At 44.4% G+C, this 57671-nt stretch carries 53 protein-coding genes and 1 riboswitch (2 of these 54 only partly in view); of the genes, 36 read left to right on the top strand and 17 right to left on the bottom strand.

Translation table 11 applies throughout. From position 1 onward, the window contains the following. A protein-coding gene (locus KI743_RS03640; protein ID WP_285465047.1) for a winged helix-turn-helix domain-containing protein crosses the window boundary here: on the top strand, positions 1 to 621 show its final stretch. The gene continues 879 nt to the left of window position 1, outside the view; only the last 621 of its 1500 coding nucleotides appear in the window; the start codon falls outside the window, past its left edge; it ends in the stop codon at positions 619 to 621. 95 nt (positions 622 to 716) lie between these two features. On the opposite strand, the gene KI743_RS03635 is transcribed toward KI743_RS03640, so the two are convergent. Continuing rightward, on the bottom strand, positions 717 to 1322 hold the full coding sequence (locus KI743_RS03635) for a mechanosensitive ion channel family protein (protein ID WP_285465045.1): 606 nt from the start codon (positions 1320 to 1322) through the stop codon (positions 717 to 719). Positions 1323 to 1688: 366 nt separating this feature from the next. On the opposite strand from KI743_RS03635, the gene KI743_RS03630 reads away from it, so the two are divergent. Beyond that, complete coding sequence (locus KI743_RS03630) at positions 1689 to 1895, top strand: hypothetical protein (protein ID WP_285465043.1); 207 nt, start codon at positions 1689 to 1691, stop codon at positions 1893 to 1895. Position 1896: 1 nt separating this feature from the next. Beyond that, a complete protein-coding gene (locus KI743_RS03625; RefSeq protein ID WP_285465041.1) occupies positions 1897 to 2853 on the top strand; it encodes a TerC family protein in 957 nt (318 codons plus the stop codon). An 88-nt stretch (positions 2854 to 2941) separates the two neighbouring features. On the opposite strand, the gene KI743_RS03620 is transcribed toward KI743_RS03625, so the two are convergent. After that, on the bottom strand, positions 2942 to 3334 hold the full coding sequence (locus KI743_RS03620) for an MAPEG family protein (RefSeq protein WP_285465039.1): 393 nt from the start codon (positions 3332 to 3334) through the stop codon (positions 2942 to 2944). Between the two features lie 93 nt (positions 3335 to 3427). Here KI743_RS03620 and KI743_RS03615 point away from each other — a divergent pair, with 93 nt between their 5' ends. Continuing rightward, positions 3428 to 3871: a hypothetical protein gene (locus KI743_RS03615; RefSeq protein WP_225312922.1), complete on the top strand. Its 444-nt coding sequence runs from the start codon at positions 3428 to 3430 to the stop codon at positions 3869 to 3871. Positions 3872 to 4447: 576 nt separating this feature from the next. Here KI743_RS03615 and KI743_RS03610 read toward each other — a convergent pair. Next, complete coding sequence (locus KI743_RS03610) at positions 4448 to 4804, bottom strand: cell envelope integrity TolA C-terminal domain-containing protein (protein WP_285465031.1); 357 nt, start codon at positions 4802 to 4804, stop codon at positions 4448 to 4450. 89 nt (positions 4805 to 4893) lie between these two features. Then, complete coding sequence (locus KI743_RS03605; protein WP_285465029.1) at positions 4894 to 5319, bottom strand: hypothetical protein; 426 nt, start codon at positions 5317 to 5319, stop codon at positions 4894 to 4896. A 424-nt stretch (positions 5320 to 5743) separates the two neighbouring features. Beyond that, positions 5744 to 5855, top strand: a riboswitch (TPP riboswitch). A 103-nt stretch (positions 5856 to 5958) separates the two neighbouring features. On the opposite strand from KI743_RS03605, the gene thiD reads away from it, so the two are divergent. The 6 genes from thiD to thiM all read left to right on the top strand — a co-directional run bounded on the left by thiD (position 5959) and on the right by thiM (position 10870). Beyond that, complete coding sequence (thiD, locus tag KI743_RS03600) at positions 5959 to 6819, top strand: bifunctional hydroxymethylpyrimidine kinase/phosphomethylpyrimidine kinase (RefSeq protein WP_285465027.1); 861 nt, start codon at positions 5959 to 5961, stop codon at positions 6817 to 6819. Further along, positions 6809 to 7588 carry an ABC transporter ATP-binding protein gene (locus tag KI743_RS03595; protein ID WP_285465024.1) on the top strand — a complete coding sequence of 260 codons (780 nt, stop codon included), beginning with the start codon at positions 6809 to 6811 and terminating at the stop codon, positions 7586 to 7588. Before thiD ends, KI743_RS03595 begins: the two co-directional genes overlap by 11 nt. 52 nt (positions 7589 to 7640) lie before the next feature. After that, the gene (locus KI743_RS03590; RefSeq protein ID WP_373417794.1) at positions 7641 to 8384 is read left to right on the top strand and encodes an ABC transporter permease; all 744 of its coding nucleotides are present in this window, start codon (positions 7641 to 7643) and stop codon (positions 8382 to 8384) included. Between the two features lie 61 nt (positions 8385 to 8445). Then, positions 8446 to 9378, top strand: a complete 933-nt coding sequence (locus KI743_RS03585; RefSeq protein WP_306416755.1) for an ABC transporter substrate-binding protein — start codon at positions 8446 to 8448, stop codon at positions 9376 to 9378. 8 nt (positions 9379 to 9386) lie between these two features. After that, positions 9387 to 10073 carry a thiaminase II gene (gene tenA / locus KI743_RS03580; RefSeq protein ID WP_285465018.1) on the top strand — a complete coding sequence of 229 codons (687 nt, stop codon included), beginning with the start codon at positions 9387 to 9389 and terminating at the stop codon, positions 10071 to 10073. Between the two features lie 8 nt (positions 10074 to 10081). Next, positions 10082 to 10870: a hydroxyethylthiazole kinase gene (gene thiM / locus KI743_RS03575; protein ID WP_285465016.1), complete on the top strand. Its 789-nt coding sequence runs from the start codon at positions 10082 to 10084 to the stop codon at positions 10868 to 10870. 131 nt (positions 10871 to 11001) lie between these two features. Here the strand turns inward: thiM and KI743_RS03570 are convergent, their stop codons facing one another. After that, the gene (locus KI743_RS03570; protein WP_285465014.1) at positions 11002 to 12948 is read right to left on the bottom strand and encodes a methyl-accepting chemotaxis protein; all 1947 of its coding nucleotides are present in this window, start codon (positions 12946 to 12948) and stop codon (positions 11002 to 11004) included. A 314-nt stretch (positions 12949 to 13262) separates the two neighbouring features. Between KI743_RS03570 and thiE the strand changes: the two genes are divergently transcribed. After that, positions 13263 to 13880 (top strand): thiamine phosphate synthase, encoded by a 618-nt coding sequence (thiE, locus tag KI743_RS03565; protein ID WP_285465012.1) that lies wholly within the window; start codon positions 13263 to 13265, stop codon positions 13878 to 13880. Between the two features lie 125 nt (positions 13881 to 14005). On the opposite strand, the gene KI743_RS03560 is transcribed toward thiE, so the two are convergent. Beyond that, positions 14006 to 14347 (bottom strand): thiamine-phosphate diphosphorylase, encoded by a 342-nt coding sequence (locus KI743_RS03560; protein ID WP_285465112.1) that lies wholly within the window; start codon positions 14345 to 14347, stop codon positions 14006 to 14008. A 379-nt stretch (positions 14348 to 14726) separates the two neighbouring features. Here KI743_RS03560 and KI743_RS03555 point away from each other — a divergent pair, with 379 nt between their 5' ends. The 8 genes from KI743_RS03555 to KI743_RS03520 all read left to right on the top strand — a co-directional run bounded on the left by KI743_RS03555 (position 14727) and on the right by KI743_RS03520 (position 24591). Next, positions 14727 to 15134, top strand: a complete 408-nt coding sequence (locus KI743_RS03555) for a hypothetical protein (protein WP_285465010.1) — start codon at positions 14727 to 14729, stop codon at positions 15132 to 15134. A gap of 152 nt (positions 15135 to 15286) precedes the next feature. Next, positions 15287 to 16693, top strand: a complete 1407-nt coding sequence (locus tag KI743_RS03550) for a TolC family protein (RefSeq protein ID WP_285465109.1) — start codon at positions 15287 to 15289, stop codon at positions 16691 to 16693. A gap of 9 nt (positions 16694 to 16702) precedes the next feature. Continuing rightward, entirely contained in the window at positions 16703 to 18415 is a 1713-nt protein-coding gene (locus KI743_RS03545) for an efflux RND transporter periplasmic adaptor subunit (protein ID WP_285465008.1), read from the top strand. 2 nt (positions 18416 to 18417) lie between these two features. Then, a complete protein-coding gene (locus KI743_RS03540; protein ID WP_285465006.1) occupies positions 18418 to 21537 on the top strand; it encodes an efflux RND transporter permease subunit in 3120 nt (1039 codons plus the stop codon). 72 nt (positions 21538 to 21609) lie between these two features. After that, complete coding sequence (locus KI743_RS03535) at positions 21610 to 22152, top strand: copper-binding protein (protein WP_285465004.1); 543 nt, start codon at positions 21610 to 21612, stop codon at positions 22150 to 22152. A gap of 94 nt (positions 22153 to 22246) precedes the next feature. Then, positions 22247 to 22888, top strand: coding sequence for a hypothetical protein (locus KI743_RS03530; protein WP_285465002.1), 642 nt, complete (start codon positions 22247 to 22249; stop codon positions 22886 to 22888). A gap of 195 nt (positions 22889 to 23083) precedes the next feature. Continuing rightward, entirely contained in the window at positions 23084 to 23272 is a 189-nt protein-coding gene (locus KI743_RS03525) for a helix-turn-helix domain-containing protein (protein WP_285464999.1), read from the top strand. 314 nt (positions 23273 to 23586) lie between these two features. After that, positions 23587 to 24591: a Solitary outer membrane autotransporter beta-barrel domain gene (locus KI743_RS03520; protein WP_285464997.1), complete on the top strand. Its 1005-nt coding sequence runs from the start codon at positions 23587 to 23589 to the stop codon at positions 24589 to 24591. 142 nt (positions 24592 to 24733) lie between these two features. Here the strand turns inward: KI743_RS03520 and KI743_RS03515 are convergent, their stop codons facing one another. Further along, positions 24734 to 25732: an AraC family transcriptional regulator gene (locus tag KI743_RS03515; RefSeq protein ID WP_285464994.1), complete on the bottom strand. Its 999-nt coding sequence runs from the start codon at positions 25730 to 25732 to the stop codon at positions 24734 to 24736. A gap of 182 nt (positions 25733 to 25914) precedes the next feature. Between KI743_RS03515 and KI743_RS03510 the strand changes: the two genes are divergently transcribed. Genes KI743_RS03510 through KI743_RS03495 form a run of 4 tightly spaced genes read left to right on the top strand, consistent with a single transcriptional unit; the run spans position 25915 to position 29832 of the window. Next, positions 25915 to 27036, top strand: a complete 1122-nt coding sequence (locus KI743_RS03510; protein ID WP_285464992.1) for an HlyD family secretion protein — start codon at positions 25915 to 25917, stop codon at positions 27034 to 27036. Beyond that, a complete protein-coding gene (locus KI743_RS03505; RefSeq protein ID WP_285464990.1) occupies positions 27026 to 28045 on the top strand; it encodes a DUF2955 domain-containing protein in 1020 nt (339 codons plus the stop codon). Before KI743_RS03510 ends, KI743_RS03505 begins: the two co-directional genes overlap by 11 nt. Positions 28046 to 28068: 23 nt before the next feature. Then, positions 28069 to 29166: an AI-2E family transporter gene (locus KI743_RS03500; protein WP_285464988.1), complete on the top strand. Its 1098-nt coding sequence runs from the start codon at positions 28069 to 28071 to the stop codon at positions 29164 to 29166. Next, complete coding sequence (locus KI743_RS03495) at positions 29167 to 29832, top strand: potassium channel family protein (protein WP_150896622.1); 666 nt, start codon at positions 29167 to 29169, stop codon at positions 29830 to 29832. A 96-nt stretch (positions 29833 to 29928) separates the two neighbouring features. Here KI743_RS03495 and KI743_RS03490 read toward each other — a convergent pair whose 3' ends face one another. Continuing rightward, a complete protein-coding gene (locus KI743_RS03490; protein WP_150896621.1) occupies positions 29929 to 30468 on the bottom strand; it encodes a DUF3332 domain-containing protein in 540 nt (179 codons plus the stop codon). 612 nt (positions 30469 to 31080) lie between these two features. Here KI743_RS03490 and KI743_RS03485 point away from each other — a divergent pair. Then, positions 31081 to 31674 carry a hypothetical protein gene (locus KI743_RS03485; protein WP_285464984.1) on the top strand — a complete coding sequence of 198 codons (594 nt, stop codon included), beginning with the start codon at positions 31081 to 31083 and terminating at the stop codon, positions 31672 to 31674. 162 nt (positions 31675 to 31836) lie between these two features. On the opposite strand, the gene KI743_RS03480 is transcribed toward KI743_RS03485, so the two are convergent. The 4 genes from KI743_RS03480 to KI743_RS03465 form a co-directional block, all read right to left on the bottom strand. Then, positions 31837 to 33597, bottom strand: a complete 1761-nt coding sequence (locus KI743_RS03480) for a transporter (RefSeq protein ID WP_285464981.1) — start codon at positions 33595 to 33597, stop codon at positions 31837 to 31839. Between the two features lie 480 nt (positions 33598 to 34077). After that, a complete protein-coding gene (locus tag KI743_RS03475) occupies positions 34078 to 34704 on the bottom strand; it encodes a bifunctional 4-hydroxy-2-oxoglutarate aldolase/2-dehydro-3-deoxy-phosphogluconate aldolase (RefSeq protein WP_032552779.1) in 627 nt (208 codons plus the stop codon). A 132-nt stretch (positions 34705 to 34836) separates the two neighbouring features. Next, positions 34837 to 35775: a sugar kinase gene (locus KI743_RS03470; protein WP_285464979.1), complete on the bottom strand. Its 939-nt coding sequence runs from the start codon at positions 35773 to 35775 to the stop codon at positions 34837 to 34839. Positions 35776 to 35809: 34 nt separating this feature from the next. Continuing rightward, positions 35810 to 36145, bottom strand: coding sequence for a cupin domain-containing protein (locus tag KI743_RS03465; protein WP_032552776.1), 336 nt, complete (start codon positions 36143 to 36145; stop codon positions 35810 to 35812). Between the two features lie 332 nt (positions 36146 to 36477). Here KI743_RS03465 and KI743_RS03460 point away from each other — a divergent pair, with 332 nt between their 5' ends. Together KI743_RS03460 and KI743_RS03455 are read left to right on the top strand one after the other, a co-directional pair. Then, complete coding sequence (locus KI743_RS03460; RefSeq protein WP_285464975.1) at positions 36478 to 38661, top strand: heparinase II/III family protein; 2184 nt, start codon at positions 36478 to 36480, stop codon at positions 38659 to 38661. 2 nt (positions 38662 to 38663) lie between these two features. Further along, entirely contained in the window at positions 38664 to 40814 is a 2151-nt protein-coding gene (locus KI743_RS03455; RefSeq protein WP_285464971.1) for a heparinase II/III family protein, read from the top strand. 256 nt (positions 40815 to 41070) lie between these two features. Here KI743_RS03455 and KI743_RS03450 read toward each other — a convergent pair whose 3' ends face one another. After that, positions 41071 to 41280 carry a hypothetical protein gene (locus KI743_RS03450; RefSeq protein ID WP_032552773.1) on the bottom strand — a complete coding sequence of 70 codons (210 nt, stop codon included), beginning with the start codon at positions 41278 to 41280 and terminating at the stop codon, positions 41071 to 41073. Positions 41281 to 41797: 517 nt separating this feature from the next. Between KI743_RS03450 and KI743_RS03445 the strand changes: the two genes are divergently transcribed. The 6 genes from KI743_RS03445 (at position 41798) to KI743_RS03420 (ending at position 47937) form a co-directional block, all read left to right on the top strand. Further along, the gene (locus tag KI743_RS03445; protein ID WP_285464969.1) at positions 41798 to 42604 is read left to right on the top strand and encodes a fumarylacetoacetate hydrolase family protein; all 807 of its coding nucleotides are present in this window, start codon (positions 41798 to 41800) and stop codon (positions 42602 to 42604) included. 421 nt (positions 42605 to 43025) lie between these two features. Further along, the gene (locus tag KI743_RS03440) at positions 43026 to 43961 is read left to right on the top strand and encodes a siderophore ABC transporter substrate-binding protein (RefSeq protein WP_285464967.1); all 936 of its coding nucleotides are present in this window, start codon (positions 43026 to 43028) and stop codon (positions 43959 to 43961) included. Between the two features lie 96 nt (positions 43962 to 44057). After that, positions 44058 to 45011 carry an ABC transporter permease gene (locus KI743_RS03435; RefSeq protein WP_152469691.1) on the top strand — a complete coding sequence of 318 codons (954 nt, stop codon included), beginning with the start codon at positions 44058 to 44060 and terminating at the stop codon, positions 45009 to 45011. Then, positions 45004 to 45954: an iron chelate uptake ABC transporter family permease subunit gene (locus tag KI743_RS03430; RefSeq protein WP_285464964.1), complete on the top strand. Its 951-nt coding sequence runs from the start codon at positions 45004 to 45006 to the stop codon at positions 45952 to 45954. The genes KI743_RS03435 and KI743_RS03430 overlap by 8 nt, the downstream gene beginning before the upstream one ends. 12 nt (positions 45955 to 45966) lie before the next feature. Next, entirely contained in the window at positions 45967 to 46731 is a 765-nt protein-coding gene (locus KI743_RS03425; protein ID WP_150870261.1) for an ABC transporter ATP-binding protein, read from the top strand. 231 nt (positions 46732 to 46962) lie between these two features. Beyond that, positions 46963 to 47937, top strand: coding sequence for a bifunctional oligoribonuclease/PAP phosphatase NrnA (locus tag KI743_RS03420; RefSeq protein ID WP_285464962.1), 975 nt, complete (start codon positions 46963 to 46965; stop codon positions 47935 to 47937). A 57-nt stretch (positions 47938 to 47994) separates the two neighbouring features. Here the strand turns inward: KI743_RS03420 and KI743_RS03415 are convergent, their stop codons facing one another. Both KI743_RS03415 and KI743_RS03410 read right to left on the bottom strand, forming a co-directional pair. Then, positions 47995 to 49284 (bottom strand): MATE family efflux transporter, encoded by a 1290-nt coding sequence (locus KI743_RS03415; RefSeq protein ID WP_373417793.1) that lies wholly within the window; start codon positions 49282 to 49284, stop codon positions 47995 to 47997. Positions 49285 to 49446: 162 nt separating this feature from the next. Next, positions 49447 to 50178, bottom strand: a complete 732-nt coding sequence (locus tag KI743_RS03410; RefSeq protein WP_032552766.1) for a FadR/GntR family transcriptional regulator — start codon at positions 50176 to 50178, stop codon at positions 49447 to 49449. A gap of 649 nt (positions 50179 to 50827) precedes the next feature. On the opposite strand from KI743_RS03410, the gene KI743_RS03405 reads away from it, so the two are divergent. Further along, a complete protein-coding gene (locus KI743_RS03405) occupies positions 50828 to 51544 on the top strand; it encodes a FadR/GntR family transcriptional regulator (protein ID WP_285464956.1) in 717 nt (238 codons plus the stop codon). Positions 51545 to 51631: 87 nt separating this feature from the next. On the opposite strand, the gene KI743_RS03400 is transcribed toward KI743_RS03405, so the two are convergent. Then, a complete protein-coding gene (locus KI743_RS03400) occupies positions 51632 to 52306 on the bottom strand; it encodes an oligogalacturonate-specific porin KdgM family protein (protein ID WP_285464954.1) in 675 nt (224 codons plus the stop codon). A 64-nt stretch (positions 52307 to 52370) separates the two neighbouring features. Then, positions 52371 to 53630 (bottom strand): alginate lyase family protein, encoded by a 1260-nt coding sequence (locus KI743_RS03395; protein ID WP_285464951.1) that lies wholly within the window; start codon positions 53628 to 53630, stop codon positions 52371 to 52373. Between the two features lie 960 nt (positions 53631 to 54590). Between KI743_RS03395 and KI743_RS03390 the strand changes: the two genes are divergently transcribed. The 3 genes from KI743_RS03390 to KI743_RS03380 all read left to right on the top strand — a co-directional run. Then, the gene (locus KI743_RS03390) at positions 54591 to 56357 is read left to right on the top strand and encodes a transporter (RefSeq protein WP_285464949.1); all 1767 of its coding nucleotides are present in this window, start codon (positions 54591 to 54593) and stop codon (positions 56355 to 56357) included. 195 nt (positions 56358 to 56552) lie between these two features. Continuing rightward, positions 56553 to 57578 (top strand): HD-GYP domain-containing protein, encoded by a 1026-nt coding sequence (locus tag KI743_RS03385; protein ID WP_285464947.1) that lies wholly within the window; start codon positions 56553 to 56555, stop codon positions 57576 to 57578. A 28-nt stretch (positions 57579 to 57606) separates the two neighbouring features. Next, positions 57607 to 57671 carry the 5' portion of a transporter substrate-binding domain-containing protein gene (locus KI743_RS03380; protein ID WP_373417791.1) on the top strand. The gene runs 4840 nt beyond the window's last position, so only the first 65 of its 4905 coding nucleotides appear in the window; it begins with the start codon at positions 57607 to 57609; its stop codon lies off the right edge, out of view.

Genomic DNA, 57671 nt, shown 5'->3' with positions numbered 1-57671 from the left:
CGCGCGATGTACATCGAGGTACCAGAGGATGAGTTACAGCAGAACGTCTCAATATTCCCGAAAGATGAACAAGCGATCTTATCATTGATGTCGGCGACAGGTGTCTTGTACAACAAAGTTGGATTTGATGTGGCGTTGGAACATTTCAGAGAAGCGCGCGAATACGCCCCTGATAATGCTTATACCCTTTCGGTGAGCTATATCAGTGAGATTATGACGGCATTTACACGGGATGAAGACAATAAGAGTAAACGTATCGAGGAGCTAAACAAACAGTATTCATCTGCCTTGAAGACAGTGTTGCAGAAAGACAAAAACCCTAGAGTATGTGAAGCGAACGCGATACTCGCACTGTCAGAAAGTGATCCTGAGAAGGCATCGAAGATTTTACTGTCTATCCCTTACAATCAGCACACCTCATTGACCTATCTGTTAATGGCTAAGGCAGAGGAAGCGAGAGGGCATACCAGTGGTGCTAAAGAGTTGTATTTACAAGCTACGCAAAATACCTCGTCACCAATGGCGCTGACCTTGGCGGGGCCTCTGTTTTTTGACAGTAACTTAGATACTCTGATCGACCAATTGCAGGTGATTAAGGAAGACAACAGTACTTCCAACTAATCAACTCTCTCGATAGTATGTAAACTAAGCCCTGAATAGTCAGGGCTTTTTTAGGTCTATTGGATCTCATCAAAATGCCCCATGACATTGATATGTTATACAGCAATGCTTTTCGGCTTAGTTTTGTCTTTGTGTGACACTTGACTGGGGTGCTTGCCAGTTTTATCTATCTGTTGAGTATTTTTGCGAATCACCTTTGTGACACTCTTTTGAAGAAGCAAAGAGTTCGGGTAGGTGATTAGGTTGCCGCTTGGGTGCCTAATTAAAGTATGAAACAATTTTATCTCGAGAATTTTTCCTTCAATACCATCCCCATCTGCCACCACGATTGAGTCTCCGATTCGGTAAGGGAATACGAAGAAGATTAAAAAACTCGCAGTAATGTTGCTTAGAATTGACCACTGCGCGATAAACGCAACACCAAATACTGTGATGAGCGAAGAGATGAAAATGGTGAAGTTACCATAGCCAATCCCGCTGACGATGATGTAAGTGGCAAACAGCAATACAAAACAACAAATATTAAAGCAACGAATAATGAATGCAGTCCGTGTAGAAGATACCGACTTCATTTTCGCTAGATTAGTGATTGTTGCCGAGATAAAGCGTTTAAACAGCCAGTAAAAAAGGACAAAAAGCAGCGCGAGTATAATGTCATATTCGCGTAGCGTTTCGATGAGTTGGGTAAGATAGATTGGCATATTGACCTCTTTAATTTAGGAGCAATATTTTGTACCTTTGAAGTGAGAAACACATCAGAGTTTGCTTATAACTTTATTATTTCCTCGTCACTGCTGCCCATCTGATCGATGAAAAATCAGTGTTATAGATATAAAAACTGTCAATAACCATCTGATTTTATTTGTTTTATATTTATTTTATATTTCAATAACCGATAGATAAGCCTTTACTGATGCTTGATATCATTCAATTCGTAGAATGAGCGGCCTTTCAATCACTACGGGGCCAACCATGACCATCATCGTTATCAAATTGCTATACATCTATGTCTACAAAAAGCGCAGACAAAGGCTGGCGTTATCGCGTAATGCGGAGACTGCGTAATCATGCTGACGCTATTTATCACACAACTCATCATCCTATGGTCAGCAGCTGATCCGATTCGCTCTATTCCAGTTTTGGTTGGGAGTGGTTCTACTTATTCATTAAGCAATCGTAGAGTAGTTGGCTTAATCGCACGTTTTTCTGTGGGCGTCGTTGTCGGTGCTTTGCTCTTGCTTGCCGTGATTCAACATTTAGTTGGGGGCGCATAGTATGAATGCAGACTATATGGTGGCATTTGGAACCCTATTATTGTTAGAAGTTATCCTTGGTGTCGATAATGTCATCTTCATCTCGATTTTGGTTGAAGATCTACCAGAACGCTTACAAAGAAGAGTGCGTAACCTGGGCATCAGCTTGGCGGTGTTGTCACGAATCGGGTTAGTATTTTCAGTGTCTTGGCTGATGACTCTGACAGAGCCACTCGTATCGATTTCTCGCTGGGCTTGGTCAGGAAAAGATCTGATTCTGATTTTTGGGGGCGCTTTCTTATTGTTAAAGAGCCTACATGAATTGCACGCGTGGCTTACGGAGCCAAAAGTCAAACAACCGCGTTCCAACAGCAGTAGCTTGATGTTGGTCGTGTTGCAGATCATTGCGGTTGATGCGGTGTTCTCTTTCGACTCTGTGATTACAGCCGTTGCACTGGTGGACGAAGTCACGATTATCATAACCGCGATTGTTGTGTCAGCTGTCATCATGGTGCTACTAGCAGAGGCTATTCAAACCACCATTACCAAACACCCCGGCTTGAAACTACTGGCACTGCTTTTCTTGGTAATGCTTGGCGTCGTTCTTATGTTGGAAGGAGTAGGGATCGAGCTGGATAAGAGCTACATTTATGTCGTACTCGCTTTTGGTTTGCTACAGGAAGTCTTGCATATCATTTTGAACAAGCAGAATTCTACAACGCCACCGACACCTGAGGGAGGTGCACCGATTGGCTTAAGGCTCTCTAAGCCTAATCGTGGGAGCAGCAATGACAGCGGTTATATCGTTGATGTTGATGCAGTCGTTAATGTTCGAAGTCACCCTCGAACCAAAGTTCACCCATATAGCCGCCCAATGACTGGCGCACAATATGCTGAAGAGCTTGATTCACTGTGGTCAGAGCCAGTGGTTTACATCTCTCACAGACTGAAGCCTGCCGTATTGGATCGCGTGGGTTAAGGCTGCCAAATGAAGCCTAAATACCATGGACGGTTACATTTATATATAGGTTCACTTTAGAGCTTTCCATCAACGAACAGCGTCATTTTTATAAGCTTTGGATACATTGTCCCATAATGAAAAACGAACTGCCTATCGCAACCGCCCAACAGATCGAGCGCATAACACCAATATTGACCAAATACAGAATGTGGTAAGCCACTCGAAAACCGATATGGAGAATTGCAAACAACTGCACGCTCTCGTTGACAGTATCAGTTGCTATGGCAAGAAGTATCGCGGCTGAAAATACGATGAGAGATTCAAACGCATTTTGGTGCGCGGCAAGTGCACGAGCTCCAAACCCTTGCAATTTCGCCTGTTGCTCACGTGGATGATTGTTGTCGTAGCCACCCAGTTTGTTCATGGCGATAGCCACTGGGATTTTCGCAAGATAGGGAAGTAGGGCAGCTGCAATTAAGCAATAGATTAGAGTATTCAACGTATCATCCTTGTATCAATAATTTAGCCATTTCCCTCATCATATCAGTCCGTGTCGTATAATGTTAACTGGGTTGCACCAGAGGAACAGATTATGAGACCAGTGAAAATCATTTCATTAGCAAGTGTTCTAGTACTAATGTCCCCTGTTACTTTTGCGGAAAAACCAGAATGGGCGGGTAAAGGAAAACCAGATCTAGAAGAGATAAAGTCGTCTTCCGACATTGAAGATATTGAAAAGCGAATTGAAGATCGCGACGAAGAGCTTGATGAGTTAATAGAAGAGAAGAAAGAAAAAGCGAAGAAAGCCAAAAATAAAAAGGACAAGAAAAAGTTAGAGCGTGAAATAGAGGACCTAGAGGATGAGCAGGATGAAGTCGATGATCTTAAGGAGAAACTAAAAGATAAGAAATCCGGGCTCGAGAAGCAAAAAGAAAAGAAAGCAGACCAAGTTCGCAATGAAGTAGACAAAGGCTCTGAGCAAGGCCAAACGAAAAGAGAAGAGAATAGCCAAAAATGGTGGAAGTTCTGGGAATAAACCTTAGGCATACTCGAAAACCGCTCATCTGCGTTTATAGAGAGTGTGTAAACGCAGATGGGTGCACGAAAAGAGCTAGATACTCACGAACCTTACTTTGTGACTCTTGCTATTTTTTGCGTAAAAGTCTGCCACTTGTGTAGCAGAGCCAAATGACAAAGATTGAGAGTATGTTGACGGAGATTGTTATTTGATCGAAATTTACGCTTATCGGAAGTTTAATACCTGAAGATAAGGCCCAGGAAAAGTTGGGCGTATCTATATCTACCAATTGGATAAATTGCAGTACAGCTATCCACCTCAGAGCCCATAGTCTTTTCTTAAAGAGTCCATAAGTAGCAAATAAGTTTGCAGCCCATATTGTCAAGATTAATGAAAATACTAGATATTGTTGAGTAAGATGTAGTTGAGTACTCTGCGAGAGTAAAATAAATAGAAAAAAAGAAGCGACTAGTATCGTTATTATCTGAATAACTAATAGAAATTTAGTTCTTTTTAAATGATTTTCAAACAATTCATACTCCATTAAATTGGTTAATATTTAAGTGTCTAAGTTACGTTGTTTTATTTGGTGTATCACATATAGTTGATATTTAGCTTAATTTCCTGAAGCTCAGCTGCTGTCTCCTTGTCTTCAGGAAAAGGAAAGGCTTCTATGAGACTGATAGCATTTTTACTCGCTTGGCATAAATTTTCGTCACCAGATGAGTCAACTGACTCTACTTGACCGCTGGCTGTCAATATAATATTGAGCTTACATATTTTCCCTTGAAAAGCTTCCGGGATATCTAGTTTACTTTGAATGAGTTGTGCGTAGATCTGTCCGTATTTTGCTAGCTCAGAAGCCCTAGGTTTTTCAGTCTGGTTTACGCATCCATATAAAGTAATCATAGAAAGAAGTACTAGGAGTGCTTTGGCAAATGGACTATTCATTGAAGCCCCTGTAGTTGTGGGAGTAAAGTAAAATTGGTTCATGAATCTGAAAAGCTCTCGCATATTCTGCTCTGTAATAGGCACTGGACTTAGACTAAACCAGGTATAAGCCCAACTGTATGGAATCGCTTGTCTTTATATTCTTCTGTATCAAATACACCCAATAGCTTCAGTTTTTTATATGGACTTTCATAGTTTTTGATTTCATTGAAATCTAGTTCGGAGTTAAACATAAATGTTGTTATCTTGCTTGAATTAAAACCGCCGAATTTATTCTGACTATACTCTTGAATAAGTGCAAACTTTTTGAACTTCATTTTATCTGCTTGTTGAGCAGCATAATAGACATAATCACGTAGCAGCAACTCCTTGGTTTTTGGTGTTTCTACTTTTTGATATGTGTAAGCTTTGGCACTATTTAATATAGAAGATTTCTGCTCAAAATCAGAGGTGGTGCTACTGCAGGCAGTTAAAACTATTGATAGGAAACCGACTGTTAACTTATTTATTTTCATTGTTCTTTATATTAATCGCGTTTTGGGGTGTTCCAGTAGCCTAGACTGGTTGTGAGACGTCGTATTGCAAATACTAATTTTGGCTTATGATTGCAGTCTATATCATAAGTTTCAATGATTTACTGTGCATCCAATGTGATCTAAGAATCAGATTTATAAATTCATTGCCTAGATAGTAAGTAAAAAAACTGAGTTCTATGCTTATGGTGAGTTAATCGTACCTAATGTTAGCCTTTAACATGCTGGAACGTGTGTTTCCTTAGAAGCGGTATTCGTTTACATCGAAGTAACAAAATTATTCACTCTCTCATTTTTAACCTCCAAAATCTGATGAAATTGTGGACGAAAACGCTTTCGTTCACGCTTTAGTAAATAATAATCTGCAAAATTATTACCTCACTCTCAAGAGTGCTGTTAGTATGGATGCAAATAGTCGGGGGGCAATTACACCGTGTTGTATTTGCTGAGATCGAATTTCGAGACCCGTTGAACCTGATTCAGTTAGTACTGGCGTAGGGAACTATTGATACTAAAACCTATGCGGTACCGATTTTCATTCCATCGATCCTTCGATCTCTGGTGCCTGCCATCTTGGTTTTAGTTCAGTTCTCCTACGTCTTTTAGATGGTAGGAGCGACCATGACACAGCATTCCAGCACGCAAATCAACACTCAGTCCATTTCTTCAAGCACGCCAATTGTGTTAACCATTGCGGGTTCAGACAGTGGCGGCGGCGCAGGTATTCAAGCCGATATCAAAGCCATGTCTGCGACAGGTAGTTTTGCGTGTTCAGTGATCACCGCAATCACGTCGCAAAATACACAAGGCGTTTCAGCCATCTTTCCCATTCCATTAGATCATGTTGCAAGCCAGCTTGATGCAGTATTCAGTGACCTGAATGTCGTTGCAGTCAAAGTCGGTATGTTGGCGGATTCAAACATCATCAAGGTAGTGGCTGACAAGATTAAGCAGTACCAACCTAAACACTTGGTGATCGACCCTGTGATGGTGGCGACCAGTGGCGACTTGTTGCTTGAGCAATCTGCGATTAGTACCTTGAAAGAAGCGCTTATTCCACTTGCCGACATCATTACACCAAACCTTCCAGAAGGCGCAGCACTGACAGGTAAACCTGTGCCAGAAAGCGAAGCCGACATGCAAGACATGGTTGAAGAGCTTCGAGCATTGGGCGCAAAATCGGTGCTGTTAAAAGGTGGCCACTTAGAGCAAGACGAAAACAGCAATGATCTACTGATTCTGCCAACCAGCACTGCTCTTATCAGCTCAAAACGATTCCCAACCAAGAACACACACGGTACTGGCTGTACGCTCTCTTCGGCTATCGCCTCTTACCTTGCTCAGGGTAACGACCTGACTCAATCGGTGGAGCTTGGTAAACGTTATATCTCAGAAGCGATCGCTCATGCGGATCAATTGAATGTGGGTCAAGGTCACGGCCCTGTAAATCACTTTTACTCTGGTCACGCTGATGTCCGCTAAACCTCTTGGCGTTGAAATAATCAGCGCTAGCATTCGTTATCTCGATAACCAACAGTCGACGTTGCAAGGCCTGAGCTTATCGATTCCTGCATCTCAATGGACCGTGTTATTGGGTAGAAGTGGCTGCGGGAAAACCACCATTTTACGTTATCTCGCTGGTCTATTGGGTGAGAGCATTGAGTGGCAAGGTGTCGTGAAGACGAGTGATGGTCAATCGCTAGAGGGCAAGATTGCCTACATGGCACAGCAAGATCTGCTGCTGCCTTGGTTATCGGTGATTGATAACGTATGTCTAAGCCGGCGCTTTGCTGGGAAAGACTCTCAAAGCTTGGAAAGTGCCTCGAGCGATGCAGACAATCACGCAAGAGCTTTATCTTTGCTGAAATCAGTAGGGCTTTCTGATTATGCTCACGCTATGCCACAACAACTGTCTGGTGGCATGCGTCAGCGTGTGGCTTTAGCGCGAACGCTTATGCAAGACAAACCTATCGTATTGATGGATGAGCCTTTCTCCGCGTTAGATGCGGTAACAAGGCACAAATTGCAAACCTTAGCGGCTCACTTGCTGCAAGGTAAAACCGTGGTCCTGATTACTCATGATCCACAAGAAGCGGTGCGCTTGGCACACAACCTTTACGTTTTGCGAGGTTCACCCGCATCTGCTAAATCACTGCAAGTTCCGACAACATTGCCTCCAAGAACCATAGATGGTCAGTGCGCGAGCATTCAGCAGAAAATATTAGAGCAGTTGGAGCAAGACTATGCATAGTTCCGAAGCGCTAACCAAGCCTCAATCGGTATTGAACCATAAGGATCGCTCTATGAGCCCGTTACTGCGTGTCGTGATAAGCACCGCGATTATTCTGGGTCTGTGGCAGTTGGTGGTTGTGGTATTTGAAATGCCTAGCTTTATTCTGCCAGCTCCGATGGAAGTGTTTAACAAGCTGCTTGAACGCTATGACGTGTTGTTGAAGCACACATGGGTTACCGCCCAAGAGATCCTGCTGGGGCTGTTACTTGGCTTATCGATAGGATTGTTCTTCGCACTGCAAATGTTGCTATTCGAACCGCTTAAACGTTGGTTGCTACCTATTCTTATCGCAAGTCAGGCTGTTCCTGTATTTGCAATTGCGCCGGTACTGATGCTGTGGCTTGGCTACGGTATTGCCTCCAAGGTTGTAATGGCGGCGATCATCATCTTCTTCCCAGTGACGACGTGCTGCTACGACGGTTTACGCAATACCCCGCGTGGCTATCTCGATCTGGCTCAAACTATGGGCGCCACCAAATGGCAAAGGTTACGTCATATTCAGCTGCCAGCGGCACTGCCGACTTTGGCATCAGGTGTGCGTGTGGCTGTAGTGATTGCACCAATTGGTGCGGTTGTCGGTGAGTGGGTGGGTTCAAGTGAAGGGCTTGGCTACCTGATGCTACAAGCTAACGCACGAATGATTATTGATGAGATGTTTGCTGCGCTATTTATCTTAGCTGTGCTCTCTATCTCACTCTACTTTGTCACAGACAAATTACTCAAAAAGGCGATCCCTTGGGAAAGCCACAACTAAACAAAATCTATAAAAATAGAAAGTTCAAAAGGAAAGGTTAATCGTGAAAAACAGTAAATTTATGAGCGCTGCTGCTCTAATGGCTTCGTTGATTTCAGGTCATGTTATGGCAGATGAAACTAAAGTAACGCTGATGCTAGATTGGTTTGTAAACCCGAACCATGGCCCGATCGTGATTGCACACGAGCGTGGTTACTTTGAAGAGCAGGGCTTAGAAGTTGAAATTCAAGAGCCAGCGGACCCAAGCACACCAGCCAAACTAGTTGCCGCAGGGCGCGTTGATCTTGCTGTTACATACCAGCCGAGTCTAACGATCGACGTAGCAGCAGGTCTTCCATTAGTGAGAGCCTCTACGCTTATCGCAACACCATTGAACACGCTAATGGTTCTGGACAATGGCAAGAATGATTCACTGGCCGATCTTAAAGGTAAGAAGATTGGTATTGCGATTGCGGGTAACGAAGAAGCGACGATCGGCACTATGCTAGCGCAGGAAAATGTTGCGTTTACTGACGTTCAAACCATCAATGTGGGTTGGGCACTCTCTTCATCTCTGGCTTCTGGCAAAGTAGATGCGATTTGGGGTGGTTTGCGTAACTTTGAAACAAACCAACTGGCACTTGAAGGTTACAAAGCAAAAGCCTTCTTCCCAGAAGAGCACGGTGTACCTGCTTACGATGAGCTGATTTTTGTTGCAAATGCTAACAAACGTGATGAAGCGGCTATCAAAGCGTTCAACAAAGCGCTAGAGCAAGCGACGACCTACATCGTGAACCACCCAACTGAATCTTGGAAGCAGTTTGTAGCTTACTCGCCAGACACTCTTAACAACGAGCTGAACCAGCGTGCATGGAACGACACTCTAACGCGTTTTGCTCTTCGCCCATCGGCAGTCGATCATAAGCGTTACGATGATTACGCACAGTTCATGTACGACAAAGGCATCATCAAATCACTGCCAAAAGCGGCTGACTACGTACCGACGTTCGAATAAGGAACATCATGAAATATCAAGATTTAATAGCAGCTTGTCAGCAAGATTGGCAAGACTACACCGAGCATGAGTTTGTGCAAACGCTGGCGCAAGGTACTCTGCCTCAGCCGTGTTTTCTCCATTATCTAAAACAAGATTTTCTGTTTCTAAAGCAGTACGCCCGTGCTTATGCATTAGCGATTTACAAAGCCAACACGCTGGCGGATATGCGTCGTGCATTGCCAAGTGTACATGCACTGTTGGATTCTGAAATTGGTCATCACGTGACTTACTGCGAGCAGTGGGGGCTGACTGAATCGGACCTAGAAAATGAGCCGGAAGACTTTGGGACTGTCGCGTATACACGTTATGTACTGGATGCGGGTATGACGGGCGATTTGGTTGCTCTCTACGCGGCACTGGCACCATGCTCTATCGGTTATGCTGTGATTGGTAAAGCATTACTGGAAGATCCGAAAACAGTCTTGGAAGGTAATCCATACCGCAGCTGGATTGAGTTGTATGGTGGCGAAGAGTTCCAAAGTGGCGTAGCGGCAGGAGCTGAGTATTTCGACCAACTATTGGCGGAAATTGATATCAATAGCCAACGTGGACAGAACTTGATTCACATCTTTAAGACGGCGACACGCATGGAAGTGGCGTTTTGGCAGCAAGGACTTGATGCAAGCGATGCTGTATTACCCAACATTAACTAGAGGTCTTTATGCTTATTGAACAGATCACAAGCGCTCTGCAAGCGGTTCGAGAACAGAAACCACTGGTGGTTAATATCACCAACTATGTGGTTATGAATAACAGTGCGAACGCTCTGTTGGCACTGGGTGCGTCACCTATCATGGCACACTCAAAGCAGGAAATGGCTGAGATGATGTCTTTTGCAGGTGCATTGGTGATCAATATTGGTACGTTAGACAGTGTTTGGACGCCGCGCATGGAGTTTGCTGTTGAGCAAGCAAATGCGAATGGAAAAACCGTTGTGCTTGATCCTGTCGGCTGTGGTGCGAGCCAGCTTAGAACCGACACGTCACGTCGTATTGCTCAACAGGCAGACTGCTTAATCGTTCGCGCTAATGCTTCAGAGATCATTGCACTGGCGGGTGAACAAGCTCAAAGCAAAGGTGTTGATGCATTAGATAGCAGTGATGCAGCATTAGGTGCTGCCAAGTTCCTTGTAGCTGAATACAACGCAAGCGTGGTGATTTCTGGCGAGACTGACTATGTCGTAACTGCGGACTCGGTGACGCAACTGAACAACGGTCACGCCATGATGCCTTACGTGACGGGAATGGGTTGTACGCTGTCTGCACTCACTGGTGCATTTGCTGCGGTTGGTGATAATAGCGGTTTGGCTGCCGCTGCGGTACTTGGCGTTGCTGGCGAAATTGCAGCAGAGCAATCGCAAGGACCAGGCAGCTTGCAGCTGAATATCCTCGACGCGCTGTATCAATTGGACGAAGAGACGCTTACTGCTCGTCTAAAGCTGACGGCTTAGCTTACAGTTTGACTGATAACTTAATTGACAGTTTAGCAGTTCTCTAAAACCCAAAACAATAACCCCGAGTCTTATCAACTCGGGGTTATTTTTATTGGTATATATCCAACTGGCCTTGGCTGCGGCGTAAGTTAGGTGCTCTTAAAGCGGTCAACTTGGCTTTTAAGGTGGTGTGCAACCTCAGTAAGATCGCTCGCCGCTTCCGAAATTTTAGCCACAGATTCTTGGTTACTCTGGGCGATGGTATTCGCGCCTTGAGCGTTGTCACCTAGAGAGCGAGTTAGGCTATCTTGCTCATCGACCGAAGCTGCAATCTGGCTATTTGCTTGGTTAAGGTCTTGAATATGTTGGTTAATCACATGCAAGTTTTGAGAGGCCTGCCGCGCCTGCGTCGAAGCTTGAGATACCGTGCCATGGCTCTCTTTGATCGACTCGAGAGCGTCTTTAGCGCCGCGCTGCAATGAGGTGATCAAATCATTGATCTGGCTAGCAGACTCTTGAGTACGTTTCGCTAGAGTACGTACTTCATCTGCAACCACGGCAAAGCCACGGCCTTGTTCACCAGCTCGCGCCGCCTCAATCGCAGCATTCAGTGCGAGCAGGTTTGTTTGCTCGGTTACGCCCTGAATCACCTCTAAAATTGCGCCAATGTTCATCGACTCAGCATGTAGGTCGCTCACTTTCTGGCTGCTCAGCTGCATTTGCTCGTCAGCTTGGCCAATCTCTTGCAGGGTTTTGTCCACTTCTGTTAGACCCATCGCAACGTTTGAAGTCGCTTGGCTTGCCACTTCAGAAGCATGGTTAGCGCTAGATGCAATCTCAGACGTGCTTGATGCGAGCTGAGACACAGCTGATGAGATGTTGATGATTTCGTCATTGAGTCGCGACGCGTTGTTTGAACCCGTTGTGGTCACGCTGTCGAGTGACTCTGACATTTCACCAATGCGTAAGCTGGAATCATTTACTTGTTGAACGATATCGCGCAGAGACTCGATGGTGGTTTTCATGTTCTCCAGTAACTGACCAATTTCGTTCTGGTCAGTTACTTTAACGTCAACACTCAAATTACCTTGTGCTAGCTCATTGGTGATCTCTTTAACCTGAGCGATCCCCTTGTTGATAGAGCGAGTCACAAGAATCGCACTCGTTGTCCCAACCAATAATGCAATGCCTGTGAGTAATACGATGATTTGAACTGAACGCTCTTCGCTGAGTTCGAGCTCTGGGATAAGTGCGTTTTTCTGTTGCTCGATGATAGATTGTGCATCTAATACGGCAATGGCAAGGGTATCACCTAAGCTGGTCAGCTGGCTTTGAAGCTGAGCGTTCTCAAGTTTCTGTTGGTGGACTTGTTCAAAACCCGTTGCGTAGGCTTCGCGCTGAGCGGTGAAGCTATCGATCAATTCTGCTTGGTAATCTGATGACTCTAGAGAGCGGATGTCACCTTCAATACCTGGAAGGGCATATTCAAACAGATCTTGGCCTGTTTCGTAGGTTTTTGGTTTACCGTCGTTTGAGTAGCTTAGCACTGCGATTTTCGCGGCCAAGAAGTTCTCCATAAGCATACCAGCATACAGGCTCGCGTTGGAGTCATCGTTATTGTAAGACTCGTAAAGTAAGCTCTGAGCTGCTTTGAGCGCGTTCTCTTCTCTTTTCACCATCTCAACCGTGACTAACTGGTGGATTAATTGCTGGCTTTGACTCATCAATTGATAAGCTTGGTCAAAGGCAGTAATGCTCTGTTGAACCTGAGAAAGGCGTTCTAAGCTATCGGCGTGTTGAGTTTGGCTGAGTAAAGATTGCAGTTGTTGGTCGATGTCGCTTTTATTGGCGAGATAAGCTTGCTGATATTGGTCATCAAGCGTTGCTAGGTAGCGCTCAGAGGTGAGGCGCATTTGTAGAAAGTGGGTTTCAATATTGCTGGACTCTTCAGCTTGCCCACTCAATAGACTGTAGTGTTTAAAACCGTTAGACAGGGTTTGGATCCCTTGAAAGCTAACAAAGCCCGAGATGATGAAAAAGAGTAAGCAGATCGCATAACCCAGTTTCACTCTTAAAGAGATAGATAGTTGACGCATATACATCCTTATAATCCGCGTTTCACTGTATTCTTGCCTGTAAGTACTCGTAGAGTATTTCACATTTAAGATGTAAGAGCATGCAAAATGTAACATTAATGTGTCACTTGTAGGTGTTTTGTTGTCTTTGAGTGCTGGTTTTAGAGTTTTTGAGTGGTTTGATGTGTGCCTAGTAACATATTGTGAGGATGCTATAGCAGGCGCTATGGAAGGTGAGATTTTAATGTGCCCAACGCGATCAAACGGTAAACTAGGTGATCAACAATAAAAAGCGCTGTGATAAATCCTGAGTGCATTAAAAGGATCCGAAATCAATGAATAACTCTTACAAACTCTACCTTGTTACTGATGATCAACAAGACTTAGCCACACTAGAACATGTGGTGGAGCAAGCGGTCGCTGGTGGTGTAACTATGGTTCAAGTGCGAGAAAAGCATGGTGACGTCAGAGCGTTCATTGAGCGAGCACAGCGTGTAAAGGCTATCTTGGAAGGCACCGGTGTCCCTTTAATCATTAATGATCGCGTGGATGTGGCATTGGCCGTGGATGCTGATGGGCTTCATCTTGGTCAGTCAGATATGCCTGCGGAGATAGCGCGACGGCTGATTGGTGAAGATAAAATACTTGGTCTTTCGATTGAGAATGAACAGCAGCTTAAAGAATCGGAACACCTTCCAATTGACTACATCGGTTTGAGTGCGATCTTTGCGACACCAACCAAAACCAATACTAAAAAGCACTGGGGTGTTGAAGGTTTAAAGAGTGCGCTTGAAACGACGAAACTGCCTATCGTTGGTATTGGTGGAATTAATGAGAGTAATATCCCTGAGTTGATGGCGACTGGCGTGCATGGTTTAGCTTTAGTTTCAGCTATCTGTCAGGCTGATGATCCCAAAGCTGCCGCTCAGCATCTGCTCTCTTTGATGGGGTAATTTAGAAATCGATTAGTTTAGAAATAGAGTAGCTCAGATTTCAATTGACTAGAAAACAACGGCTCAAAACGAGTAACTTGTTTTCTAGTCATATTTTGGTGAGTTCTGTATGAGCTGAACTCAGCTTACTGCATACAAAGCGCGATGGTTCCTGCAATCGTCAAAGCGATAGCAATGTACCAACCGATTTGCACCTTGTTATCCGCCACGAATATCTTGATGTAATTCACTTCTTCATGCGCCATAGCAATAAAGTCGGTGTAGTTAATCGACAACTCGCGGCTAGTCTCTTTCAGTTCATTTTGAAGCTTGTTGAAAGCCTCATCCATAAACCCCTTCATCTCACTTGCAGCGGGGGTACCCATTAACAGAGTATCCCAAATTGCCATGCGTGAAGCATATTCACTATCACTAACACGATTCAGTACGCGCAAATCATACTCGCGCTTGTCACGCTCTTTCCCCATTTTAAGTGGGCAAATATTCTTTAAAACGTTCACAAATAATTCCAAAGGTTCATTCAGGTAGAAACGAGCACCAAATGGGCTCATAAACTGGGGACGAATCGAGATTCAAAAATGACCTGTTTAATGACCACGGATGAACCGACGCTTCTAAGTATTTGAAGATTCGTTGTTAAAACTGATGTTGCGCATAGTAAATTTGTGTCTGCACGACATCAACTAGGGTGTTTTGTCTAGACGACAAAGATAATTGGTAGAAAAGCATCAATAAGTCTATTTAATGAGCGCTTAATCAGTATTGGAGCTATATTTGTCTAAAGAGTCATTGACCTTACCCTTGGGGTAACCTTTATAGTGACGGTTCAAAATATATGGATTGGTTATGACGCATTCACTTAAGACATTTTGGATTACGATCTTCAGCATCTTTGCGATGTTGATGTCGACGTCTGTCTCCAGTGCGTCAACCATGGAAATGCAGATGATGGATAGAGAGACGATGTCTTGCCATCACGCGAGTATGATGACTCATGCAATGTCTTCAATGTGTGATGTTTCTAGTGATGATCAATCTATGCATAATATGGGACAACATGAGACATCTCATTGCTCACACGGTGGGGATATGGGCGCTAATTGCTGTGTGTCTATCTGCCTGAGCTGGTCTTACCCAATCCAATCTATCAATTCCTTATCCAGTTTTGCTTACTCGCTTGCTCCTTATCACTCTGTGATTATTGGCAGTAAAGTTGCGCGCATTCAGTCTATTCTAAGACCGCCTTCCGCTTAATTCACAATTCCCAAATCTCATTACCTAAGACCGACCTACGAGGTTGAGCCTAGGTGCGATCTATGCGTTTTTTAACGCCACAAAATGGATTTATTCTTGTGAATATTGAATCGAGATGGTTGGTGCTACCAATATGCACCAGCTTGATAGCGATGCCTGCATTTGTGATGGCAGCATCGTCAAATGAGGCAGTGACCTCTGCCAACGGAAGTCGTGTTGTTGTTGCTGGTGAACTAGAGACTCTACAAGCCCAAGAGCGCCAGTTAGCACTGCTTATTGACCAAGCCTTGCAGCGTGATAGCGGTCGTCAACAGATCATCGCTCAATCTCAAGCGACTCGTCATGCGGGTATCGCTTCAGCCACCCTCAGTGATCCAAAGCTAAAAGTGGGTTTTGGTGGCCTTCCTGTCGATAGTTTTAAGTTCGACGAAGATCCTATGACCAATATTTCTGTTGGGTTAATGCAGCAGTTTGAACGTGGTTCGACGTTGGATTTAAAGGAGCGCCAGTCAAGCCAGCAAGCAGATGGTATTGACTTGCAAGTTGCTGTCCGAGAAAGAGAAATCACCAACACCATTACCACACTATGGTTGGAGCTGGGTTATCAGCAAGCCGCACGTTCAACTTTGTTAGAAACGCGTCGTTTAATGGTAGAGCTTGAGCGTTTTATTGAGACCAATTATGGAATCGGTAACAGCGAAGCTCAGGACCTGCTCAATGCTCAACTGAATGTCGCTAAGTTTGATGAAAAGCTGCAAGCTAATCAGCAGCAACAGCGTCGAATTATTGCTCAGCTTTCTGAGTGGTTAGGTTCAGATTGGTTGAATTCATCACTGGCAAATTTTGCTATAGATGCGTCACAACCAGGCGCACAACCTCAATCTATTCAGGCCAGTAACGTCTTGAGTTGGCAAGCTTTAGAAGGCCAATTAAAGCCTTACGTTGGTCAATCCCAATACTACGCTTTATTGCAGTCACATCCTATGGTTCGTGCTGCGGATACGGCTATCACCGTCAACGAAACGCAAGTAGAGATCGCAGAGCAAGCGTATCTACCTCAGTTTGGTGTCGAGGTGATGTACGCCTATCGACAAGCGAATAATATGCAAGGTAATCCGGCGTCAGATCTGGTCAGTGCCTATGTGACTATGGATATCCCATTGTTTACGGGTAATCGTCAAGACAAGAGTGTTGAAGCTGCTCAGTACCAAGTGGGTTCTGCCCGTGCTCAGAAAGAGACGCTTCTTAGTCAAATGAACGCCAAAGTAAACGCGCTTTTGGTGGATAGAGACAACCTATCTCAGCGTATCGAACGTTATCAAAACAGCTTTATTCCTCAAGCTGATGCAACCACAAAGGCCGTTGAACGCGGGTATCAAAATAACACTGCGCAATTTAATGACGTGATCACTGCTATGACTAACGCGCTCAATATCGAGCTAGAACAGCAGAGATTAATCACGGATTTAAACATAGTTAACAGTCAATTGGCTGCGCTTGTTGGTGGCTCATATCACCAGCCTTCTCAATCATCAAAGACAACGCCACAAGCGCAATAAGGAAACATCATGAAATCATTTACAGTCGCAAGTATTGCTCTTGTCGTTGGTGCAGCAATCGGTGTTGGTGCGAGCCAATTTTTCCCGATGAACCACGCTGCTATGAGTGGAGAAATGTCAGAAAAAAGCGCAGATGAGCCGCTTTATTGGGTTGCCCCGATGGATCCGAACTATCAACGAGACCAGCCGGGTAAGTCACCTATGGGAATGGACTTAGTTCCTGTTTATGCTGATGACTTGGCAGGAAAAAAAGATAAACCGGGTACGGTCACCATTGATCCTGCGGTGGAAAACAACCTTGGGGTAAAAACCGAATCTGTGATGTTAGAACCTTTGACGCCAAAAATAGAGACGGTGGGCTACGTTGCCTTTGATGAAAGTCGTCTGTGGCAGACCAACGTCCGTGCGGCGGGGTGGGTTCAAGACCTATTTATTAATGCGGTAGGTGAAACTGTATCCAAGGGTGAAGTGTTGTTTACACTCTATTCTCCAGAGTTAGTTAAGGCACAAGAAGAGTTGTTGAGCGCTTATAAAACGGGTCGTAAAGGTATGATCTCAGGTGCTAAAGAACGACTGGTCTCTTTGGGAGTTGATAAACAGCAAATCAATCAAATCGTGAGACGTGGCAAAGCATCGCAAACCATAGAAATAAAAGCGCCAGCCGATGGAGTTATCGCAACCTTAAATATTCGAGAGGGTGGTTATCTTTCTCCTGCTCAAGCGGTAATTAGCGCCGGCCCTCTGGAAGAAGTTTGGGTTGATGCCGAGGTGTTTGAACGTCAAGCACACTGGATTTCACAAGGCACTGCAGCTTCGATGACGTTAGATGCGGTTCCGGGTGGCGAATGGAGCGGTCGTGTGGATTACGTTTACCCAATCCTAGATCCAACCACTCGAACACTGCGAGTGCGTCTTAAGTTTCCCAATCCTGATGGTGAGCTGAAGCCGAATATGTTCTCGAACATCACGCTCAAACCAGAAAGTGACGATCAAGTCCTGACAGTAGCTCGTTCATCGGTGATTCACTCGGGTGGCATGACGCGAGTGGTTTTGTCTGAAGGTGAAGGTAAATATCGTTCACATCGTATTCGTGTAGGGCGTGAAGCGGGCGATCGTGTCGAAGTGCTTGAAGGTCTTGAACAGGGTGTGAGCGTCGTTACTTCTGCTCACTTCATGTTGGATTCGGAGTCTAGCCAAACGGCAGATTTGTCTCGAATCTCTTCAATCAATGAAGAGCCAATGCAGATGAGCGATTCCGTGTGGGCAAAAGGCAGTATCACCAATCTGATGGTGGGACACCGCATGGCAACCATTGAGCATCAACCGGTTCCTGAGTGGGATTGGCCGGGAATGGTGATGGACTTTACCTTCTCTGATGAGGTTGATTTATCTGGCTTAGCGAACGGTCAGGCGATCGATTTTAAAATGGAGAAGACGGATTCAGGGCAATTCCAAGTCACCGAAGTGAGCCAAAGTGATAACACAATGGCGACGGAAGTCTGGGTCGAAGGCGATATCACCATGCTGATGGCAGATTTTGGCATGATCACAGTGAATCACCAAGCTGTTGATGAGTGGCAGTGGCAAGCCGGAGAGATGAATTTCACCGCTAGCGATGACATTCCACTTGATGATTACAAAGAGGGACAAAAAGTGCGTTTCCTCGTGGTGAAATCTGGCACGGACTACGTGTTGAAGAAAATTGAGTCGGCTGAGGAGTAGTGATGATTAATGCAATTATTCGCTGGTCGATCAGCAATCGATTCTTGGTGCTTGTCGCCACTATCGCTCTGACTTTAGGTGGCCTCTACAGTGTGAAGAATACGCCTGTCGATGCCATTCCGGATCTTTCTGATGTGCAAGTTATCATCAAAACCAGCTATCCGGGACAAGCGCCGCAAGTGGTAGAAGATCAGGTGACCTATCCGCTTACTACAGCAATGCTCGCAGTACCCGGTGCGGAAACCGTTAGAGGCTATTCGTTCTTTGGTGATTCGTACGTTTATATCATCTTCAACGACGACACCGACATGTATTGGGCGCGTTCAAGGGTATTGGAGTATCTCAGCCAAGTTGCCCCTAAACTGCCAGCCAGCGCCAAGCCAACACTTGGTCCAGATGCAACCGGTGTGGGCTGGATCTACAGCTATGTGCTGCAAGACAAAACGGGTCAGCACGATCTCGCTGAGCTCCGCAGCCTGCAAGATTGGTTTTTGAAATACGAGCTGCAAACCGTCAATGGTGTGTCTGAAGTGGCGACAGTTGGTGGCATGGTTAAGCAGTATCAAGTGCAAATTGATCCCGCTAAATTGCGTGCCTACGACCTAACACTGAAGCAGGTCAACAATGCTATTCAAAGCGGTAACCAAGAAACAGGTGCATCAGTTATTGAAGTGGCAGAAGCTGAGCATATGGTGCGCACGTCGGGCTATTTGAGTGGTATTGACGATCTCAAAGCACTGCCTTTGAAAGTGACCGCTAAAGGTACACCGTTATTACTTGGTGATATTGCTGACGTGAATCTTGGCCCTCAGATGCGTCGCGGTATCTCAGAGCTAAACGGTGAAGGTGAAGCCGTTGGCGGAGTCATCGTTATGCGCTTTGGTGAGAATGCCAGTGAGGTGATCGCGGAGGTAAAAACAAAGCTTGATGAGTTACAACGCAGCTTGCCGGATGGGGTCGAGATTGTTGCGACCTATGACCGATCAGCCTTGATTGACTCGGCAGTAGAAAACCTTTGGCAGAAGCTTGCCGAAGAGTTTTTGGTGGTTGCTATCGTGTGTGCGTTATTCCTATTCCATATTCGCTCATCATTAGTTATCGCACTGAGCCTTCCAGTAGGCATTTTGTCTGCATTTATCGTGATGCACTGGCAAGGAATCAACGCCAACATCATGTCTCTAGGCGGGATCGCAATTGCTATCGGCGCTATGGTTGATGGCGCGATCGTGATGATTGAGAACGTGCATAAACACATTGAGCGCACACCGTTGAATGATAACAATCGTTGGCAAGTGATAGGTAAAGCTGCTGAAGAAGTGGGGGCACCGCTTTTCTTCTCGCTGCTTATTATTACGCTGAGCTTCGTGCCTGTGTTCGCATTGGAAGGGCAAGAGGGCAAGATGTTCTCACCGTTGGCGTTCACTAAAACGTATGCGATGGCGGCGTCTGCGGGCTTGGCGATCACCTTAGTTCCTGTGCTTATGGGCTACTTCATTCGTGGCAAGGTACTTCCTGAGCATAAGAATCCAATCAATAAAGGCTTGGTTGGGCTGTATCGTCCACTGCTCAATCTAAGCTTGCGTTTCCCGAAAACGATCATCATGGTCGCACTGGCTTTGATGGCATCTGCGTATTACCCAACCAGTAAGCTAGGCAGTGAGTTCATTCCACCGCTGGATGAAGGAGATTTGATGTACATGCCGACGACCTATCCGGGTATCTCGATAGGTAAAGCGCGTGAATTACTCCAACAAACCAATAAGTTGATTAAAACCATTCCTGAAGTAGAAACCGTGTGGGGCAAGATCGGCCGAGCAGAAACAGCGACCGATCCAGCGCCACTAACCATGATTGAGACGGTGATTCAGTTTAAACCTAAAGATACTTGGCGTGACGGTGTCACACTGGAGTCGCTGCGTGATGAACTCAATAACCTGATTCAGTTCCCGGGCCTAACCAATGCTTGGGTTATGCCAATCAAAACTCGTATCGATATGTTGGCGACGGGGATTAAGACTCCGATCGGGATCAAGATTGCAGGACCTGATCTGAAAGTGATCGAGAAGATAGGGGCAGATATTGAACCTATCCTTAATGACTTACCGGGAACTGCGTCTGTCTATGCGGAGCGTGTAGCCGGTGGTCGTTATGTCACTATCGACATTGATCGCCGAGCTGCTGCGCGTTATGGCCTAAACATCGCTGAGATACAGCAAGTGATATCAACAGCGGTAGGCGGAATGAATGTCGGTGAGACGGTAGAAGGTTTAGAGCGTTATCCGATTAATGTTCGTTACCCACAAGAGTATCGTGATTCGGTGATCAAGTTGCAAAACCTGCCTTTGATAACGGCGAATGGTGCGCGCATCGCGTTAGCCGACGTCGCTGACGTGCGTTACGAAGATGGTCCGCCAATGATCAAGACGGAAAATGCGCGTCCAAACGGTTGGGTATTTGTTGATATTGAAGGACGTGACTTAGGAACTTATGTCGAAAATGCCAAGCGTGCGGTGGCAGAACAATTAGAGCTTCCTGCTGGCTACTCGCTGGCTTGGTCTGGGCAATACGAATACATGGAGCGAGCTAAGGAGCGCTTGAGCATTGTTGTGCCAATCACTATTGCAATCATCATGCTCTTACTTTACTTGAGCTTCCGACGTGTTGAAGAAGTCATGGTGATCATGCTGACTTTGCCGCTCGCGATGGTTGGCGGGGTGTGGTTGATGCATTACCTCGGTTACAACTTCTCGATTGCCGTAGGCGTTGGCTTTATTGCCTTGGCCGGCGTTGCAGTGGAGATCGGAGTGATTATGTTGGTGTACCTCAACCAAGCGTGGAACTTTAAAAAACAAGACCACGAGAATGCGCACACACAGCTGCAGCACAAGGATCTGCTGGATGCGATTCGTGAAGGTGCTGGCTTACGAGTTCGTCCGGTGATGATGACGGTTCTGACGGTAATCATCGGTTTGATTCCAATTATGTACGGGCAGGGTACAGGCTCTGAAGTCATGCAGAGAATTGCAGCCCCAATGATAGGAGGCATGGCCTCAGCGTTACTTCTGACTTTGCTGGTGATCCCCGCCATTTTTGTTTTGTGGAAACAGCGAGATCTGAAATAGGTTCTCTCTAGGTTATTGAATTAAATGGCCTAGTGAGACTTTCGCTGGGTCAAAACAACATCAGGAATTATTATGAAAAAGACAATTATCGCGTTGAGCTTAGCTCTATTCACTGCTTCTGCTTTTGCACAGATGGACCACTCTAAAATGGACCATGGAAAGATGGATCACAGCTCGATGAATCATGAAATGATGGATCATTCCACTATGGATCACTCGAGTATGATGGGAATGCAACGTACATCTAGTGTAGGGATGCCAGCTAATGGCGCTAACCCAGACAAAGTGGTTCATGTGGTCCTCAATGACGACAAAACCATCACTTTCAAAAAAGAAGTTAAGATCGAGCCAAACGATGTGGTGCAATTTGTGGTAATGAATGCGGGCAATGAGTCTCATGAATTCTCGATTGGTAGCAAAGAAGAACTAGAGAGTCACCGCAAAATGATGGCAGCAATGGCGGGCATGGAACATGACACCAAGAACTCTATTGTCGTAGAACCCAAAAAGGCCCGTCAGTTTATGTGGCACTTCCACGGTGACAATAACGTTGAATTTGCGTGTAACTTTAAAGGGCACGCTGAAGCAGGCATGACGAAATCAATTAAGCTTTAAATTGAGATTCGTCAGACAGAAATGGATTGGGTCGCATATAGCGACCCTTTTTTTGATTACAATAATACAGAACCCATTGTGAAAGGATCCATTAATGGCGGAGCAGAGTAATTCGACTGCCATCGTCAATGCTGATGATGTGGAGTGGTTTGTTGAACTGCTGCAGCAGTTTGAGCAAGACATTTATTTCTTACTGCGGGAAGCGAAGATCCCTAACGATATTTTTACTAATGAACGGGACTATCAGCACCTTCTTGAAACCGCGTTTAAGAACGTACTTGAATTGATGGAACAGTCCGCATCCAGAGAAGAATTAACGCTCTTGCTATGGAGTTTCTGTAAGCAAGTCTATGTCCCTAAGTTTTTCGCCCAGTTATCTGAACGGACTTCGCTGAAAGCCGCTTTAGATGAGTTCGCTGAGTTGCTTAAAGCTCGTTCCACGGGGGCCACTATTTACACTAATCAGTCTGGCGGAAAATGGTGGTTGGTGCGCGAAAAACCTTTTTCTGACGCGCCATGGTTTAAGCTGTCAGAGATATTCTCGGTCATATTTATTAATGAGTTACTTCTGAGTCTGACTCAAGGTAAGTGGCGTGCAACTGAGGTAGGGATCCAAAGTAGTGATTTGGAGTACTTTCAATCATTACCTGAGATGGCAGAGGCTCAGTTTTTATCGGCCGTCCGGTCACGGCATTTGAAATTCCTGACTCACTTATGCAATCGCCTATCGTCTTAGCTCGCAATTTGAGTACGAAGGCTGAGAATTTTCAACAACCCATTAAGCAAATCGGTGGCGTTCACTCATTTGTTAGCTCGTTTCAGTTAGCGATTAACCCCTATTTGTCTGTGGGTAAACTGCCGATTAGTCTTGCCTCTGAGATCCTCAACATCAACGTGAGGACAATCCAACGCCGTTTTGGAAAAAGAGGGAGTGATTTACAAAGCCTTGGTAGAAGAGATGATGCTAGAGCAGACACTATTTTTACTTGAGCACTCTGATTTATCAATTACAGATATCGGCGCCCAAATGGGTTACTCAGACTCATCACACTTCACTCGCGCCTTTAAACGTCAAATGAAAATGACACCCAGACAGTATCGTAAAGAGCGCAAGGTCTAGAAGACACAGTCTGTCTTTATCGGCGTTTACCGCAGTCTCGTCTTAAATCGGTGGCATAAAATGGTAAGTAAGTGGTTTGGGAATCCGCCAAGATGGCATTTCATTCATTATTTGAAATCCTATCAACGACGGAGGACTGGCCATGATCATTCACTATCGAGTACAAGATGTTGAGGAGCTTTATGGGGCAATCGATCTTGCGAGTTTTTTACAGCTCGCTTTGCGAGGTGCTCGATTCCCAACTTTAACCCTCTGATTGAAATAGCGAATTTTCCAATTACACTTGAAGCATAAGTTTGAATGGAGTCAACTTAATGCTTTCACCCCAATTCCTCAATCTCCCCACGATTGGTGTACTTTTAACAGGTCTTATTTCGTCCAGTGTTTATGCCTCTAATGAGGCGATTCAGAACCGTTTGGAGAAGATTTTTGCAGCGTCTATCGCGCTCACCGATAGCGATGCTGTTTCGATTGGTTTTGTAGACTTTGACCCTAACTCGTTTATTAACCTCAACGACAGTGGCTTTGGTTCTGATAAAACCGTTGATACTCGAAGCCAAGTCAGCGTGGGCTCAATTCCTTACTCATCTTTGATAAACACCGAAGACCCTGATGTTGATCTAATTTGGTCGGTACGTGGCTCGTACGCGTTATCTGAGCAGGACATTGAGATTTCATCGGATGTGACTAGTGATCGTCGTGTGAACCCAAATAAAGATTCGGTATTGGGTTTGTATGGCTTTTTCGGGGTGAGAAATCAGTTAGACCAACATTGGTCTGTCGCTTATGGACTGGGCACTCATTTGCTCTATTACCGCAACGAATATGAATACAACAACAGCTATTCCCAAGCATTTCAGCCTGTGCTTGATGGTTACGCGCTGAATACGTCGGCATGGGCCTTGATAGGTGAACCGTCAGTTAAGCTCAAATACCTTCAAAAGAAAGAGTGGGGCAGTTGGAATATTTCGTCACGAGCGCGTTATTTCTATGGAACGGGTTGGGGAGAAGCCAACGATGGTGACATCGGTAACCCAGAGGGCCTAAGGTTTATTAATGAACTCGAGTTTAGGCAGAATGTAGTGCTGGACGTTTGGTCATTAAAGAATCCTCAGATTCACTATAACTTCAGAAGAATCGATGTGGCTGGAGACCTGACCGAACCACTCGATACACACTACTACTATGAGTTTGGTGCTGGCTTGGTGTTTGATATGCCTTATGACTCTTACTTCTTTGATAACTTTGGGGTTGGTATCAACTTCAACTATGGCAGCTCTTTGAGTGGTGGCAGCTTACTTTTCCTACTTAACAACTAATATTGTCTATCTTTCAAATCGTTAACTTCGCGACAAGAAGGTAATACCTCACACTCAAAATTTCGATATGGCGTGAAATGGTAAAAGTCATTGTGAAAAATAGTGACAATAACCCAACGCACTCAACGATTTAGTTCTTCTATCAAGTAGATGAAATAGACCGCTGGTAAATTTTAGGCGTTAGCCCTGATACACGTTTAAAGGCTCTCGAAAAGTGCGAAATATTGGTGTAGCCAAGTTGGCTGGAAGTGTAGGTTAGCGTATGGCCTTCTTCCATCAGTTCACATGCTACCGAAAACATTAGGTTCTCTTTTATTTTGCGAAAAGAGGTGTTCTCTTGCTTGAGTTTTCTCTGGAAAGTTCGCACCGAAAAGTTAAGCAGTTGAGCGGCATCTTCGATGGATAGATCTTGCTCTTTCATATACGGCTTAAGTAGCTCGTAGATACTATCAGTAAAGCTGGTGTGCCATTCCACAAGGGCAGGCTTGGGGCTAAGGTCTTTACTGGTAAGTTGAATCGGCAATATCAAGATATCGCTTGGGATCATCACTGCTGTCATGCCTTGTTCTATAAAGAGTTGGCAACGGCTGGTAGTGATAGTACTGATGACATCTGTTTCTCTACCTTGAAGTCGGATTTTATCTGGCTGCCACTGATTGTTTGAGAGAATCGTAATGAGCTCAATGATGTAGATGATGGCAAAAGCCTCGCCCCATTGAAACATCGTTGAATCATCGTCCGGTGCCTGACGGCAGAACCAAACCTGACCGTGCTCTTTCACTAAAGAGACGCGGCTACCTGGCGAGTCGTTGGAGAAAATTTGATTGATGTGTTGAAGCGCGTCGCCAATGGTTTGGTAATCGACAAACTGATGCAAGACATGTGGGATGATGCGGCGTCGAAATGCTAGCCCAAGCAGGTCAGTAAACTTTGAAACCCCAAGTTGAGCGGAAGTGAGGTAAATCAAGCGTTTAATGGACTCTGAAGGCACAAAATCACTGTCGGACTGGATTAGATCGGGAGGAAGACCAGAGTCTTTCAACAACTGATGCAAGTCGAGTCCATAGTCACTAAACATCTGCACCAAGATCTTTGCATAATTGGTTTGTATTACAGGAACTTGATACTTGGTTTCTGCCATCACGAAACAATCCTTTGTGTGTTTTTGCAATAGACATGCGTGTATTGGCAATAAATTAGACGCATCTATCAGTTACAGAGTGCCATCAGATAAATTTAACTGCAATTTCTTGAGTTTTCCACGAGTACGCTTATTTTTAAAGTATTAATTTTGTTGATGTTACCTAGATGAAAGGGAGTGGTATGTCTGAAACTAAAGAGTCGGAATCATCTGCAAACAGTGAATCCACACCTCAAGTAAATAAAAAAGATAAAGTCAGGAAGGTGACCAACTATTTGTTGTTGTTTGTTGCTGCCATGCTGATTTTTAGTGTTGTATCAGATCGTGTGATTCCAATTACTGACAACGCCCGCGTTAAAGGTTACATCGTTCCTATCAAGCCAGAAGTCTCTGGCAAAGTCCTAGATATCCGAGTTCAACCAAACCAATTGGTGGAGCAGGGTGACGTGCTAGCAGTATTGGATGATTCTGATTATCGGATTGCTGTGGCGCAAGCAGAGCAAAACCTAGAAATTGCTGGACAGAACGTGGGTGCTCAAACCGCCAATATCGCTTCTGCGCAGGCCAAACTGACTTCTGCGATTGTCGAAAGACAGAACACAGATCTACAAGCGAAACGCGTACTGGCAATGGCAGACAAAGGCGTGGTGTCAAAGTCTGACGCAGATAAGGCACGAGCAGCGGTTGCCACAGCGCGTGCAGCGGTATCCAATGCAGAGGCGGATCTAGAGCGCGCCAAGCAACAGATGGGTAAAGAGGGTGAAGAGAATAGCCAAGTTAAAGCGGCCTTATTAGCGCTTGAGCAAGCACAACTCAATTTAGAGAGAACCGTTATCACGGCACCAACCCAAGGTGGTGTTTCAAATTTCAGTTTGTCCGAGGGTTTCTATGCCTCTTCTGGTCAGCCAATCATGACCTTTGTTTCAACTCAGGATATCTGGATAGAAGCGTATTATCGTGAAAACAGCTTGGGCAATGTCACGGTCGGAGATGAAGTCGAAGTGGCTTTAGACTTTGCGCCGGGCAAGGTCATTAAAGGAAAAGTGACGAGCATTGATTGGGGTGTTGATTGGGGGCAAAACGATCAAGCGGGTAAGCTCGCTCAAGCTAATCAGCAGACAGGCTGGTTACGACAAACCCAGATGTTGCCTATCACTATTGAGTTTGAACGCAATGATGTGTCGGGTTTACTTCGAGTGGGCGGCCAAGCGGATGTGATTGTCTACAGCGGCGATAACTTCATCTTTAATACGATTGGCAAACTCTGGATTCGTTTCATCAGCGTGCTTTCTTATGTCAGATAACGTCATCTTAGATGAACAGGTGCAGCGACGAATTTTACGTTTCACTGTGGGCGTAACCATATCGGTTTTTATTGCCGCCTGGATCAATTGGCCCTTGGCATTCGTTGCGCCTGTGTTCACTGCAAAGTTCTTGATTGATAAGCAAAATCTACATAAAGAGACGGTTTACGAGCTGCTACTTGCATTGGTCGCAACCATGGTATTGGGCTTGTTGCTCTCAAGAGGGATTACCCAGTACCCGGTCCCGTTGTTGGTGTTGGTTGGTTTGATGATGCTTTGGGGTTACTACTTGTTTGTCGACCCCAAGTGGAATTTATTCGCGACCATTTTGCTGATCGCCGTACTGATGCTGCCGTTTATGGCGATATCTAATCCGGGAGTCTCTGTACTTTTGGCATCAGGATTAGCGACGTCTGGCGTGGTATCGGTGCTGCTCTTTGCGTTGGTTCATATCTATTTCCCTGAACCAAAATCCGATTTCTCAGGCTTTGCGGCACCGCCTCTTGATCGCCAACAGCGTTGGTATGCTGCGTTTAGAGCGATGATCATTTCTTATCCAGTGGTTTGTTTCTTCTTCATTTTTCAAATCTCTGAAGCATTGTTGACTATGATGTTTATTGCGCTTCTCTCTTTGATGATCACGGCAGAGAAGTCAGTGAAACTGAGCGCCTTCTTGGTGATCAGTAATGGCATCGGCGGGCTACTGGCTATTGCGGCGTTCTCTATTCTTGCCATCGTGCCTAACATTGTTTTTTACTCGCTGTTTATTGGTTTAGTAGCGATCTTTATGGCTCGGAAAATCTATACCGTGCCAGATAAAGCCCCGATATTTGCGACGGCGTTTAGTACCTTACTTGTTCTTATTGGCAGTACCTTGATGAGCTCAGGTGACATTGATAGCAATACACTGATACGCATTGTTCAATTGGTGATGATCGGTGTTTATATGATTTTGGCTTCCCTATTTCTTGAGACCCGGAATTGGAAGTTTCTGCAAAATCAGCCTTAATTTTTAGTGAACAAGGATGTTTTATGAAGTTAACTGACGACTTTTCTAAACAAGCGATTGATGCTGCCATAAAAATTGCCGCGGTAGCGATCCTTGTGTATTGGTGTTTCTCAATTCTACGTCCCTTTATTCTGCTGGTGGTGTGGGGAGCGATCATTGCGACAGCGCTCTATCCTGTAGCGGTGGCGATTTCAAACAAAACTGGAATGTCTAAAGGTAAAGCCAGTGGATTGTTGAGTTTTATTGGTGTGTTGTTGCTCCTGATCCCTCTTATCGCTTTGTCCTCAGGCATCTATACCAGTGCATCTGACCTAATGAGTGGTCTTCAAGATGGCACATTGTCCGTCCCTAAGCCTAAACAGTCTTTGCAAGAGATCCCTCTTGTGGGTGAAAAGATCTATGGCGCGTTAGTTTACGCATCAACCAACATTGAAGGCGCTTTTGTTAAATATGCGGATGAGATAAAACAGTTCGCATCAAAAGCAGCCTCGATTCTTGGATCTCTGGGTGGTGGTTTTGTTCAGTTTATTATCTCTACCATCATTGCGGGCGTATTTATGAGTAATGCTGATAAGTGCCAAGTGGGTTTGACGCATTTGGTCGCACGCCTAACTGATGGTCGAGGCGAAGAGCTCGTTAAGCTCTCTAAAGTAACGGTGCGCAGCGTGGTTCAGGGCGTTATTGGGGTTGCTTTGATTCAGTCAGTGATGTCTGCAATTGGTTTAGTGATTGCTGGTGTTCCTGCCGCTGCTTTCTGGGCTTTAGCGGTGCTGTTAATTGCGATTATCCAACTGCCACCGATTCTGGCGCTACTCCCTGCGATTATCTACATGTTCAGTGTTGAGTCGACACTCGCGGCTAGCTTGTTCTTGGTTTGGTGTTTGATCGTTAGTGGTAGTGACGCGATTCTAAAGCCTGTTCTATTAAGCCGTGGTTCTCACATCCCTATGCTGGTTATCCTTCTTGGTGCACTAGGTGGGATGGCGATGTCGGGTATTGTAGGTTTGTTTGTAGGGGCAGTGGTACTGAGCTTAACTTATGAACTGATGATGGTTTGGCTCAATTTGGAGCAAGAGGGCCAGGTTAACCAACAAGACCAGAAAGAAAAAGAGGCAAGCTAAATGAAGCCAGTGTCGAAGGATGACAATTTTTACTTTCTGTTTTTTGCCTTGCTAGTGCTGTTCTTCGGCTGCGCCGTAATGCAGCAGTTCTACCCTCAAGGGCAAAAGACAATTTTGTTCCTAATAATCATGACATTGGCGGTTTCTATTGCAGGGATACATCAAGAGCGAGCACTGTATCGTTCTTGGTATGGGTTACTTTTGCTCACGGCGGGGGTCTCTGGGGTCTTCTCGTTCTTTGAGGATTATAACCTTTCTATTGTCACTCTATTAGCGCTCGCGGCGTTTCTGTTCTCTCATATTTACTCGGCACTTAAACAGGTGATGCAGGCATCTAATGTCACCAAGAACCACATTATAGGTTCCATCTGTATCTACCTTTTAATCGGTTTGGCTTGGGCAACCATCTATCTTCTGATCTTGGAGATTCTCCCCAACGCGTTTAACGGGTTAGAAGAGCGAGAGTGGCTGAGTAATTTGTTTAACGCGATGTATTTTAGCTTTATTACACTTACGACCGTTGGTTATGGTGATATTTCTCCCGCGCTTCCTGTTGCACAGTTCTTCGTGTTTATGGAATCAATCATCGGAAGTTTCTATCTTGCTATCATGGTGGCAAGCTTGGTGAGCATTCGATTGAATCAAGGGCAGGATAGCCAAAATTAGCTAGCACTGGGAATAAACGAGAAAGGCAGTTGAGAGTGATGTGACTCTCAACTGCCTTTCTGTTCTATTAACGTCGAATCGAACGTTTAAATTGCCTTATGCGTTACCTTTCTTCAGGGCTTCTAGCTCGCTAATGGTCGTTTGAGAAACGAGCTCACCATTCATGTAGTAGCTGACCTCTTCACCCTCTCTAATACCCGTCAAGGTTGCACTTTCGCCTGTGTTATACACGATATCCATTTGGATAGTGTTTTCATCAATCTGAATCATTTCGCCTGTTTCAATGGTTCGATTATTAGACAGGGGCGCAACTGGAGCCTCTTTCAAGCTTGGGTCGAGTTCATCATTCACTTTGAAGTGTGTGTCTGCTTCCGTATCAAAGACGTGTGGCGCGCCACTGATAGGGTTTTTGCCAGTCCAGAACTCTAGTGAGTTGAACACCACGTAGTCGGCGGCTGTAGTGATACCGTAGACTGGGGCAAGTAAGAAGTTCACGCCTGCTCGAGCGTAGCGGTTATCTACGACTTCTACGTTGAATTTCATCACTTTCCCTGTGACAGCATTACTACCGATACAACCCGTTAGCGCCGAAGCTAAAACCGTGAGTCCTACAATCTTTAGTGCCATCTTTTTCATCTTAGTACCTGTATTATTTAAAAAGTCTGTTTCGTTGGAACAGGTGTAGTATCGGCGATTTATTTTGATAAGTTTTACCATTTAACGCCACCGGTTGGATAAAAGTTCATCGCTTTAGGTTCTACGAGACTGTTAACCTGAAATGTGAAAAACGAAAAAGCGCTACCTTTTATTAGGTAGCGCTTTTTGAAATTTTGGTTGGGGTGCTTAACGCGTTAAAGTCTATTTCATGACATATCGATAAGCCTTAATAGCGACCCAACGAAAACACTTAAATAGAGTGGTGCTGGCTTTGATAGCAAACTTGGCTGTCGATGTGAGTAACTCGCCCGTAACGATAACGCATTTGTGTAGGTCGGATTCTTTGTAGTCTGAGTATGTCATGGTGTTCTCTTATTTAGTTGGGAGACTCCTGTCTGCGATACAACCCTTGTGCACGTAATGTACAGAATTCAGAAGTTCAGGATTTACCATTTAATGCCACGAGTGCCTATTATCTCGTCACTTAAAGAGATATTTGGACTCATAAGGGGGACTCGTTCCTACAGCAAGAGTGAATGATGTTATGCTCGGCAGTCCGTTGAGAGTTAGAAGAGATTAAAAGGACAGAGAATGAGTAACCTTACACCTGAACAAGAGGCGGCTTTGGCGACATTTAAAGAGAACCTGCATTTACCAAATGGTGGTTTTCATACACTGATCACTGAGCTAGGTAAGGAGTACCAACTTCCTTTTCAAAAAGTCCGTTCTGTCGTTAAGCAAGCGCAAAAGAACGTTGAGCGTCGCATTAAGTCTGATTTTGAGACAATTGACGCTGACGCACTTACTCAAACGAGTTGGATCGCTGCGATTAGAGTAGAGCTCGAAGAACAGGCTAAAGAGATGGAGTCTGTTATGGACAAGCTCAAGTCCAACCCAAAGTACCTAAACGTTATTGCAGCGATTGAAGGTGCTATTTCAACTGAAGACGAACGTGACGAATGGATCGAACAGCTGATTCAAGTCTACGAAAAAGAGGTGCTGAAGCCGTTACTGGCGATGTTACGCACCACTAAGTTGTATTGGACGCTAATGCTAGTCGATGAAACCTGTAAGATGACGCCAGAACAGCGCGAGAAATTTGCGGATTATCCTCAACATATGGAAGCTGCTAAACACCTGTATGAACTTGACCAAAAGCTAAGAGCCAAAGCGTTGGCTGAATAAACAGCAGGTTCAATAAACAGCAAGCACAACAAACAGTAGGGCAGTAAGGTCTTATCTTCTTCAGTACTGAACATAAAAAAACGCCCAAGCATTTGTGCCTGGGCGTTTTGTTTGTTATCGGTGTATTCTTGCTAGAAGCTGTTTTGCTGCTAGAAGCAATGCTTATTTCATTGCCGCTGGCTCATCGAGCTTTTTTACGCCACCGCGAGAGGCGTTAACCAGTAGTGCACCAACTGACAGTACAATCGAACCACACAGTAGGAACAGTGCTCGACCAGTAATGTCATTTGGAATTAGAGCCATCGCTAGGATACCGAAACCTGCAGTACAGATTAGCTTACCAAGCATTGAACGCTGTTTAGTGTCTAGGTTTTGCTGCTCTTGAGATTCTGCCACAACCGGTGTGTTCCAGTTCTCAAATAGCTTCTCAACTTCTGCTTCACGCTCCGGTGTACGACCCTTGTAAACCAGTGTTGTTGCTAGGAAGAAGCCACCAGTGAACACAACGTGTGCTGCTAAGCTCAGTGCTACTTTCAAGTCAGACCATTCGCGACCTGTTAGTGCGTGTTCTAGGTTAAACCAATTCTGTACGTCTTCAGCTTGTAGAGAGATACCGAAGATGTAAGAAACGAAACCACCAACAATCAGTGTTGCCCAACCAGCCCAGTCTGGAGTCTTACGAACCCACATACCTAGAAGTACAGGGATAAGCATTGGGAAGCCAATCAATGCACCAACGTTTAGTACGATATCGAACAGGCTTAGGTGACGCAGTGAGTTGATGAACAAGCCAATACCGATGATGATGAAGCCCATCATTACTGTCGTTGCTTTACTTACTACAACCAGCTCTTTCTGTGTCGCTTGTGGGCGAACAATTGGGCTGTAGAAGTTCATCACGAAGATACCTGCGTTACGGTTTAGACCAGAGTCCATAGAAGACATGGTAGCCGCGAACATTGCTGACATTAGAAGACCAACCATACCTGCAGGCATTACGTTTTGTACGAATGCTAGGTAAGCAGCGTCTGCACCCACTGAACCGTATTGCTCTGCGAAGTCCGGCATGAATGCACTTACGTACCAAGCAGGTAGGAACCAAATCAGTGGACCAACAATCATTAGCACACATGCAAGGCCAGCCGCTTTACGCGCATTTTCACTGTCTTTTGCACACAGGTAGCGGTAAGCGTTGATACTGTTGTTCATTACACCGAATTGTTTGATGAAGATGAACACAACCCAAAGGATGAAGATGCTCATGTAGTTCAGGTTGTTACCAACCATGAAGTCGCCATCGAAGTTTGCAACGATGTTGCCTAGACCGCCACCGTGGAAGTATGCCGCAACTGCACAAGTAATCGTCACAGCCATGATAACAAGCATCTGCATGAAGTCAGATGCAACAACGGCCCAAGAACCACCGGTTACCGCCATCAACATGAGTACTAGACCTGTTACAACGATGGTTGCTTCCATCGGAATGTTGAATACAGCAGCAACGAAAATTGCAAGACCGTTCAACCAGATACCCGCTGAAATCAAGCTATCAGGCATACCAGCCCAAGTGAAAAACTGCTCTGAAGTTTTACCAAAACGCTGACGAATTGCTTCGATTGCTGTTACAACACGAAGCTGGCGGAATTTTGGAGCAAAATAGATGTAGTTCATGAAGTAGCCAAATGCATTGGCTAAGAATAGGATTACAACGACGAAACCGTCGCTGAACGCGCGTCCTGCGGCACCTGTAAACGTCCATGCTGAAAACTGTGTCATGAAGGCGGTTGCACCAACCATCCACCACAACATTTTGCCGCCCCCTCTAAAGTAATCACTTGTCGACGTTGTGAACTTACGGAACATCCAACCAATGGCTACAAGAAAGAAGAAGTAGGCAAGAACAACAAGAGTATCAATAGTCATTTTTTCAGCCTTTTAAGTGTGATCATTAACTGATTCCTAGATTACTCTTTTATAGCTTTATTTGTACTACAATATGCTTTTATTGTGATCCAAACCAAGAGCTTTTTGATATATGAAAATCCTGACAAAGCTATGACATATGGGGCTTTAAAGCACTTTTGTAAAATCTAATTCGTAATACTAATTGCTTTTAAATGTAACCATTTATAATACCATTAACTCCTTTTAAAATCATGAAGTTAGATGCTAAGGGTGTGACTCTGTTGTTTAGACGAAATAACTAGCATCTATTTTTGTTTCCAGATCTCTTCCTAAAACAGTAAGTATAGGCGGTTCTAAGACTGGGCTAACGATGAGCGTCTTACTCATCTTTGCGTCATTATCATCATACTATTGAAGTGTGAATCTATCGCAAAAGCAGCTTAAACAAAAAAAGCGAGCCAAGAGGCTCGCTTTAAACATAATTTGTCGTCAGATGAATTACTTTGCGACGTGATTCACTGCATCACGTACTAGAGCACCTAGCTCGTCCCACTTACCTTCGTCGATAAGTTTTGTTGGAACCATCCACGTACCACCACATGCAAGAACAGAAGGGATAGACAAGTATTCATCAACGTTCTTTAAACTCACGCCGCCAGTTGGCATGAATTTTACTGGGTACACGGCTGTCAGTGCTTTAAGCATGCTTGTGCCGCCTGAAGGCTCAGCAGGGAAGAACTTAAGTGTGCGTAGGCCCATTTCCATTGCTTGCTCAACTAGGCTTGGGTTGTTTACACCAGGAACGATAGCAACGCCTTTGTCAATACAGTATTGAACAGTGCGTGGGTTAAAGCCTGGGCTTACGATGAAGTCCACGCCCGCTTCGATAGATGCGTCCACTTGCTCGTTAGTCAATACAGTACCAGAGCCAATCAGCATGTCTGGGAACTCTTTACGCATGATACGAATCGCTTCGATTGCACATTCAGTACGTAGCGTGATTTCCGCACATGGCATGCCGTTTTCAACAAGCGCTTTACCTAGAGGTATAGCGTCTTCTGCACGGTTGATTGCGATTACAGGGATAACTTTCAGGTTAGCCAGTTGTTCATTTAATGTCGTCATGGATAATATCTCACGTCTAAATTGACTGATAACTATTGAATTATCAGCGCTTTAAAATCTATTGGTTCATCTCGTCTAGCACTTTGATTGAGCATAGCATGACGCAGATAATGGCGTCATGCTTACATCAAATTAAGAAGAGAGAGACAGTGTTGGCATTGCTTCTTTAGGAATAATTGCACCTTGGTGTTGAATCACTGCGCCAGCGACACAGTGGCCTGCAAACGCAGCATCACGAGCATTACCACCACAGAATCGCTTCGCTAGGAAACCTGCACTGAATGAGTCGCCTGCGGCAGTGGTATCAATAACCTTGTCTACCGGGTTTGGCGCCACATAATGCGCGGCATCCGCTTCAACAACTAGGCAGTCTTTGCTACCACGTTTAATGATGATCTCTTTAACACCGCTTTTTGTGGTGCGCTCAATACATTGTTCAATGCATGCGTCGCCATAAAGCTCTTGCTCATCGTCAAAGGTCAAGAGCGCGATGTCAGCGAATTTGAGTAGTTGTAAATACCAAGATTGCGCTTCTTCTTGGCTTTTCCAAAGCTTAGGTCGGAAGTTATTGTCAAAAATAACTTGGCCACCTTGCTTTTTGTACTCTTCCAAGAACGCCAGTAGGGCAGTGCGACCTTTCTCTGTCAGAATCGCTAATGTGATACCACTAAGGTAAAGTGCATCGTACGAGAACAGTTTGTCTAGCACTAATGATGCATCATCACCATCAAGCAAGTATTTTGCTGCTGCATCATTGCGCCAGTAGTGGAAGCTGCGCTCGCCTGTTTCATCAGTTTCAATGTAGTAGAGGCCAGGTTGCTTGTCATCGATTTGCTTTACCAAGCTAGTGTCGATGCCTTCTGCATTCCACTTATCCAGCATATCTAGGCTGAACGGATCATTGCCTAATGCGGTTACATAGCTTGTTTTGATGTTGTGCTCTTGGGTTAAGCGAGACAGGTACAAAGCCGTATTAAGTGTATCACCACCAAATGTTTGCTTAAGCCCATCATCTTTTTTCTGTAGCTCAACCATACATTCGCCAATGACCGCGATATTAAATGATTTCATGTGCTTACCTTAGCAACTGAGGTTGCGCTATATATTATTTTAGGAAGTCTTCGCGAGCTGGGTTGAAGATATCAAGAAGAATGCTGTCTTGCTCAAGAGCAACTGCACCGTGCATCATGTGTTTACGTGCAAAGTACGCATCGCCTTCTTTTAGAACTTTTTTCTCGCCTTCGATTTCAGCTTCAAAGCTACCGCGAACCACATAACCAATTTGATCATGAATTTCGTGAGTATGAGGATGACCAATCGCGCCTTTGTCAAAAGATAGGTGTACAGCCATTAGATCGTCAGTGTACGCCACGATCTTACGCTTAATACCGCCACCCAGTTCTTCCCAAGGCTGCTCGTTATTGATAAAGAATGCGTTCATTGTGTCTCTCCAAAGCGTGTAAATTTTCTATATGTTCATTAAGTTGTATCCATCATAAGTGATTAGGTTTAATTGTAATACAATATATCTAGAAATGTGTGATATTGATCAAGTGCTACTTTTTATTGTGTCGTAAAATCAAAGACTTAACGTAATGTTGATAATTGTCATTGGCTTTTTAGATCAAGGAGTTAGCGAGATTTATGTGATTCTGCTCATCATTTAGCGATGAATAGGTAGGATTAAACCTCATATTGTATTACTTTATGTGGGGTTTAAGAATTAGATTGAAATTCAAATATAGAAACTCTTCATCGAGGGTGATAAAGAACATGACTACACAACCAATACTACTAACGGACGCGGAAATTGAAGCACTTCATTTAGAAGTTGGCCGTTCAAGTTTAATGGGTAAGACGATCGCAGCGAATCAAAAAGAGCTGGAAGCCTTCATGCGCTTGCCTATTGACGTGCCAGGGCATGGCGAGGCGGGTGGTTACGAGCACAACCGTCACAAACAAAACTACACATACATGAACCTAGCTGGCCGTTTGTTCCTTATCACTAAAGAGCAGAAGTACGCTGATTTCGTTACTGAACTATTGGAAGTATACGCAGACAAGTACCTGACGTTCGATTTCCATGTTCAAAAGAACACGAACCCAACAGGGCGTCTTTTCCACCAAATTCTAAACGAACATTGCTGGTTAATGTTCACTAGCTTGGCGTATTCGTGCGTTAAGTCTACTTTGACGCAAGAACAACGCGACAATATTGAGTCTCGCATCTTCGAACCTATGCTTGAGATGTTCACGGTTAAGTACGCACACGACTTCGACCGCATCCATAACCACGGTATCTGGGCTGTAGCCGCTGTGGGTATCTGTGGCCTAGCACTGGGCAAACGTGAGTACCTAGAGATGTCAGTTTACGGTCTTGATCGTAACGACACAGGCGGTTTCCTAGCGCAGATCTCTCAACTGTTTGCACCTTCTGGTTACTACATGGAAGGTCCTTACTACCACCGTTACGCGATTCGTCCAACGTGTGTTTTCGCAGAGGTGATTCACCGTCATATGCCAGAAGTAGACATCTACAATTACAAAGACGGCGTGATTGGTAACACAGTACAAGCGATGCTTTCAACGGCTTACCCTAACGGTGAATTCCCAGCACTTAACGATGCGTCTCGCACTATGGGTATCACAGACATGGGCGTACAAGTTGCAGTAAGTGTTTACAGTAAGCACTACACAGTGGATGGCAAAGTTGACGAAAACATCCTAGGTATGGCGAAGATTCAAGATGCAGTATGGATGCACGGCTGTGGTCTAGAGCTTTCTAAGGCATACGAAGCGGCAACCGCTGAGAAAGAGATCGGTATGCCTTTCTGGCCAAGTGTTGAGTTGAACGAAGGCCCAGAAGGTCACAATGGTGCTCAAGGCTTCATCCGTATGCAAGACAGCAAAGGCGATGTGTCTCAGCTTGTGATGAACTACGGCCAACACGGTATGGGCCACGGCAACTTCGATACACTAGGTATTACTTTCTTCAACCGTGGTCAAGAAGTGCTACGTGAATACGGCTTCTGTCGTTGGGTGAACGTTGAGCCAAAATTCGGTGGCCGTTACCTAGACGAAAACAAGTCTTACGCACGTCAAACTATCGCTCACAACGCGGTAACGATTGATGAGAAATGTCAGAACAACTTTGACGTTGAGCGCGCAGACTCAGTTCACGGTTTACCTCACTTCTTTAAAGTAGAAGACCAAAAAATTAATGGTATGAGTGCGTTTGCGAACGATCACTACGAAGGTTTTGACATGCAACGCAGCGTGTTCATGCTAAATCTTGAAGGTCTAGAATCTCCGCTACTATTAGACCTGTACCGCCTAGATTCAGAGAAAGGCGAGCACCAATACGACTACTCTCATCAGTATGAAGGTCAGATTGTTCGTACCAACTTCGATTACCAAACCAACAAAGAGCTACACACGCTAGGCGGCGACTTCGGTTACCAACACCTATGGAATGTAGCAAGCGGTGAAGCGAACGATACTGCGCTAGTGAGCTGGCTACAAAACAACACTTACTACACATGGTTAGGTACAAGCTCGAACGACAACGGTGAAGTTATCTTTACTCGTTCTGGCGCGAATGACCCAAGCTTCAACCTGCGTTCTGAGCCTGCGTTTATTCTACGCAGCAAAGGCGAAACAACATTGTTTGCTTCAGTTCTAGAGACGCACGGTTACTTCAACGAAGAGTTTGAGCAATCAGTGAACGCTCGTGGTCAAGTACAAGACATCAAAGTACTGGCGCACAACAACATTGGTTCTGTTGTTGAAATTGAAACGAATACCTCTCGTGTCACAGTAATGATCAGCAACCAACTGGGTGCGACTGACACTACTGAACACAAAGTCGAATTAAATGGCAAAACGTACAGCTGGACAGGTTTCTACTCGCTAGAAGAGAACCTAATTGACTCAACTTCAGCTGGCCAGGAGAAATAAGAATGAGCTATCAACCTCTTTTACTGAACTTTGAAGAAGCAGCAGAGCTTCGTAAGGAACTTGGCAAGGATAGCCTATTAGGAAAAGCACTGACTCGCGACATCAACCAAACTGACGCATATATGGCAGAAGTGGGTATTGAAGTTCCGGGACACGGCGAGGGCGGCGGTTACGAACATAACCGTCATAAGCAAAACTACATCCATATGGATCTAGCGGGTCGTCTATTCCTTATCACAGAAGAGACAAAATACCGTGATTACATCGTAGATATGCTAACGGCTTACGCGAAGGTGTACCCATCGCTAGAGAGCAATACTAGCCGTGACTCAAACCCGCCGGGTAAGATCTTCCACCAAACACTGAATGAAAACATGTGGATGCTGTACGCTTCATGTGCATACAGCTGTGTTTACCACACGATTTCTGAAGATGAAAAAACGCTGATTGAAAACGACCTATTCAAGCAGATGATCGAGCTGTTCGTTGTGACATACGGCCATGACTTCGACATCGTGCACAACCACGGTCTATGGGCAGTAGCAGCGGTAGGTATCTGTGGCTACGCAATCAACGATCAAGAATCGGTAGATAAAGCGCTTTACGGCCTTAAACTAGATAAGGTGAGCGGCGGTTTCCTAGCACAACTAGACCAACTGTTCTCGCCAGACGGCTACTACATGGAAGGTCCGTACTATCACCGTTTCTCACTGCGTCCTATCTACTTGTTCGCAGAGGCAATCGAGCGTCGTCAACCTGAGCTTGGTATCTATGAATTCAACGATTCAGTAATCAAGACAACCTCTTACGCAGTATTTAAGACGGCATTCCCTGACGGTACGCTACCAGCACTGAACGATTCATCGAAGACGATTTCTATCAACGATGAAGGCGTGATCATGGCAACATCAGTGTGTTACCACCGCTACGAGCAAACTGAAACGCTACTTGGCATGGCTGATCACCAGCAAGACGTATGGGTCCATATCTCAGGTAAAACACTATCAAGGGCGGTTGAAGCGGCTGATGAAATCAAGCCATTCAACTGGGGTAGCCTGTTCGTGACTGACGGCCCCGAAGGTGAGAAAGGCGGCGTGAGCATCCTTCGTCACCGTGATGAGCAAGATGACGACACAATGGCGTTGATCTGGTTTGGTCAACACGGTTCAGACCACCAGTATCACTCTGCGCTAGACCACGGTCACTACGACGGTCTGCACCTAAGCGTATTCAACCGCGGTCATGAAGTGCTGCACGACTACGGCTTTGGTCGCTGGGTAAACGTTGAGCCTAAATTTGGCGGTCGTTACATCCCAGAGAACAAGTCTTACTGTAAGCAGACTGTGGCGCACAACACAGTAACGGTTGACCAAAAAACTCAAAATAACTTCGACACGGCACTGGCTGAATCTAAGTTTGGTCAGAAGCACTTCTTTGTAGCAGACGATCAGTCTTTACAAGGCATGAGCGGCACAATCTCTGAATACTACACAGGTGTAGATATGCAGCGCAGTGTGATTCTTGCTGAGCTTCCTGAGTTTGAGAAACCACTAGTGATTGATGTGTACCGCATTGAAGCAGATGCTGAGCACCAGTACGACCTACCAGTTCACCACTCTGGTCAAATCATCCGTACTGACTTTGATTACAAGGTTGAAAGCACGCTTAAGCCACTTGGCGAAGACAACGGTTACCAACACCTTTGGAACGTTGCTTCAGGTAAAGTGAACGGCAGCTCTTTGGTTAGCTGGTTGCACGACAGCAGCTACTACAGCTTAGTAACAAGTGCTAACGAAGGCAGCGAAGTGATTTTTGCTCGTACTGGCGCGAACGATCCAGACTTCAACCTGAAGAGCGAGCCTGCGCTTATCTTGCGTCAATCTGGTCAAAACCATGTGTTTGCCTCTGTACTAGAAACGCACGGCTACTTTAACGAGTCTATCGAAGCCTCTGTTGGCGCTCGTGGCATTGTAGAATCTGTGTCTGTTGTGGGCCATAACAGTGTCGGGACTGTTGTTCGCATTCAGACCACCTCTGGTAACACTTACCATTACGGTATCTCTAACCAAGCTGAAGATGTTCAGCAAGCGACTCATACTGTTGAGTTCGCTGGTGAGACTTACTCATGGGAAGGTGCATTCGCTAAGCTTTAATTGTTTAAAAAGCGAATAACGATGAATCGGGTGTCTTCGGATGCCCGTTTTTTTTGTTCGGATTTTTGGGTTAGCCGGTGGTTTATAACTCTAGAGAAATCAGAGGCTATATGAAGATAGTAGTGAGAGTACTGGCAATAACAACCTAGTTAGCGGAAAGCCGCGATGTGAAATGCAAATGACTAGGTCTGTCTTGGTGTTGCTTCTACGAATGAAACGTGGCTATGTTTCTAGTGGAGGATAGAGCGATTTTGATCTAGAGGACTGTGAAATGTCCTAGCTTCTGTCCACTGTTCGAGATAATGGTTCCGATACTCTCTCTTTCATCAAATTCGAAGTCGATGAGATAACTTGTGTGTTGCAGCCTTGGTAATATGTGGCGATGCAAAATGTCACTGTTTAATTGTCGTATCTCCGTGACCCAAGAGATGTTTTCTTTCAATAAGTCTATTTTGATTTTGAGCATTTATGGCCTTTAAATTTATTGAGCGATTTCTCGCGAGTTAGTTGGTACCAATGGATTTGTCGTGTTGTTCTTCTAGACATAACTGTGCCTTGTGTTTATTACATTAATATTGAGATTAACCAGATAGTTTTGTTGACGATCGAGTATTTGCTACAGCAAAAACTAACTGGAGTGTTGGAACAAAAATGACGCTATTGAATGACTATCGAAGTAAAGCTGACGCAGAGGCGGTGTAACGAGGTATCGCGAACTGTCTTTGTGGGAACTTGGACTGGGATGTTGCATTAACAGCTCATGTTTTGAGCCAGGTGGCGTAATATACGCCTCGTTTTTTATATTTCAAGCATTATTTCGATTATTTTCAAAATAGATGCTCAGGTTTTTCCTATACAAGTACGTTGAGTGCACGCTTCGCATAAATATTGTTTGTTATCTACAGCAAAGTCTCCAGTAATTTCTATACTGATCATTAGGTTACCGAAAAAGTAAACTCGATTGAGTATTTAAGGATGATTTAATGAAATGGATTGGCTCACTTGTAGCCGCAAGTTGTTCTGTCAGTGCTTGGGCTAATGTAGAGCAATTTGTACGTTACGAATATCAAGAACAGATAAGCTATGGTCAGCTCAAAGGTGACACGATAACTCCAATCGTTGGGGATATTTTTTCAGAGTATAGTGTGGCAGATAAAAGCATATCACTTGCGGATGTGGAGGTATTGCTCCCGACACAACCGGAGAAAGTATTCGCAGTTGGGATGAATTTCCGCAGTCACGCAGCTTCTCACCCTGATCTTCCTCCTCCCATGTTTCTTAAACTTCCTTCCTCTCTGATCCTTTCAGGGCAGCCGGTGCACGCGCCTTTTGACGCTCGAAATGTGCACTTTGAAGGGGAACTGGTATTGGTGATTGGCAAAACACTTCACAAAGCTGATCAGGAAGAGGCGGAAGCGGGGATCTTTGGGGTTACTGTTGGTAACGATCTCACAGAACGTTCGTGGCAGGGGAGTGATCTTCAATGGTTGAGAGCCAAAGCGTCTGACGGATTTGGACCCATAGCCAAAACCATATCGCGAGGAGTTGATTATAACAATGTTGAATTGACTACCAAGCTCAACGGTACCATTGTCCAACAAGAGAACACGACCTTTATGATCCATAGCCCGAAGAAAGTCGTCAGTTATTTGAGCCACTATTTCACTCTGAAACCGGGTGACTTGATCTTTATGGGAACGCCTGGGAAAACCAAAGCATTAAAAGATGGCGATATGATCTCTGTAAGTATCAAAGGCGTGGGTGAAGTGAATAATACGATCTATTTTTAACCAATGTTAATCAGACAGTTAGTTTTAATTTACATTGTAAACTGATCAACGAACACATTTATTTGTGAGGGTTCATTTACTCGTTATTTGAGCCGAAATCAGCCAGTTTTATTGAAGTTAACTCAGATTCTTTTTGAGTTAACTTCTGTTCTTTAAGTATGCCTCGTTCGAGTAAAAATATGATCAAGAGAGGCATTATTCTCTTTTGTAATACTCATATTTACATTTCTAAATGACAAAGTTGTTGTAGCCCCAATTTTGCGAGAATATAATTGATAATAATTCTCAGTTGCGTTACAAATTTGTTGTCAAGTTAATGACATACTTTAAATAATCGTTATCTCGCAGTTGTACGGTTTATTACACGGCAATCGCTTTCGTGTGTTTGATAGAAAACCGTCATAACAGCAAAGGAATAGAAATGAACAAAATACTTAACTCAGCTCGCAAGCTAGTGACTGGTTTAACTCTGGTTTTAGCGTCGTCTGTATTCATGACAGCTCATGCAAAAACAGTGACGGTAGAACACATTAAAGGCTCTACGGAAGTCTCTGGTGTACCTCAACGTGTTGTTGTTCTTGGCCATGGTAGCTTAGATGTTTTGGATCAAATCGGTGTGGCTCCAGTGGGTGCTTCACACATGTTGTTGCCTGACTACTTAAAGTCTTACGCAAAGACGACGAAAAATACAGGTTCTCTGAGTGAGCCAGATTTCGAAGCAATCTACATGCTTAAGCCTGACCTGATCATTGCTGAAAACCGTATGCTGAAGGTGTACGACCAGCTTGCTCAAATTGCTCCAACGATCATGTTCTATGTTGAAGGTGACAAGTACTGGGCTGATACGCAGAAAAACTGGCGCACGTTAGGTGATATCTTCTCGAAGCAATCTGAAGTAGAAGCGTTGATTGAGAAGACTCAAAAGCAAATTACTGCGGTAAATCAGAAAGTAACCAAAGATGAAACAACAGCAATGATGCTAATGAACAATGGTAGCAATATTGCTATGTTCAACAAAGGTAGCCGTTTCTCTATCATCTTTGACGACTTTGGTTTTGTTGAATCTAAGAGCGCAAAAGTTGCGCCAATCAAAGGTAGCCACGGCAACCTTATCTCTTTCGAATACATCGCTGATGCGAAACCAGAAGTGATTTACGTACTTGATCGTGAACAAGCGATTGGTCGCTCAGAGGGACGCGCGAAACAGTTATTCGATAACGCGTTAGTGGCAGAGACTCCAGCGGCGAAGCTAGACAATATTGTATTTATTGATTCAAGTGCATGGTACCTAGCTGGTGGCGGTGTAACAGCAACTCAACGTATGCTGAATGACATCGACCGCACTGTTAAACAATAAGTCGCCACCTTAGCTATCGGGCTTATAAGTATTGTCTTATAGGCCCTTTTTGAATTTTGTATCGGGCTAGTCCCAACCTTCCTTAGTATTACTTTTATGTTTAAACCCATTGCTGCCGCCGTTTTTCTGGTCGTGCTATGCGTTGCTTCTTTGATGATTGGTGTGGCTGAAATCAGCTTCAGTGATTTTTTCAACGGAAATGACCACGCTAACTCTATTTATGTTGTAAGCCGAATTCCTCGTTTGCTCGCTATTATTCTCGCTGGCGCTGGATTGAGTGTCTCAGGCCTCATCATGCAGCAGATTGTGCAGAACAAGTTTGCTGCACCGTCGACTATGGGCACCATTGATTGTGCGATGCTTGGCTATATTGTCGGTTTAGTCTTCTTAGGCAGCGCAGCGCAATGGCACTATTTAGGGTTCATTTTCACATTCGCTGTTCTGGGCACTATGCTGTTGGTGCGCTTTTTACAGCACCTGAAATTTAAAAATGCGGTTTTGGTGCCGTTGATCGGCATCATGTATGGCAATGTTGTTTCGTCTCTTACTACCTTCATTGCATACAAGTATGACCTTGTACAAACGATGTCTGCGTGGACCATGGCGAACTTTGCGACCGTACTACAAGGAACTTACGAGATCTTATACCTCGCAGTACCGGCCTGTATTTTAGCTTATATTTTTGCAAGTCAATTCAGTGCAGCCAGCATCGGCGAAAGCTTTGCTCGCAATATCGGTTTGAACTACCAAAAAATTGTTTTTATTGGCGTTGCGCTGGTGGCAGTTTGCGCTTCGTCAGTCGTGATGATCGTTGGCGTAATCCCTTTCCTCGGCTTGATTGTGCCAAACATCGTTTCTCTGATGATGGGCGACAACATGAAGAAGATCCTACCTTGGACCGCGTACTGGGGTGTGATTCTAGTGTTAGCGTGTGACTTGCTCGCAAGGGTGATTATTTTCCCTTATGAAATTCCGATCTCTATGGTTATCAGCATCTTTGGTGGCTTGATCTTCATTTATCTAATCTTGAGAGACAAGTCCAATGCGTGATTCTATCAAAATGGCTCTATTGGCTGTTGTCTGCATCGTGGTGATTGGGGTGTTTATCGGACAGGGTCTTACATGGGATAACTACGAGTTTTTTCTAAAGTTACGTACACCAAAGATCTTGTCAATCGTGTTGGCTGCGATTGCCATTTCAACGTCTTCTTTGGTTTTTCAAACGATCACCAATAATCGTATTCTGACGCCGTCGATTCTAGGCTTCGATAGTCTGTACATGTTAGTGCAAGTCTCGTTGTTGTTTGTATTTGGTAGCCTGAGTTTTTGGGTGGTTGATGCAGTTGCGAACTTTACACTTTCCGTGTGCATTATGGTGCTCTTCTCATTTGGTTTGTTCCATTTTTATTTCAAAAGTAAACGCAACAATGTGTTCACGCTGCTTCTCATCGGTATTGTTTGCGGCAGTATTTTCGGTAGCTTATCGAACTTCCTAGGCATGCTTATCGATCCGAATGAATTTGCGGTATTGCAGAACGTGATGTTTGCGAGTTTCAACAATGTAAAAGGGGAGTTGGTTTACTTAAGCATTGTGCCTTTGGGCGCGTGTTTACTAGCGCTGTGGTGGATGTCTCCGAAGCTTGATGTGTTGTGGCTTGGCGTTGATAACGCAACCAGTTTGGGTGTAAATACTAAACGCTTAACACAATACATCTTGGTGATTGTGTCGATTATGGTGGCTGTTTCTACGGCATTAGTTGGCCCAGTTCTCTTCTTCGGATTGATTACCGTGAGTTTGGCTCGTCAAATGTTCAAATCTTATCAACATCGAGTACTTATTGTTGCGAGTAGCCTGCTCGCTGTCGCGCTGCTGGTTTCAGGGCAATGGTTCGTGGAAAAAGTGATGAACTTTGAGACTACAGTCAGCGTGATTATCAACCTAGTCGGCGGTTTGTATTTTATGTTCTTGTTGTTACGCACCAGAATTCAGTAAAGGTAGTGAGAAGTGATTAAGTTAACAGGTTTAAGTAAGAAGTATGGCAAGACAACGGTTGTTGATGACGCCAGTGCACTGTTTCCGAAAGGGGAAGTAACTTCCATTATTGGCCCAAATGGTGCGGGTAAAAGTACGCTGCTTTCAATGGCGAGCCGCCTTACAGATAGTGATGCGGGTGAAGTTCTAATTGGCGACAAACTCCTTGCTGAGTGGGATACCAAAGAGCTTGCAAAGCACCTTGCTGTTTTGAGACAGTCGAACAACATCAATATGCGCTTTACTGTGCGTGAACTTGTCTGTTTCGGACGTTTCCCTCACTCTCAAGGCAGAATGCAAGATAATGACCACAAGGTGGTAGATACGGCTTTAGAGCACTTGGGTATTACCGATATTCAAGATAAGTATCTCGATCAGTTGAGTGGTGGTCAGCGTCAAATGGCGTTTATCGCCATGGTTGTCGCACAAGACACGGACTACGTTTTCCTTGATGAGCCACTTAACAACCTCGATATTAAGCACTCAGTCGAAATCATGCAGACTCTGCGCCGTTTAGCTCATGAGTTCAATAAAGCTGTGGTGATTGTTATTCACGATATCAACTTCGCCTCTAGCTACTCGGATAACATTGTTGCGATGAAACGCGGGCAAGTGATTAAAGCTGGCAAAGTGGATGAGGTGGTCGACAAGGAAATCATGGAGTCTATCTATGAAATTCCATTTGAGATCCGTGAATTCGATGGCGTGAAGATCTGTATGTACTACTCAGGTCGATAACGTCAGCTATTGAACGATTTGATAATCAGAAAGAGCGCCAGATATAGGCGCTCTTTTTGTTGGGGGCATGTCACGATAGCTATAAGCCTATAACTGAGAGGTAAGTCTTTCTAGCAGTTTGCATTCCAAAGGTTGAAGCGCTTTAATGAGTGAATGTGCAACTGGTTTTACCTCTTCCGTTATGGAAATGAATCAGAAATAGCAGATTCAGGATGAGTTTGAGAGCTATCAATGGACTTAAAACAGTTTGATCAATTTTTAGAATTGTTAGATACCGATGAGCGAGTCATTATTCAAGCGCATGATTTTCCCGATCATGACGCTATAGCATCGGCATTTGCTATGGCTTATTTATTGAGTCAAAAAGGCTTTAAACCTTTTCTTTCATATCAGGGCTTTATTGACCGAGTCTCACTGCATAATTTGATCGGTTGGCTAGATATTCCAATCGTTAAGTCACACCAATTAGATTTAAAACCCAGCGACAAGATTATTGTGATCGACGGTTGTATCGGGGAAGAGAACGTTACTGACCTGCCCGGTTTGGAAGTGGCAGTGATTGATCACCACGACGTTAAAGTGCCGAGCTACGTTTGGTATTCGGATGTACGAACAGACTATGGGTCGACTGCGACAATCATGGTGGAGTACTTTGATTACTATAAAATGCGTATCCCTAAAAAGATCGCTACTGCACTGCTGGTGGGTTTGACGTTTGACACAGGAAGCTTTACTAAATCGATAGGTGAGGCGGATATCAAGGCACTGTTTCAGCTGCAAAGACGCGCCGATATGGTGATGGTGAACGGAATCTGTCGAAACCAAATCGAATATCAGGAGCTCGAGTACTTTGATTCCATGTTAGCTTCAATGAAGCGTGACAAAAACAGCGCTTTTGCGACGTTGCCGGAAGGGTGTCCAGAGAACATGCTTGGAGTTCTAGGCGATTTTCTTTTAACTGTCGATGAGATTGATGTCGTGGTGTTGAGCGCGAGATCTTATCAAAGAACGTACGTTTCCCTTCGGTCTGAATGTCAGGATAACGATGTAGCTGAGGTAGTGCAAGCAGCATTAAATGATAATGGCATAGGTTTTGGAGGAGGGCATCCACATATGGCAGGAGGCGTTATTAATCGTCGCTTCAATATCCCAGATGAGCTTGCTTATTTATACAATCTGATTCGACCAAACCTAAACCTAGCGTAAATAAAAAGCCCTATCATCACGTGCTAGGGCGATTGATTAACAAGAGTTGTTCTTTGTTTAGTCGTACATCAACTCTTTCGCTTTTTCCTCATCGAATTCATTCAATGATTTTCTTGCTAAGTGTCTAAATGGTAGCGCTTTGACGATCTCTTCAAAAGGTTGAATGGCGAATGCCCAGAAGATCGAGCCATCAAAACCGAAGATGATCAACGCGCATAATGGAATCGATATGATCCACTGGCCCGTGAAGTTGATTTTGAATACGGCTGTTGTTTTGCCTAGAGCCCTCAATACATGGCCGTGAACCGTGTTGTAGCCACGTACGAGAGGTAAAAATATGTAGAGTGGGGCGATCACAGTTAAGGCGTCATAAGTCGCGCTGTCTAAATCAGGGTAAATGTCGCCAATAAAGAAACTCAGCACCACAAAAAAGAGCATCGATAGAATAGAGATTATGACAGCGATATCGATACTGGCGTCGACGTTCTTTCTTAAGTCAGCCATTTGCTTAGAGCCGATCGCTTGGCTAATGGTAATGGCGGAAGAGTGCGCCCAAGCAGTAATGAATTGTGTACCAGCTCGTATCCAAGGCATTACCAAGGTGATTGCTACATACGCATTGATATTGAGTTGGGTGTAGAGAAGCTGATAAATAGTTGCGCCAATTGATAACATGGTGACATTCGCTGCAACTGGGAAAATCTCTTTGAAATGGTTGAGTACATTGCGTGAAAAGTTAGAACCGAACGCATTGAGTGAGAGTTCAACACAGTTTTCAAAACGAATGCATAGGTAGAGATAGACAGCACGAATGATGATCGCCACTAGGCTGCCAATGGCGGCACCTTGAACCCCGAGACCTTCCAAGTTAGACCAACCATGAATGAAGATGTAGCTGACCAGTGCGTTGATTGGTAACTCAATTAGATAGCCTCTAAATGGCACTTTGGTTTTGCCCAACCCGTTAAACAGCGCAATGATTACTTGGGTTACCGCAGTGAATAGAACGATGTACTTAGAAAAACTGAGGTAGACGGCAATTTCGCTGTGTAGAGATGTATCTTCCGTCAGTGTGCTTATCAACGAGTCATCAAAAAAGGTTAGAGCTAAGAAGAAGAGTAAAGCGGCGCCAAAGTTGATGAGCATCCCCGCCAAAAAAGACCGAGATAATGTAGCTTGAACGCCGGAGCCTACGGCACGACTCAACACCAGTTGCGTACCGTTAGCGAGCGCCATTTGGATACCAAGAATGAATGCGATAACTGTGGTCGCAATTCCCATTGCAGCAAGAGAGACTTCACCGAGTGGCGATACCAGAAGCGTATCAATCATCAGCATGGACTGCATTAACAGGGCATTAAGAGCTAATGGCCAAGCGAGCGAAAGATTCTTTTTGACGTAAGATTGAGAAAGCACAGTGACCTCGTAAGGAGCAAACTCATGATACAAGCGGGTGATATCATGAGTGTTTCAAGCCAGATGTATAGATTGCGATTGAAGTCGCTATCGTTATGCTATCGCAACTTGCTTTAAAGGCACTTTGGATAGCTTTTGGTTGTCGTCGTTTAGTAGGCTTTGAGAGGCTATCCGTGCTCCCTCGCTATTCCCAGACATAATAGAGTCATAAATCGCTTTGTGTTCTGCTAAACAGAAGCGTCCACCTTCTGCCGAATGATCAATAAATTGTCGAAAAATCGCTGACAAAATATTGCCAAATGGAATGTAGAACTGGTTGCCTGTTGAGAGGAAGATTGTTCGATGGAACAGGTGGTCGTTAACGGTCCAACTTCCGTAATCAAAGCTCTCTGCTGCGAGCGTCATTTTTTGGAAGAGTATTGAGAGTTCTTTACGCTGTTCTACCGATGCATTTCTAGCTGCAAGCGCACAAGCTTCCGGTTCTATTGCTTTGCGAAGGCCTAAGAATTGAGCCAGGAATGGCTTGGTGTCTTCAAGATCTTGAATCCAATCCAGGAGTTGAGGGTCCAAGAAGTGCCAGTTAGAACGAGGCATAATACGTGTGCCGACTTTGGGCTTCGACTCGATCAGACCTTTGGCTGATAATAGTTTGGTTGATTCTCTCAACGCAGTACGGCTTACACCGAAGATTTCACATAGCTCCATTTCGCTGGGTAGTTTCTCTTCTTCTTTCAACTCTCCAGATAGGATCTTACGGGCGACTTGTCTTGCAACTTGGACATGAATGCGGCGGTTAGAATCTTCCACCAGCGTGAATACGGACATGTAAACCACCTATATTAAAGGGTCAAAGCCAGAATCAACTGGCTTTGGGTTGTCAGTGTTACGTCGTTTAGATTAGAAAAGGCCGTCAGTGTAAGATGTGATAAAGAGAGTTAGCTCAACCAAATTCACCATTTCAAAATGCTGATGACCATATTTATATCTCAACGCGAGTGTTTAGACGTACTACTGCAAATTAATGAGATGTATTAAAAGACACCTCGTTGTTTGGCCCATAAATGGAACCGACGTTGTTAGTTATATGACTTTCAATGAGACAACGGACTCGTGATCGACGCGATGTCCGATTAAGGGGACTGACAATATTGAAAATCAACACTCAATTAATAATACAATAGCATCTATATGAATCAAGCAGTACATCGTGAAAATCTGCCATATGCGGCTATAAATAGTCAGAAATGTAAATATATGTGACATTAGTCGTACAAAATAATGCGCTAAGTAGAAGTGAGAATTATTATTAAGCTATTAGTTGATAGGCAATTTTGAGCGTATTATTTGCGTAATCTAATTTACATCATTTGTTTTGTTTAAATCTGGGACGGAGCGCAGTAAGGATATTTGGTAGTTGAATATATAAGTGATATAGTAAGGATTAAATAATACATAAATAACAACAAGTGAACTTATGGTCGGAACATTCAATTCAATCTCAGGCTCCAAGCGCAGCCTGCACGTGCAAGTTGCTCGTGAAATCGCTCGCAGCATTTTATCAGGTGAGCTTGCTCAAGGCTCTATTATCCCTGGTGAGATGGCGCTTTGTGAGCAATTTGGTATTAGCCGTACTGCATTGCGTGAAGCGGTTAAACTGCTAACATCAAAAGGTCTATTAGAGTCTCGTCCAAAAGTTGGTACTCGTGTTGTTGATCGTGCTTACTGGAACTTCCTTGATCCGCAATTGATTGGTTGGATGGATGGCCTAGCGGATACAGATGACTTCTGTTTCCAGTTCTTGGGTTTACGTCGTGCAATTGAGCCTGAGGCGTGTGCACTAGCTGCGAAAAATGCATCAGCTGAACAGCGTATCGAGCTTTCAGAGACCTTCCAAGAAATGGTAGAAGTATCAGAAGCCGAAGTATTTGACCAAGAGCGTTGGACAGATGTGGACATGCGATTCCACAGCCTTATCTTTAACGCAACAGGTAACGATTTCTATCTTCCGTTCGGCAACATCTTAACAACGATGTTCGTTAACTTTATTGTTCACTCTTCGGAAGAGGGTAGCACTTGTATCAATGAACACCGCCAGATCTACGATGCGATCATGGCTGGTAACAGTGAAAAAGCACGTGCTGCTTCTGCGAACCACTTACAAGCGTCTAACCACAGATTGCCAGCAAGCTAACCTGCCTTTCTGCCTGAATTAAATACAAAAAATAAAGCCAGCAAATATGCTGGCTTTTGTGTTTTTTAATCAAAAGCTGGGTATTGATTAGAAGCTGTAGGTAATACCAACACGGCTACGTAATTGACGATCACGGCTGTCTTGTACGTTACCGAACTCTACATACGGACGCCAGTTCCAGTCAGACTCTTTGTAACCTACTTTGAGGTTGTAATCCCACTCATAGTCAGCACCGCCGCCGCCAGTCCATTCATTATTTGCAAAATCTTCCGCGTAGTTTGCTTCAAAGCCGAACTGGAAAGCGTTCCAGTTGTAGTCTAAGTTACCGGTGATTTTACTACGGTTGCGATTATCATTTGAGGAATCCGACGTGTAGTCGCGGAACTCATGACGGTAGCGTAGTTTCGCCTTTAAACCCGATTCGAACGAGTACTGCACGCGAACCTGAGGTTTATAAGTCACGCTATCAGAACCAAAAGTCACTGGCATACTTGGCTGGATCATCCATTGATCATTCAATTTGAAACGGTAACCATATTCAAACTCATTGTCTGCTGCTTCCCACTCTGAGAACGGTTTACCTTTTTGCTTCATCTCAGCGCCAAAAAAGTGGTTGTCGACTGAAGCGCTCATTTTTATACGGCTTGCCCACTCTTCGGAGCCATGTTTGTACTCTTGGCGCGCGTCGAGTGATGCAGCTGAAACGCTGCCAGCAAAAAGAGATGCCGTAATAGCTAAAGCAATTTTATTTTTAGAAATCATAATGTTGTTCCACTGTAATTAAAGTCATAAAGAGTGGGCGTTAATGCACCCACCAGTAGGGGATTTATAGTTTTGGGTAGAGCAGCTCGATATCACGTTGTGCCCAAACTTCCGCCAAGTTTTTCTTCACTGTGAACTCGCTAAAGTCTGTTTCGGTTGCCAGTTTGACCCACTCAGGTTTGTCCATTGCTACACCAGCTTTTAGGTAAAGTGGTGTCATGCGTTCAATGCGACGACGTTTGTCTTTTTGGGTGTATGGCCACTCTTTATCTAGGTCGTGATAGTTAGCCATAAGTTGGATACCAGTCTCTAAAGAGCCGCCTTTCTTGTTGGTGTAGTTCCAAAGGTCGACGTCTACCTTTTCGCCGATCTGCGCCATGCCAACCAATGGATCTAAACTGAAGTAGTGGTAGTGATAAGCTCGAGTACGCTCAATTTCATGCGGTTGAGAGCCATCCTTTTCGAACTGAGTATCGATGCGCATTTTGCCTTTCTGAACCATTTGTTTTGCCAGTGGTTCGTTACCAATAAAGTAGGCAATACTCGCGACTTGATAGTCATACCAAGTACCGTGGTTGTTCTCAGCGTAAGCCTCACCTTTAGGGCCTCCTGATAGGTCATCGACAATCAGCCAATCTAGGTAGTCGCTGTACCATTGCTTGATCTGTTTTTCGTCTTTTTCAGTCCAAGAAGGTGATTGAGAAAGCATAGCGATTGAATCAAGCATGCGATCAGCTAAGGTACGAGTATCAATGATTCCACCACGACGTCCTTCTGCAACACCTGGAACGCCTTGGCCATAATTCACATTAGGATTCATCTTTGTCTCTTCATTGATGAACCAAGTTCTAATGTAATCAATACCTTGCTGCGCATACTTTTCGTCTTGACTAAAGTAATAAGCGATAGCTAATGCGCGAACTGAGCGGGTGAAGTGGCCAATTCGCTTAGAATCAGTTTCGTCTGTTTTAGACGCTGGATTTGTTTTTCCATCGTGGCGAACCCAAGGCAGCCCGTCATCTTTAGATTCATCTGGCCACCAATATGGGCTAATACTCATGTAATCATTTTTGTTACCGCTCGGTGGGGTCATGCCTTTATCAGCGACACTGAATGGCCCGTCTTGCATTGCAAGCTCTGCTTCTTCGAGTAGTCGCTCATAAGTGACCTTCATTGTTGAAGGTGCTTTCTCAGATTGAAGTAGAGTTCGGTTTGCTTCTAATGTTGCTTCATTTAAGAAGACGAAATCTGCTGCCATAACATTGGAACCAAAAGTGATGGCTCCAATACAAGCCGCAAGGTGTAGGGGACGTAGGGCTTTCATAAAATGCCTTTTTTATTGAGTTAAAATAATACAAATATGCTATCTCAATATTTTCACGTTGATCTGTGAATTGGATCTACTTGTGATGACAAAATCGACGGTAACAAACCGTTACACTCTGAAATAAATATGCTAAGAGACTGTTTTGTAAGGTGTTGGTGTATTTATAAGAAGTTTGGTTGGAAAATAGACATTTGAGAATTGTGCGTTCAATCATGTAATCGCGAATAATCGCTTTATTTTTATTTGTAATACATTAAGATTATTGCAGCTGTCACGGAGAAGCATTTGGCAACGGTATGTTGCAGTTTGATTAATTCGTTTTAGCTATCGGATCTTAGGCATTGATTGAAATGCCTTACACCGGTATTTCTATTCTTGCTCCCAACTATACTAATGACGACTTCTGTTGAACGATGTTGAGATAGAAGAAGGTGGTGGCAATACTGCCTTTGCGCCCATGTTGATACAGGCAACATGGGCGTTTTTTTTGCCTGATTGAAAATTGTCCTCACCTTGTTGAACTGTCCACTCCTCAAACTCAGTATTTTATAGCTTGTATCGTCATAAAAATTTAGGTGTCGACTGGGTGTTTATAAGTTCATTAGTATTACTTAATTTCTATTGATAAATGGGGAGAGTCGTAAAGAAACGATTTAATTAGGCTGTTTTAGATGAGTAATCTTGCTTGATAAGTGAAATTAAAAATCTAACCTAGATGTATAATATCTAAGTTTTATATGATTATTTCGCGTCCATTTGTGCTTTTTATCTTCGATTTTCTGCTTTTATAGTTTTTTGCTTACTCTAACAATCGATGACTTTGAACTCGATCACTCCCCGCGTTGTTACAAGTCCAAATTTAAGATTTGAATCACGCAATTGAATTATTGTAGTACAAATGTTGTCTATCCATATCTATAGTCGAGACAACAAAAAAACAAATAAAAGGTCTCTACAATGGAACTCAATACACTAATAGTAGGTATCTACTTTCTATTCTTAATTGCAATAGGGTGGATGTTTAGAACGTTTACTAGTACGACAAGTGACTACTTCCGAGGAGGAGGTAGCATGCTTTGGTGGATGGTTGGTGCGACCGCCTTTATGACTCAGTTTAGTGCATGGACATTTACTGGTGCGGCTGGTAAAGCGTTTACCGATGGCTTTGCTGTTGCGATCATCTTTATCGCCAATGCATTCGGCTACTTGATGAACTACTTGTACTTTGCACCAAAATTCAGACAGTTACGCGTGGTGACGGTTATTGAAGCGATTCGTATGCGTTTTGGTAAGGTCAATGAGCAAGTATTTACTTGGTCTGGTATGCCAAACAGCGTTATCTCTGCGGGTATCTGGTTGAATGGCCTTGCAATCATTGCATCAGGCATCTTCGGTTTCGACATGACGACAACCATCATTCTGACAGGCCTAGTTGTATTGGTAATGTCAGTAACGGGTGGTTCTTGGGCTGTTATTGCATCTGATTTCATGCAGATGGTCATCATTATGGCAGTAACAGTTACCTGTGCTGTGGTTGCTATGTACCACGGTGGGGGTGTAACCAATATCGTCAACAACTTCCCGACGGACTCGTTCATTACAGGCGACAACCTTAACTACCTGAGCATCTTTAGTATTTGGGCGGTGTTCATCTTCCTAAAGCAGTTCAGCATCACCAATAACATGTTGAACTCTTACCGTTACTTAGCGGCAAAAGACTCGAACAACGCGCGTAAAGCGGCACTATTGGCTTGTGTTCTGATGACGCTTGGCCCAATCATTTGGTTCATGCCTTCTTGGTTCATTGCTGGGCAAGGTGTCGATCTCGCTTCTCAATATCCAGAAGCAGGCAGCAAAGCGGCGGATTTCGCTTACCTTTATTTTGTGCAAGAGTACATGCCGGTAGGTATGGTTGGCCTATTGATTGCAGCGATGTTTGCCGCGACGATGTCTTCTATGGACTCAGGTCTTAACCGTAACTCAGGTATCTTTGTTAAGAACTTCTACGAGCCGATTTTACGTCCAAATGCGAACGAGAAAGAGCTGGTTATCGTTTCTAAGCTAACTTCTACCTTCTTTGGTATTTCCATCATCCTGGTTGCTCTGTTCATTAACTCACTTAAGGGACTGAGCCTATTTGATACCATGATGTATGTGGGTGCCTTGATTGGCTTCCCGATGACAATCCCAGCGTTCTGTGGCTTCTTCATCCGTAAGACTCCAGACTGGGCAGGTTGGGGCACGCTAGTTGTCGGTGGCTTTGTATCATACTTTGTAGGTTTCGTTATCACTGCTGAAATGATTGAAGGTTGGTTTGGTTTGAATGAACTGACTGGTCGTGAATGGGCTGACCTGAAAGTTGCCATTGGTTTGATTGGACACATCGTATTTACTGCTGGCTTCTTCGTACTTTCAACGCTGTTCTACAAGCCACTTCCGGAGCACCGTGAGAAAGACGTTGATACTTTCTTCGGTAACTTGGCAACACCACTCGTTGCAGAAAGCACAGAACAGAAGAAGTTAGATAACAAACAACGTCGCATGCTGGGTACACTTATTGCTGTCGCAGGTGTCGGTGTGATGACGATGTTCGTCTTACCAAACCCAATGTGGGGACGTCTAGTATTCATATTGTGTGGATTGATTGTGTTCTCGGTGGGCTTACTCTTAGTTAAGGCCGTTGACGACAAAGTCGAAGGAGCTCAACAAGAAACCACGGCCTAAGACAAGCCGATAAATTCATAAAGCCGCTCCATTGAGCGGCTTTTTTGTGCTTAGAAAACGGGTTTGTTGTGGCGTAAATACCACCTATTGTGAGCGCGTAGAGGGTTTAGCAAAATTTTTACATAGTTCTGTTGATGACCCAAAATTGCGACCTACACTTGGTAAATAACTAATTGATTTATATATGGGGTTGTAATGAGTAGTAAACCGACCGTTTTAGTGATAGACGATACGCCCAGTAACTTAGATGTGCTTACCGGAATACTCAAAGACACCTACCAAGTTAAAGTCGCGATCAATGGTCATATCGGTATAAAAATCGCTAAGACTGTACCGCAGCCCGACCTGATCCTACTTGATATTATGATGCCAGATATTGATGGTTTTGAAGTGTGCCGTCAGTTGAAGTCTCAACCCAATACCGCTCATATCCCCATTATATTCGTGACCGCAAAAATAGATCCTGAAGATGAAGTGAAAGGCCTGTCATTAGGCGCTGTTGATTACCTGACTAAGCCGATTACTCCACAGATTGCTCTTCAACGGGTGAAGACTCATATCGCATTATATGATCAGCAGCGTGCGCTATTTAGCCAAGTGAAAGAGAAAACTCGAGAGATCAACTTAGGGAAATTGGAAACACTTAATATTCTTGGAAGAGCTGCTGAGTTTAAAGATAACGAAACGGGTATGCACGTTATGCGGATGAGCCACTATTGTGAAGTATTGGCTAAGGCGTTGGGAATGACTGACGAAGATGCTGAGACTTTGCGCGACGCAGCGCCAATGCACGACATTGGTAAGATTGGCATCCCTGACAGTGTGTTATTAAAACCGGGTAAATTGGATGCTGATGAATGGACTACTATGCAGAAGCACGTTGAATACGGTGTTGAGATTCTCGGTAGACAAAGTGACTCCAAGTTGATGCAAATGGCTATTCAAGTCGCGCAGTACCACCATGAAAAATGGGATGGCACTGGCTACCCAAACCAGATATCTGGTGAGGAGATTCCTTTGGTTGGTCGCATTGCAGCAGTTGCGGATGTGTTTGATGCGCTAACAGCAGAAAGGCCGTATAAAAGAGCATGGAGTGTTGATGAAGCCTTGAACCTGTTCAAAGAGCAGAAGGGTAAGCATTTCGACCCTAGAGTTGTTGAGCTGCTCTTTGAAAACTTACCTGAAATTTTAGCGATTAAAGAAAGATTTAAAGATGAGTGATCTCTTTATTCGATCCCGTGCATTTGTAATGAGACTGCACGGTTTTTCCATTTCATTCACGTTATGGTTACTGACAGGCTTGCTATGCTTCGG

The sequence above is a fragment of the Vibrio sp. D420a genome, from assembly GCF_030248625.1.
In the GTDB taxonomy this organism is placed as follows: Bacteria; Pseudomonadota; Gammaproteobacteria; order Enterobacterales; family Vibrionaceae; genus Vibrio; species Vibrio fortis_A.
Note: the sequence above shows the minus strand (reverse complement) of the source record. Positions and strands in the feature narration are given on the sequence as shown.

Coding starts and splice junctions, on each gene's coding strand:
- KI743_RS03635 (WP_285465045.1), bottom strand. CDS start 1,322: ATGCCAATCTATCTTACCCAACTCATCGAAACGCTACGCGAATATGAC.
- KI743_RS03630 (WP_285465043.1), top strand. CDS start 1,689: ATGCTGACGCTATTTATCACACAACTCATCATCCTATGGTCAGCAGCT.
- KI743_RS03625 (WP_285465041.1), top strand. CDS start 1,897: ATGAATGCAGACTATATGGTGGCATTTGGAACCCTATTATTGTTAGAA.
- KI743_RS03615 (WP_225312922.1), top strand. CDS start 3,428: ATGAGACCAGTGAAAATCATTTCATTAGCAAGTGTTCTAGTACTAATG.
- KI743_RS03610 (WP_285465031.1), bottom strand. CDS start 4,804: ATGAATAGTCCATTTGCCAAAGCACTCCTAGTACTTCTTTCTATGATT.
- KI743_RS03605 (WP_285465029.1), bottom strand. CDS start 5,319: ATGAAAATAAATAAGTTAACAGTCGGTTTCCTATCAATAGTTTTAACT.
- thiD (WP_285465027.1), top strand. CDS start 5,959: ATGACACAGCATTCCAGCACGCAAATCAACACTCAGTCCATTTCTTCA.
- KI743_RS03595 (WP_285465024.1), top strand. CDS start 6,809: ATGTCCGCTAAACCTCTTGGCGTTGAAATAATCAGCGCTAGCATTCGT.
- KI743_RS03590 (WP_373417794.1), top strand. CDS start 7,641: ATGAGCCCGTTACTGCGTGTCGTGATAAGCACCGCGATTATTCTGGGT.
- KI743_RS03585 (WP_306416755.1), top strand. CDS start 8,446: ATGAGCGCTGCTGCTCTAATGGCTTCGTTGATTTCAGGTCATGTTATG.
- tenA (WP_285465018.1), top strand. CDS start 9,387: ATGAAATATCAAGATTTAATAGCAGCTTGTCAGCAAGATTGGCAAGAC.
- thiM (WP_285465016.1), top strand. CDS start 10,082: ATGCTTATTGAACAGATCACAAGCGCTCTGCAAGCGGTTCGAGAACAG.
- KI743_RS03570 (WP_285465014.1), bottom strand. CDS start 12,948: ATGCGTCAACTATCTATCTCTTTAAGAGTGAAACTGGGTTATGCGATC.
- thiE (WP_285465012.1), top strand. CDS start 13,263: ATGAATAACTCTTACAAACTCTACCTTGTTACTGATGATCAACAAGAC.
- KI743_RS03560 (WP_285465112.1), bottom strand. CDS start 14,347: ATGGGGAAAGAGCGTGACAAGCGCGAGTATGATTTGCGCGTACTGAAT.
- KI743_RS03555 (WP_285465010.1), top strand. CDS start 14,727: ATGACGCATTCACTTAAGACATTTTGGATTACGATCTTCAGCATCTTT.
- KI743_RS03550 (WP_285465109.1), top strand. CDS start 15,287: ATGCCTGCATTTGTGATGGCAGCATCGTCAAATGAGGCAGTGACCTCT.
- KI743_RS03545 (WP_285465008.1), top strand. CDS start 16,703: ATGAAATCATTTACAGTCGCAAGTATTGCTCTTGTCGTTGGTGCAGCA.
- KI743_RS03540 (WP_285465006.1), top strand. CDS start 18,418: ATGATTAATGCAATTATTCGCTGGTCGATCAGCAATCGATTCTTGGTG.
- KI743_RS03535 (WP_285465004.1), top strand. CDS start 21,610: ATGAAAAAGACAATTATCGCGTTGAGCTTAGCTCTATTCACTGCTTCT.
- KI743_RS03530 (WP_285465002.1), top strand. CDS start 22,247: ATGGCGGAGCAGAGTAATTCGACTGCCATCGTCAATGCTGATGATGTG.
- KI743_RS03520 (WP_285464997.1), top strand. CDS start 23,587: ATGCTTTCACCCCAATTCCTCAATCTCCCCACGATTGGTGTACTTTTA.
- KI743_RS03515 (WP_285464994.1), bottom strand. CDS start 25,732: ATGGCAGAAACCAAGTATCAAGTTCCTGTAATACAAACCAATTATGCA.
- KI743_RS03510 (WP_285464992.1), top strand. CDS start 25,915: ATGTCTGAAACTAAAGAGTCGGAATCATCTGCAAACAGTGAATCCACA.
- KI743_RS03505 (WP_285464990.1), top strand. CDS start 27,026: ATGTCAGATAACGTCATCTTAGATGAACAGGTGCAGCGACGAATTTTA.
- KI743_RS03500 (WP_285464988.1), top strand. CDS start 28,069: ATGAAGTTAACTGACGACTTTTCTAAACAAGCGATTGATGCTGCCATA.
- KI743_RS03495 (WP_150896622.1), top strand. CDS start 29,167: ATGAAGCCAGTGTCGAAGGATGACAATTTTTACTTTCTGTTTTTTGCC.
- KI743_RS03490 (WP_150896621.1), bottom strand. CDS start 30,468: ATGAAAAAGATGGCACTAAAGATTGTAGGACTCACGGTTTTAGCTTCG.
- KI743_RS03485 (WP_285464984.1), top strand. CDS start 31,081: ATGAGTAACCTTACACCTGAACAAGAGGCGGCTTTGGCGACATTTAAA.
- KI743_RS03480 (WP_285464981.1), bottom strand. CDS start 33,597: ATGACTATTGATACTCTTGTTGTTCTTGCCTACTTCTTCTTTCTTGTA.
- KI743_RS03475 (WP_032552779.1), bottom strand. CDS start 34,704: ATGACGACATTAAATGAACAACTGGCTAACCTGAAAGTTATCCCTGTA.
- KI743_RS03470 (WP_285464979.1), bottom strand. CDS start 35,775: ATGAAATCATTTAATATCGCGGTCATTGGCGAATGTATGGTTGAGCTA.
- KI743_RS03465 (WP_032552776.1), bottom strand. CDS start 36,145: ATGAACGCATTCTTTATCAATAACGAGCAGCCTTGGGAAGAACTGGGT.
- KI743_RS03460 (WP_285464975.1), top strand. CDS start 36,478: ATGACTACACAACCAATACTACTAACGGACGCGGAAATTGAAGCACTT.
- KI743_RS03455 (WP_285464971.1), top strand. CDS start 38,664: ATGAGCTATCAACCTCTTTTACTGAACTTTGAAGAAGCAGCAGAGCTT.
- KI743_RS03450 (WP_032552773.1), bottom strand. CDS start 41,280: ATGCTCAAAATCAAAATAGACTTATTGAAAGAAAACATCTCTTGGGTC.
- KI743_RS03445 (WP_285464969.1), top strand. CDS start 41,798: ATGAAATGGATTGGCTCACTTGTAGCCGCAAGTTGTTCTGTCAGTGCT.
- KI743_RS03440 (WP_285464967.1), top strand. CDS start 43,026: ATGAACAAAATACTTAACTCAGCTCGCAAGCTAGTGACTGGTTTAACT.
- KI743_RS03435 (WP_152469691.1), top strand. CDS start 44,058: ATGTTTAAACCCATTGCTGCCGCCGTTTTTCTGGTCGTGCTATGCGTT.
- KI743_RS03430 (WP_285464964.1), top strand. CDS start 45,004: ATGCGTGATTCTATCAAAATGGCTCTATTGGCTGTTGTCTGCATCGTG.
- KI743_RS03420 (WP_285464962.1), top strand. CDS start 46,963: ATGGACTTAAAACAGTTTGATCAATTTTTAGAATTGTTAGATACCGAT.
- KI743_RS03415 (WP_373417793.1), bottom strand. CDS start 49,284: ATGCAGTCCATGCTGATGATTGATACGCTTCTGGTATCGCCACTCGGT.
- KI743_RS03410 (WP_032552766.1), bottom strand. CDS start 50,178: ATGTCCGTATTCACGCTGGTGGAAGATTCTAACCGCCGCATTCATGTC.
- KI743_RS03405 (WP_285464956.1), top strand. CDS start 50,828: ATGGTCGGAACATTCAATTCAATCTCAGGCTCCAAGCGCAGCCTGCAC.
- KI743_RS03400 (WP_285464954.1), bottom strand. CDS start 52,306: ATGATTTCTAAAAATAAAATTGCTTTAGCTATTACGGCATCTCTTTTT.
- KI743_RS03395 (WP_285464951.1), bottom strand. CDS start 53,630: ATGAAAGCCCTACGTCCCCTACACCTTGCGGCTTGTATTGGAGCCATC.
- KI743_RS03390 (WP_285464949.1), top strand. CDS start 54,591: ATGGAACTCAATACACTAATAGTAGGTATCTACTTTCTATTCTTAATT.
- KI743_RS03385 (WP_285464947.1), top strand. CDS start 56,553: ATGAGTAGTAAACCGACCGTTTTAGTGATAGACGATACGCCCAGTAAC.